This window comes from Paraburkholderia sp. BR10882, from assembly GCF_040948855.1.
GTDB classification, from domain to species: Bacteria; Pseudomonadota; Gammaproteobacteria; order Burkholderiales; family Burkholderiaceae; genus Paraburkholderia; species Paraburkholderia nodosa_A.
The window spans coordinates 1-56719 of the sequence record NZ_JBFPKP010000032.1 but is presented as its reverse complement, the minus strand read 5'-3'; the positions used below and the strand labels follow the sequence as shown (position 1 = coordinate 56719).

Annotated in this window: 33 protein-coding genes and 21 pseudogenes; 19 read left to right on the top strand and 35 right to left on the bottom strand. The window is 59.6% G+C overall.

The genetic code is table 11. The features are described from left to right. Both AB3X99_RS38695 and AB3X99_RS38690 read right to left on the bottom strand, forming a co-directional pair. Positions 1–141: transposase (locus AB3X99_RS38695; RefSeq protein WP_368661810.1), on the bottom strand; the 141-nt coding region annotated here is incomplete at its 3' end. Positions 142–204: 63 nt separating this feature from the next. Then, positions 205–306 (bottom strand): annotated as a pseudogene (locus AB3X99_RS38690) (IS5/IS1182 family transposase); the annotation flags it as partial. A gap of 887 nt (positions 307–1193) precedes the next feature. On the opposite strand from AB3X99_RS38690, the gene AB3X99_RS38685 reads away from it, so the two are divergent. Both AB3X99_RS38685 and AB3X99_RS38680 read left to right on the top strand, forming a co-directional pair. Next, entirely contained in the window at positions 1194–2360 is a 1167-nt protein-coding gene (locus AB3X99_RS38685) for a porin (protein WP_368661806.1), read from the top strand. A 528-nt stretch (positions 2361–2888) separates the two neighbouring features. Further along, a complete protein-coding gene (locus AB3X99_RS38680) occupies positions 2889–4175 on the top strand; it encodes a cytochrome P450 (RefSeq protein ID WP_069268846.1) in 1287 nt (428 codons plus the stop codon). A gap of 418 nt (positions 4176–4593) precedes the next feature. Here AB3X99_RS38680 and AB3X99_RS38675 read toward each other — a convergent pair whose 3' ends face one another. From AB3X99_RS38675 to AB3X99_RS38630, 10 genes and pseudogenes are all read right to left on the bottom strand, one after another. Next, the gene (locus AB3X99_RS38675) at positions 4594–4797 is read right to left on the bottom strand and encodes a cold-shock protein (RefSeq protein ID WP_069268847.1); all 204 of its coding nucleotides are present in this window, start codon (positions 4795–4797) and stop codon (positions 4594–4596) included. A 509-nt stretch (positions 4798–5306) separates the two neighbouring features. Further along, a pseudogene (locus AB3X99_RS38670) lies at positions 5307–6032 on the bottom strand (transposase); the annotation flags it as partial. 236 nt (positions 6033–6268) lie between these two features. Next, on the bottom strand, positions 6269–6481 hold the full coding sequence (locus AB3X99_RS38665) for a hypothetical protein (RefSeq protein WP_368661805.1): 213 nt from the start codon (positions 6479–6481) through the stop codon (positions 6269–6271). Between the two features lie 107 nt (positions 6482–6588). Beyond that, positions 6589–7197 (bottom strand): reverse transcriptase domain-containing protein, encoded by a 609-nt coding sequence (locus AB3X99_RS38660; protein WP_368661809.1) that lies wholly within the window; start codon positions 7195–7197, stop codon positions 6589–6591. 181 nt (positions 7198–7378) lie between these two features. Next, positions 7379–7549: pseudogene (locus AB3X99_RS38655) on the bottom strand (IS5/IS1182 family transposase); the annotation flags it as partial. A 22-nt stretch (positions 7550–7571) separates the two neighbouring features. Continuing rightward, positions 7572–9230, bottom strand: a complete 1659-nt coding sequence (locus tag AB3X99_RS38650; RefSeq protein ID WP_368661804.1) for a C2 family cysteine protease — start codon at positions 9228–9230, stop codon at positions 7572–7574. A 331-nt stretch (positions 9231–9561) separates the two neighbouring features. Next, a complete protein-coding gene (locus AB3X99_RS38645; protein WP_069268849.1) occupies positions 9562–11010 on the bottom strand; it encodes a TolC family protein in 1449 nt (482 codons plus the stop codon). Next, positions 11000–12343, bottom strand: coding sequence for an HlyD family type I secretion periplasmic adaptor subunit (locus AB3X99_RS38640; RefSeq protein ID WP_368661803.1), 1344 nt, complete (start codon positions 12341–12343; stop codon positions 11000–11002). Before AB3X99_RS38640 ends, AB3X99_RS38645 begins: the two co-directional genes overlap by 11 nt. Then, on the bottom strand, positions 12340–14493 hold the full coding sequence (locus tag AB3X99_RS38635) for a type I secretion system permease/ATPase (protein WP_069268851.1): 2154 nt from the start codon (positions 14491–14493) through the stop codon (positions 12340–12342). The genes AB3X99_RS38640 and AB3X99_RS38635 overlap by 4 nt, the downstream gene beginning before the upstream one ends. Before the next feature lie 276 nt (positions 14494–14769). Further along, positions 14770–15729, bottom strand: a pseudogene (locus AB3X99_RS38630) (transposase). A gap of 557 nt (positions 15730–16286) precedes the next feature. Here AB3X99_RS38630 and AB3X99_RS38625 point away from each other — a divergent pair. From AB3X99_RS38625 to AB3X99_RS38615, 3 pseudogenes are all read left to right on the top strand, one after another. After that, positions 16287–17060, top strand: a pseudogene (locus tag AB3X99_RS38625) (transposase). Between the two features lie 161 nt (positions 17061–17221). Beyond that, positions 17222–17614, top strand: a pseudogene (locus tag AB3X99_RS38620) (Tn3 family transposase); the annotation flags it as partial. 61 nt (positions 17615–17675) lie between these two features. Continuing rightward, positions 17676–18377, top strand: a pseudogene (locus AB3X99_RS38615) (IS6 family transposase). Positions 18378–18416: 39 nt separating this feature from the next. Here the strand turns inward: AB3X99_RS38615 and AB3X99_RS38610 are convergent. The 13 genes and pseudogenes from AB3X99_RS38610 to AB3X99_RS38550 form a co-directional block, all read right to left on the bottom strand. Further along, positions 18417–19013, bottom strand: a complete 597-nt coding sequence (locus AB3X99_RS38610; RefSeq protein ID WP_368661802.1) for a 4'-phosphopantetheinyl transferase superfamily protein — start codon at positions 19011–19013, stop codon at positions 18417–18419. A 329-nt stretch (positions 19014–19342) separates the two neighbouring features. After that, complete coding sequence (locus tag AB3X99_RS38605) at positions 19343–19582, bottom strand: hypothetical protein (RefSeq protein WP_368661811.1); 240 nt, start codon at positions 19580–19582, stop codon at positions 19343–19345. A gap of 65 nt (positions 19583–19647) precedes the next feature. Then, positions 19648–19821: pseudogene (locus tag AB3X99_RS38600) on the bottom strand (oxidoreductase); the annotation flags it as partial. Between the two features lie 396 nt (positions 19822–20217). After that, positions 20218–20355, bottom strand: a complete 138-nt coding sequence (locus AB3X99_RS38595; RefSeq protein WP_256095096.1) for a hypothetical protein — start codon at positions 20353–20355, stop codon at positions 20218–20220. 27 nt (positions 20356–20382) lie between these two features. Continuing rightward, positions 20383–21258, bottom strand: coding sequence for an NAD(P)-dependent oxidoreductase (locus AB3X99_RS38590; RefSeq protein ID WP_069269252.1), 876 nt, complete (start codon positions 21256–21258; stop codon positions 20383–20385). A gap of 75 nt (positions 21259–21333) precedes the next feature. Then, positions 21334–21753: a DUF86 domain-containing protein gene (locus tag AB3X99_RS38585; protein ID WP_141710950.1), complete on the bottom strand. Its 420-nt coding sequence runs from the start codon at positions 21751–21753 to the stop codon at positions 21334–21336. 34 nt (positions 21754–21787) lie between these two features. Further along, complete coding sequence (locus AB3X99_RS38580; protein ID WP_368661801.1) at positions 21788–22528, bottom strand: thioesterase II family protein; 741 nt, start codon at positions 22526–22528, stop codon at positions 21788–21790. A 24-nt stretch (positions 22529–22552) separates the two neighbouring features. Then, positions 22553–28810: a type I polyketide synthase gene (locus AB3X99_RS38575; protein WP_368661800.1), complete on the bottom strand. Its 6258-nt coding sequence runs from the start codon at positions 28808–28810 to the stop codon at positions 22553–22555. Next, the gene (locus AB3X99_RS38570) at positions 28807–29166 is read right to left on the bottom strand and encodes an acyl carrier protein (protein WP_069269249.1); all 360 of its coding nucleotides are present in this window, start codon (positions 29164–29166) and stop codon (positions 28807–28809) included. The genes AB3X99_RS38575 and AB3X99_RS38570 overlap by 4 nt, the downstream gene beginning before the upstream one ends. Beyond that, complete coding sequence (locus tag AB3X99_RS38565; protein ID WP_069269248.1) at positions 29160–29900, bottom strand: SDR family NAD(P)-dependent oxidoreductase; 741 nt, start codon at positions 29898–29900, stop codon at positions 29160–29162. Before AB3X99_RS38565 ends, AB3X99_RS38570 begins: the two co-directional genes overlap by 7 nt. Further along, entirely contained in the window at positions 29897–31261 is a 1365-nt protein-coding gene (locus tag AB3X99_RS38560; protein WP_069269247.1) for a fatty acid--CoA ligase family protein, read from the bottom strand. The genes AB3X99_RS38565 and AB3X99_RS38560 overlap by 4 nt, the downstream gene beginning before the upstream one ends. A gap of 7 nt (positions 31262–31268) precedes the next feature. Next, on the bottom strand, positions 31269–31571 hold the full coding sequence (locus AB3X99_RS38555) for a hypothetical protein (protein ID WP_069269246.1): 303 nt from the start codon (positions 31569–31571) through the stop codon (positions 31269–31271). 86 nt (positions 31572–31657) lie between these two features. Further along, positions 31658–32191: a hypothetical protein gene (locus tag AB3X99_RS38550; protein ID WP_368661799.1), complete on the bottom strand. Its 534-nt coding sequence runs from the start codon at positions 32189–32191 to the stop codon at positions 31658–31660. A 508-nt stretch (positions 32192–32699) separates the two neighbouring features. Between AB3X99_RS38550 and AB3X99_RS38545 the strand changes: the two are divergent. Then, a pseudogene (locus AB3X99_RS38545) lies at positions 32700–32822 on the top strand (IS6 family transposase); the annotation flags it as partial. 104 nt (positions 32823–32926) lie between these two features. Continuing rightward, a pseudogene (locus tag AB3X99_RS38540) lies at positions 32927–33591 on the top strand (IS6 family transposase); the annotation flags it as partial. A gap of 197 nt (positions 33592–33788) precedes the next feature. Here the strand turns inward: AB3X99_RS38540 and AB3X99_RS38535 are convergent. Next, the gene (locus AB3X99_RS38535; RefSeq protein WP_069269255.1) at positions 33789–34622 is read right to left on the bottom strand and encodes a LysR substrate-binding domain-containing protein; all 834 of its coding nucleotides are present in this window, start codon (positions 34620–34622) and stop codon (positions 33789–33791) included. Between the two features lie 101 nt (positions 34623–34723). On the opposite strand from AB3X99_RS38535, the gene AB3X99_RS38530 reads away from it, so the two are divergent. Then, positions 34724–35725 carry an NADPH:quinone reductase gene (locus AB3X99_RS38530; RefSeq protein ID WP_069269254.1) on the top strand — a complete coding sequence of 334 codons (1002 nt, stop codon included), beginning with the start codon at positions 34724–34726 and terminating at the stop codon, positions 35723–35725. Between the two features lie 97 nt (positions 35726–35822). On the opposite strand, the pseudogene AB3X99_RS38525 reads toward AB3X99_RS38530, so the two are convergent. From AB3X99_RS38525 to AB3X99_RS38515, 3 pseudogenes are all read right to left on the bottom strand, one after another. Beyond that, a pseudogene (locus AB3X99_RS38525) lies at positions 35823–36821 on the bottom strand (IS110 family transposase); the annotation flags it as partial. Between the two features lie 131 nt (positions 36822–36952). Beyond that, positions 36953–37198: pseudogene (locus tag AB3X99_RS38520) on the bottom strand (transposase); the annotation flags it as partial. 54 nt (positions 37199–37252) lie between these two features. After that, positions 37253–38056 (bottom strand): annotated as a pseudogene (locus AB3X99_RS38515) (IS110 family transposase); the annotation flags it as partial. Positions 38057–38168: 112 nt separating this feature from the next. Between AB3X99_RS38515 and AB3X99_RS38510 the strand changes: the two are divergent. The 3 genes and pseudogenes from AB3X99_RS38510 (at position 38169) to AB3X99_RS38500 (ending at position 41578) form a co-directional block, all read left to right on the top strand. Beyond that, a pseudogene (locus AB3X99_RS38510) lies at positions 38169–39138 on the top strand (IS110 family transposase). A 674-nt stretch (positions 39139–39812) separates the two neighbouring features. Continuing rightward, the gene (locus tag AB3X99_RS38505) at positions 39813–39980 is read left to right on the top strand and encodes a gamma-glutamyl-gamma-aminobutyrate hydrolase family protein (RefSeq protein WP_368661808.1); all 168 of its coding nucleotides are present in this window, start codon (positions 39813–39815) and stop codon (positions 39978–39980) included. A gap of 500 nt (positions 39981–40480) precedes the next feature. Then, complete coding sequence (locus tag AB3X99_RS38500) at positions 40481–41578, top strand: OpgC domain-containing protein (protein WP_069269243.1); 1098 nt, start codon at positions 40481–40483, stop codon at positions 41576–41578. Between the two features lie 144 nt (positions 41579–41722). On the opposite strand, the pseudogene AB3X99_RS38495 reads toward AB3X99_RS38500, so the two are convergent. Next, a pseudogene (locus AB3X99_RS38495) lies at positions 41723–42106 on the bottom strand (hypothetical protein); the annotation flags it as partial. A gap of 474 nt (positions 42107–42580) precedes the next feature. Between AB3X99_RS38495 and AB3X99_RS38490 the strand changes: the two are divergent. From AB3X99_RS38490 to AB3X99_RS38465, 6 genes and pseudogenes are all read left to right on the top strand, one after another. Beyond that, on the top strand, positions 42581–42850 hold the full coding sequence (locus AB3X99_RS38490; protein WP_342922778.1) for a hypothetical protein: 270 nt from the start codon (positions 42581–42583) through the stop codon (positions 42848–42850). Positions 42851–43393: 543 nt separating this feature from the next. Further along, positions 43394–43706: pseudogene (locus tag AB3X99_RS38485) on the top strand (transposase); the annotation flags it as partial. 660 nt (positions 43707–44366) lie between these two features. Beyond that, positions 44367–45484, top strand: a pseudogene (locus AB3X99_RS38480) (IS5 family transposase). Positions 45485–45811: 327 nt separating this feature from the next. Continuing rightward, positions 45812–46432: a carbonic anhydrase gene (locus tag AB3X99_RS38475; protein WP_368661798.1), complete on the top strand. Its 621-nt coding sequence runs from the start codon at positions 45812–45814 to the stop codon at positions 46430–46432. Positions 46433–46532: 100 nt separating this feature from the next. Then, positions 46533–48062 (top strand): SulP family inorganic anion transporter, encoded by a 1530-nt coding sequence (locus AB3X99_RS38470; protein ID WP_368661807.1) that lies wholly within the window; start codon positions 46533–46535, stop codon positions 48060–48062. Between the two features lie 113 nt (positions 48063–48175). After that, positions 48176–48838: pseudogene (locus tag AB3X99_RS38465) on the top strand (IS5 family transposase); the annotation flags it as partial. Between the two features lie 615 nt (positions 48839–49453). On the opposite strand, the pseudogene AB3X99_RS38460 reads toward AB3X99_RS38465, so the two are convergent. Then, positions 49454–49828, bottom strand: a pseudogene (locus AB3X99_RS38460) (transposase); the annotation flags it as partial. An 89-nt stretch (positions 49829–49917) separates the two neighbouring features. On the opposite strand from AB3X99_RS38460, the gene AB3X99_RS38455 reads away from it, so the two are divergent. Together AB3X99_RS38455 and AB3X99_RS38450 are read left to right on the top strand one after the other, a co-directional pair. Then, a complete protein-coding gene (locus AB3X99_RS38455) occupies positions 49918–52788 on the top strand; it encodes an insulinase family protein (RefSeq protein ID WP_368661797.1) in 2871 nt (956 codons plus the stop codon). Positions 52789–52871: 83 nt separating this feature from the next. Beyond that, a pseudogene (locus AB3X99_RS38450) lies at positions 52872–53471 on the top strand (transposase); the annotation flags it as partial. A gap of 155 nt (positions 53472–53626) precedes the next feature. Here AB3X99_RS38450 and AB3X99_RS38445 read toward each other — a convergent pair. The 4 genes and pseudogenes from AB3X99_RS38445 to AB3X99_RS38430 form a co-directional block, all read right to left on the bottom strand. After that, a complete protein-coding gene (locus tag AB3X99_RS38445) occupies positions 53627–53842 on the bottom strand; it encodes a hypothetical protein (protein WP_069269390.1) in 216 nt (71 codons plus the stop codon). A 1-nt stretch (position 53843) separates the two neighbouring features. Then, positions 53844–54701, bottom strand: coding sequence for an ExeA family protein (locus AB3X99_RS38440; protein ID WP_368661796.1), 858 nt, complete (start codon positions 54699–54701; stop codon positions 53844–53846). Next, positions 54698–56132, bottom strand: a pseudogene (locus tag AB3X99_RS38435) (DDE-type integrase/transposase/recombinase). The gene AB3X99_RS38440 and the pseudogene AB3X99_RS38435 overlap by 4 nt, the downstream one beginning before the upstream one ends. Positions 56133–56392: 260 nt before the next feature. Continuing rightward, positions 56393–56611, bottom strand: coding sequence for a hypothetical protein (locus AB3X99_RS38430; protein ID WP_368661795.1), 219 nt, complete (start codon positions 56609–56611; stop codon positions 56393–56395). Positions 56612–56719 lie beyond the last annotated feature (108 nt).

Below are 56719 nucleotides of genomic sequence, written 5' to 3'. Positions count from 1 at the left end.
CGCCTGCACCCAGTTCGAGATCGTCTGGCTCGACACCCCCAGAATCGCCGACACCGCTGCCAGGCTCTGGCCGGCCTTCACCAGCCGCACCGCCTCCAGCTTGAATTCCAGGGTGTACCGCGCACGCCTCAATTGGCTCATCTTCGTTTCTCCTTGCTGCAGTTTAAACCTCAGCAAGGGATACGTTTTTCAGGGGCAAGCTCAGATCTTCGACTTGTTACGGTTCTTGCGCCACGCCACCTCGTCGACGACGCCCTTGCGACGCGTGCGCTTGTTGGTGAAGTCTAGCGCCTGGCCCAGTTGCGATGGTTGCCGGCCTCGCCTTGCTCAGCCTCGTTGTCGCATCATGATTTACCAGTTCGATACTACCGAAGAACTTCTTGATGTCGAGGCCCAGCGCCCAAGCATAGCCCCCGGCCGCGCCGCCGGCCAACGTCGGGCGCCTGATGCGCGGACCGCCCAGGATGATAGCCGCATGAGTCGTCGTGAAACCACAAGCGATTACAGATATCGCTTGACCACCGTCTGAGCGATGCATTGAGATGTGGGAATTCCAACGGCCTCGTCCCCACACCCTGCCTTCCGGGGGTATGTCAACCTTCGGCACCGGTGGTCTTCGCGGCATGACTGCCGCCCTCGTGAGACGAATTGTTGAGCGCGACTCGTGACAAGCCCCCCGTTTTACACGACTAGTCAAGGACGCTACCGGCTTCACGATCTCTTACGAGGGTTCTTGTTCGAATAGACGCCTCTTCAGCCCATGTCGATTGTCGCGTATTGACCAAATGCTCACAAACGAAATGAGGACTGTCGCACATCGGGCGGTCCGCACGACAATCTTCATCGGATATCAATCCACCTGAAGACGTCGCACTGCGCCTGGTGGCTCCTTTTCGCCGACTAATCTGAGTCGGCACGATCTGTGCTCTGGAAATGTGAAGCGATCTCGCGCTCAACCCGTTTGACACCTTGGACGCCATACAGTAAAGCCTAAGTCGCACAGATATGATCTCCAAAAAATGCAAAGAGGCAACTGCACATATCAACGATACAGTGGCTTTCTTCCGCTGTAGCGCTCTATTTTGGAGCACACCAACATCGGCGCAATCGTGGCAGCACGTCGCAGCGCTGTACAGACAGATGTCGTCGAGCGAAACAGAGCTTCTCACTCACACGCTCCTGGAAATCTAATTATGCGTGGTTGGGAAAGGTCGATATTTCTGGCTTTATTTGGTGCGTCATCCTTGGCTCAAGCACAAGGGACTGTGAATCTCTACGGTGTACTCGACGAAGGCATTATGTACCAAAGCAACGTTGCTGATAGCAAGAGAATTTCGCTTGACTCGCTTAGCGGCCTCATGGGAAGTCGATGGGGCCTGACCGGAAGCGAGGACCTCAGTGGCGGTTTACATGCAACGTTCACCCTTGAGTCAGGCGTAAACCTAAATCAAGGTCAGGCTGGTCAGGGCGGCCTGCTATTTGGTCGTCAAGCCTTCATCGGTATCAAAAGCGACAACTGCGGCGGCCTGACATTTGGACGTCAATACGACATGATCTTCTACTTTCCCGAGCCGCTGACTGCCGAAGCACTGGTCGGAGGCGCGCCGGCGGGACACCCAGGGGATCTGGACAATGCGTCCAACACGGTTCGACCGAATAATTCTGTCCGATACATGAGCCCTGACATCTACGGCGCGAGCTTCGGAATTGAGTACAGCTTTGGTGGTATTGCCGGTAACTTCACATCTACCAGTGGTTATTCGGTAGGTGCAGGTTACGTGAACGGGCCATTGAAACTGGGGGCATCATTCGAGTACTTTAAGAACCCCACCGCAGCGCCAGGCACAGGATTTTTTACTGCTTATTTGAATGGAATCTCTCCTCTTCAAGGTGCTATCAACCGTGGATATGCCTCCGCCCAAGCGTATCAGTCTGTAGTCGTAGCATCCAACTTCACAATCGGCCCCGTCATCGTGGCAGCATCGTTCTCTAATGTTCAATACGCGAATCTCGCCCTGCCTCAGCTGGACGGAACAGTCATATTCAACAACTACGATGTCGGAATAATGTATCGTTTCAGCCAAGCGTGGACAGTCGCAGCATCATACGACTACTTGCAATCGAATGGCATTCAAGACGTTTCGGGACACATACTCGGAAACCAGCACTTCAACCAAGTAACGATTTCAACAGACTACTTTTTATCCAAGCGAACCGACGTCTATTTCGAAATCGGTTGGCAACAAGCATCTGGGACATCGTCTCTTGGGGTTCCCGCTGTTGCGAGCGTCGCGAATGTGGGTGACTCATCCAGCAATCGCCAGATCCTTGCTCGCGCCGCGATCCGTCAAAAGTTCTGAATAGAGCTAAACATGCTGGAATGCAACGACTCACAGCACCGATCGATCCTCCCAAATGACGCGACTGACGCTGCCAGCGTTGGCGAGTCACGCCCCCACTTTCGATGCATGACTAAATTTTCTGACCTTCCTGGCATTCCTGATCGGCGTTGCGTCTTATTGGTTAAACTGGCGAAACCATCACACCAATTAATTATCTTAACTTCAACAGGAGACTACAGTCCGCGCACTAATTTGCATACGTTCCGCCGCGTATTCTCAATATCGTCGATATCAAAGAACAATGTTGATATGGATTAAGGATGAAATGAGAAATCATAATATGATAATTAGATACCCCGGACGAAAATTGACAGCCACCACACCAACCACCACCCGCGGGGAGCACCCGCCTGCGATAAAGTTAAATCGATCGGCAAGCACCAACTGAAATGAGCTCTCTACGTTAGCAGACTGGATCATCGCGCGCGTCGACGCTCGTTCGTGTCGCGCGTCCACTAACACGAACCTCCCCTGGACTCAAACAGAATGCAAAAATATGACCTACCAAGAGAAATAGCGAACCGCATCGTCGATCCGAAGTCCCACACGGACATCGATGGCCTCCACGAAATTTACACTTGGGCACGCGCAAACAACCCTGTCGGGAGAGCGACGGCTGCCGGGCATGACCCGTTTTGGGTGATTACAAAACACGCCGACGTCTCTATGATCTCACGGAATAATTCTCTATTCCATAATGGAGATTATTCTGTCGTGTGTCGCCCTAGAGCATCGATAGAGCATATTATGTCCACGACCGGTTCACCGAACATTGTTCGGTCGCTCGTGCACATCGATGGCGAAGAACACAAAAGTTTACGCGCGCTGACTCAATCCTGGTTCATGCCGAACAGTATTCTCAAGCTTGAAGACCGTATTAGATCGCTAGCCCGTGCGATGGTCGCGAAGCTGCAGCAACACAACGGAAAGGTGATCGATTTTTCAGGCGCATTCGCGTCGCAGTACCCACTGCACGTAATCATGGATATTCTCGGTGTCCCTCAGGAGGATTTTCCTCGCATACTTGCACTAACTTACGAGATGTTCGGGAGTGAAGACGAGGAATACACACGCGATACGGTGCGCCAAGGCGACGCGAGCAGTGCGACGGGCAATGCGCTCCTGTCTGTAGTTGACGACTTCAGGGAGTACTTCGAAAGCTTAAACGAAGCGCGCCGGAAGGACCCGCGCAATGATGTCGCGACTTTGCTAGCCAACGCGGTCATCAATGGGCAGCCTATCGATGACGTAACCCGCCTCGGCTATTACGTAATTATCGCTGCCGCAGGGCATCATACAGTGTCGTCGTCCACGTCGGTCGCAATGTGGGCATTGTGCCGCTTTATGGAGTTGCTACCACAGCTTCAGGCAAATCGATCGCTCATTCCACATTTTATCGATGAATGCCTTAGATTCGCATCGCCGGTTCATCATTTCATGCGTACAGCGACTGCCGACACTAATATCCGGGGCCGCAAAATTCGCAAAGGAGATTGGCTGATGTTGTGCTATGGCTCGGCGAATCGCGACGAAGAAGTCTTCCCTTCGCCATTCACATTCAATATTGATCGCAGACCCAACCCACATATCGCGTTCGGTGTCGGCGGCCACGTATGCCTTGGTCGACATCTCGCGCACATGGAGATGCGGATTCTGTTCGATGAGCTGATTCCGAGATTGCAACGCGCTGAGCTAGTGGGTGAGATCGAATACATGGAGTCAAACTTCGTTTGTGGACCGAAACACCTTCCCGTTCGCTGCATGTTGCAATAACACAACCCGCGATATCCGCATGCACGAAACAGCTAGCCGTGTATCGAACGAGCACGTCAATAACAGGGGTGGCATCATATCCGGCATGAGGTGATAGGCCTACACAGAAAGCAGCCCAGGCCCAACCTTCGATCCGGGCGCCATACACGCTGGCTCTATGACATTGACATGCCAAGCTGCGAATTGGACTCTAGAACCGTGCGCATTGCCGGGATTGCATCGCACCCTTGCGTTCGCGATGAGGACAGCTGCCGTATCACGCGCAGCGACCATTCCGCCGCTGTGTCACCTCGGCTATCAACCAGTGTTAGGTTCCAGCTCTCCTCGCCCAGATTAAACGCCACCTACCGGCGGCCACCTGATGCCGCATTGCGCCGATGTCTTCCTTGCTGCCGCGGCATTACCAGAAAGCGCATGGTCAGTGCGGCTGGATGCTTATCGCCTGCCTGCCCTTGGGCCCGTTTTTTGCTTCGAAGGTTACCCTTTGATTATCCTGTAGCGTCTTGAATCCCTCTATCTGGATATCAGAGTAATGCACAAACAGATCGCAGCTTCCGTCGTCTGGCTGAATGAATCCGTACCCTCTTTCATCGTTGAACCATTTAACCTTACCCGTTGCCATTTTCATTTCCTTATCGACGTTTTCTATCAATATAGGATATGCTTAAAGAAAAGTAGCCGACGCACCAAACTCGCAAATTGATTTGCGTCGACCTACCTTGTCCAAATACAGACCATTGCCGCGCGTCGCGCTCTTTAACCGCATATGGCCCCCCAAATCTCCCCTTCCGGACACCCCCGGGTTATGCAGCAGAATCCCCTTCCCGCTGCGCCGCCAGCCAGGCTTACACGAACCGGGTTGGCGTCATGAAGCCAAGCGATGGATGAGATGACTGTTCTACATGCAAGTTTCAACCGGGAATCTTGGTCCGGGACATCGGAGCGCGGCCGCAGTCACACCCCCCTCATTCATTCGCCCTCATTCACTCACAATGAGCGGAATCCACGATCTCTTTGTCTTCACGCAACACGAAACAGAGCTAACGTCAAGAGTGGTGTATGGGCAGCATCGTGACGGTCGATATCAAGCGGCGAGTTTCTGCTGAACCGGTCGATCGTCTTGCACCGAGTCGCCGCCCAGAAGCCCATTGCGCCGTCGCCGACCGCCAGCCAGAGGTCCTGCCTTCAGACCGCGCTTTTTCAGGTCGAGCAGAAGCTCCAGCCACGACGCTTTCGTCTCGCGATACCCATCGCCGATCGCCACACGCTCTTTGCTCCCGTCCGGTTTCACGCCGATGATCACGAGCAAGCATTGCCCATCGGAGTTCTCGCTGCGCAGCCCCGTGTGAATGCCGTCGACCCACCAATAGACATAGTGCGACTCCGACAGATCACGCCGGCTCCAGGCCACATGCTCGTCGGCCCATTGCGCCTTAAGCCGGCTTACCACGTTGGCCGACAAGCCCTTGGCGTCATCGCCTGGCAGCACGCTCAACGCTTCGCTCATATCGCCCGTCGAGATACCCTTCAGATACAGCCAGGGCAGCGCTGCGCTCACGCGAGGCGACTCCTCACGTACGGCGGCCAATCGTCGAATTGAACTTCACGCCCGATCCCGATCGGTCGCGCACCTTTTGGCACCTTCACGGCAATCGGGCCGGCGGCTGTCAACACCTCGCGCTCTGGCAAGCAGCCGTTGCGCACGACGGCGCGCTGCCCGTGCAAAGTCTTGACGTTCGCGAACCGCTCCATCAGTTCTGCCAGCTCCGCTTCGATCGCTTATTGAATCACTTGCTGCGCCCCGTGACGAACCAATTCGTCCAGACCAAGTCCACCGCCTTCAATTCCCCGCCTCAGATCCCCCGTACACCGTGGGTGAGTAGCCCGCGGGAATCGCACCCGCAGGCCCTCTCAGGTAGGGTCGAGAACTGGCGCGCGCACGGTAGGCTCCGGTGGTCTTTCCACCGCTTTCGCGGTGGCCCTCAGTCCGGCTGCCATAGTCACGTTTCCAGCTCCCGCCACGTCGAACGCAGCTTGCGGTTTTCCCGCACTACGCTCTCCTGTTTGCTTCACGTCAAGGTTTATGGGGCCTATCATGCCGGGCGCGCTTTCGGTGCGACGGTACGGCGGACCCTGTAGCCATTGAACAGCCCCAGTTCCTCATACAGCCAACGCCTACTCCACCGCTTCCAGCCGAAGCCCCGTCGGTTCCGGGATCGCCCCATGTGGCGCCGGATCTTCTTTTCCACCCAGTCCCTGATGAAGTTGAAGCACTCGTTGGAGTCCCCGATAGCGAAGTAATGCACCCAGCCCCGCAGCACCGGATTAATCAGTTAGACTACTGGATTTACCGGCTGTGACTGGTATCGCCGGAACACCTCCTTGAGCTTGCGCAGTAACGCCGTACGCTTCTTCAGCTTCGGCGTGTAGTGCGCTCGCCACGCCCTGTCCCGAAGCTGCGGAATTGACGGAAGTCAAACCCCAGAAAGCCGAAGCTCTCCTTGCATCTCAGATCCACGGTGCGGCTCTTCTCCTCGTTCACCTCGACCTGTAGCCTGTCAAACTCCTCCCGTAGTCGTCTGCTTACCGCCCCCAGCAGCCAGTCATGGCGCGGGTGTGCATCGATCAGCACGACGAGATCATCAGCGAAGCGGGCATACTCGACGTAGGTATACTTCCCATTGCGCGTGGCTTCTTTCGCCCGCCCCAGCATCCGATCCACCTCAGTGAGGTAGACGTTACTGAGCAGTGGCGAAATCACCCCGCCTTGCGGAACACCTTGCTTACCCGATGCCGTCAGCATCAGCTTCAGCAAATGCATGGCGTCCCGGTCATTGACCCGACGCGCCACTTTTTCGAGCAGTAGGTGATGCCGCACGGTGTCAAAGTACGCACGCAAATTCAGATCTATGACTCGGGTCTTCCACTGAACAATCGCCGTCGCCACCCGATGCACCGCTTCATGCGTGGTACGCTTGGGACGATAACCATACGAATCCGCATGGAATAGTGGATCGAGGATCGGCTCAATGAGCCCCCGGCGTCATAGTAGTTGTCGCCTCTGAACTTTCTTATCGAGAAGAGTCAGAGGTACGAGTTGAAGACGAAACAAACGTATTCTGTTGAGTTCAAGGACAACCGAGCGCTTGAACCGCACGCTGTACTTGCTCATGAAAAAACACCCCAAATTGTTGGACGGGTGTCGCATGCAGCGCGTCACCGAGCGCTCCCTTCGGCCAGTTCCGATCGAGTTTGCCATCTGTTTTCATGTGGCCGATGGCTGGCTCAATCGCACTGCGGCGTCTGATCATCGCCCGCCATCCGCGCGTGACGCCTCGCCGCAGTCCCGGGTGGTAGACCTTCACACCTTCGATCCACCTTGCGTTTTGGCCTACGCTATATGTGTTGTGTTGTGTTGATTTGCTGATCGACCGAATGCAGCCTCGTATACGCCGCACCCCATTCGGATGATTGAAAATGCAGCGCGCTCATACTGGCGACCAGGCTATTAACCTGACTACCAAGCGTGCCACCGGATGTGGATTTGGCAACGCAATTAGATTCGGGATCTGAAATGATTACTTCGCCGCCCCCACCCTTGTTCCAAAGTTGATCGGCAGACACTTCAAACTGAGTGTCGTATCGATTGTTGCCATTATGGTTTCCCCACGGATTCCGGAGAATAAAATCCCCGGTTGATTGGTCATACCCAAGAACAGAGAACATGTGTTCGTTCACCAGCTCTATCTGGCCTGAAGGATCCGTAGTGTTCTGAGAGCAACCGTACATCACCTCGGTTTTATTATTCAAACCACTGATGATGGATTGCTTCACCGTGTCATCCCACGATGTCTGTGAAAAAGAGGAACACTCATAGGACTCCGCTTGCCTTCCAGTCACAGCCGTGAGGCCAATGTCACAGCCACCGTCAATTGCTTTATATTGATTCGCGAGGCCGTTCATGTGCTGGTATTCTACAAAGGCCTTCTCGAGAATTTGAACCCAGCTATCACAGGAATTTTCCGCAGCATTTTGAGCAACTGCATCATTCACAGTAACGTAAACGGGATTTCCTGGGCCATCAAAGAACCTAACCCCGTAAACCCCGTTGCCATCACTCGTAAACATCGACGCAATTTTGCTCGGCTCATCCTGTGCCACACATGCGAGTGCCGCCATCAGATAACAGTCGCCTACGCGGCCTTGGTTGACATCGTTTGCAGTTGGCGCGCCGCTCGTGCCGAACAACGGGTGCGTAACGTTCGCATAGCTACCGCCAAGGCCCGACAACGATGGGTTGTCGGAACCTAGGAACCATTTATCAATCAGCTCGTTGAACTGGAGCTGACTACTGCCAGGGGCAAGATCGCCCAGCTTGGATGAGGTGTTCTGTCCGCCCGTCCAGTCAACGTTAGCGGCGTTGCCGTTGACCAATGCATTGGTCACATAGGCAAGGCATGACGATTTTCCAAGTTGCGCCGATACTTCTGACGCGTAAGTCTTAAGACTATTCAATTGTGCGTCTGTTAATCCACCGCTTCCAATGGCGCTAGCAACGCTTTGTAAATCTGAAAGTATCGAGCTGTATGTGTATTTTTGCTGTGATTGTGGCTGCGGATGAACGCAGGCGATCTTGTCGTTATATCTGCGCATTTCAAAGCTATCGATCGTATCAGATAGATATGCGGCGACGCAGTTTCGGTATATATCGACTCTATCCGTAAGCTCTGAAAGATGGGTTCTCAAGCCATTGACACCGGTTTGGGCGATATCATCGGTCCTGTACATACGAGTTGATTTTGGAAGCCCGCAATCAATTGACATAGAGTCGAAATCGTTACGAGCGAGCCCCACTGAGTTGGCTTGACCGCCGATCATATCGTTAAAATTTCCAGATCCTGCGCTGATTAATGGGCTCCCAAGTGAATTACGTAACACATCGATATTGTTATCTACTCTACCCTCGATCGTCTCGCCCGTTTTTGATGATTTCGTCAAAAATCCCTGTCTTTCCGTAACGACCAGTTCCCTTCTGCTTCGCGTAATTGACGCCATGTCACCCCCTGAAAAGATCACAAATCACAACACTTGAGGAACAAGCAGGCACGCCTTTCAAACTGCCTACCAACTATTCCGGGCCCCTTCAAACACATGAACGCGCATAGAAGAGAGATCGTGGAGATTGAGTTTCATCTTGCGCTGATATGCCGGAGAAATCGTCAAGAGTGGCGTATGCGGGTCGGTCGCATGATTAGGCGGCCAGCGCTTGAGGAACCGGTGCGCTTTCAATCACCGGGACTCCGTCTTCAAAGGGAATGCCCATTACGGATGGCAGCTGCTCCATAACCACCGCCAGTCCGATGCTTGCGGCAAACTGGATTCCCCGCTAGAACACATGATCTCCTATCGCACTCCGATCAAGTGCGCCGGCTGCCGCCCGCAGCTTCACGCGGTCCGACTCCCATTCGACAACGCTGCGAACTCGCTCCTGCTGAGCGTCCGCAAGTGCCGACTGCACCGATAGCAACTCAAGGATGTTGGCAACGCCCTTGTCGTAGCGCCGCCGCGAAGACGCAACCGCAGAGCGGGCCGCTCGAAGCAGCTCTTTCGCGGCTTGCAATTTTCCTGCCGCGGCGACAGCCTCCGCCTGAGCCTTAATCACGTCCGTTAAAACTTGCTGCTCAGTATCATGGAGCTGGGACTCGCTTTGTTCTGCCTGCGCTTGCGCTCTTCTCACCTTGTATGTGCTTGAGAACCCATCAAAGAACGGAATCGTCACAGTGATACCCACAGTTGTTGTATTACTGTGAATCGCCTGCATCCCTTGGTTCTGGTAACCGTTCTGATAAAAGTTGCCCACGAGGTCAATAGTCGGTAGGCCTTCGGACCGTGCGACCTTCACCTCCGCCCGCGCGGCTTTCCACTGCTCGCGGGCCGCGATAATCGCTGGATGCCGCGTGGCAGTCTCCTCGAGCCAGTAATTCAGGTCTTCCACAACATGAGATGTCGCCGCGTCTTCCAATCCTGCGAGCCTCAGTTCGGTTGAAGGAGCTACCCCGAGAAAATAGAGCAAAGCTCCATTCGATACGCGATCGTCCGCGGCAGCCTGCTGTTCGGCGAGTTTCGCCTTGGCAAGGGCCGTGGCGGCTTGCAAGCTATCGCTTTGCTCAGCCACGCCCATTCGCTGCCGGCGTTCAACGGCCTCATAGGTTTGTTGAGCCATCGAGGTAGATTCGGCGCGCGCCGCTAGCGTCGCCTGAGCCATCTGTGCGTTGAAGTAAGCCTCCACAATGTCCGACATCACCTTTTGAATCGACGCGTCGTGGCTAGCCAAAGCGGCCTGCAATGAACGGTTTGCAGCTTCGCTGCTCGCAGCGCGCGCGCCAAAGTCGAACATTCGCCAAGCCACGCCCGCACTCAGGGTATGCCCATTTGCGGTTGAGCTAGAAATAGGCGAGTCAGGGTACTGTGTCCGGGTACGTAAGGGTGATACATCTGCCGACAGCGTTGGAAGATAGGACGCCCGTGCTTCGCCGACCGCCGCGGCTTGCGCTTTGATTGCGGCAAACGAAGCACCGATCTGTGGGTTGTTGCATAAACCGATGTCGACTGCGCCGGCCAAGGTCAGCGGCCGTGCGAGATCGATGGCGGCGGGACATGTAACCGCCGGCGTTCCACTTTGTAAAATGGCACCATGACTGAGCAGGGGCGGTCGGGTCAGCAGCGGGTCTTCCAGAAGGTCCGGTACGCCAGAGCTATGGGCGCGTGCGCCGACGAATAAGCCAAGCAGAATCACTATTCCGCGCAGCCGGCTGCTCGCTCTCTTACCGTTCATGCAAACTCTCGCGGGATTCCTCAATAAGCGGTGACAAAACATATTCAATGACTCGTCGCGTTCCAGTTTTGATTTCGACACTTACGCCCATACCAGGCGTCAGGGCAACGGATCGGCCATCAATTTCCATCGTCGGTCGATCCAGCATCACCTTTACGGAATAAATCAGCCCCCGCTTCTCATCCTTGATAGCGTCGTGTGAAACATGGGTCACACGCGCAGCAACAGTGCCGTATTTTATGTATTCGAAGGCATCGATCTTGACAGCCGCGCTTTGTCCCTCCCTGACGAAACCGACATCCTTACTTTCGATAAAGGCTTCGACCTCTACCTTGCTCTTGGTGGGAACTAGCTTCATCAAAGGCACAGCCGCCGGGACCACTCCTCCGATAGTATGTACAGCCAGTTGCTGCACAGTACCGTCCACAGGCGCAACCAGTTTGAGAAGGTCGCCGTGCGCTTCGGCGCGTGCAGCATCCTTCGTAGCATCATTGAGCACCCGCTCCGCGTCGTCCAGCGCATCGAGTGCCGTCTTGCGCGTTTCCGCAATCAAAACCGCTCTCTGGTTTCGCGCGTCAATAAGTTGAGCCTGGAGGTCGATACGCTCCTGCTTCTTCTTGAGATATGCATCGCGTGACACGTCGTCTTCTTTCGACAGCTGCGCGTAGTCCCGCTCGCGCTCTACTGCCAACGGAAGCGCCGCTTCAGCGTGGCTGATCTCTCCCTCCAATCGGCGCCGCTTGGCGACATAGTCATGCCACTGCCCGTTCAAGTTCTGTTCGGTTTCATGCCAGCGCTCACGCGGAACGCCCGAATTCGGCGCCAGAACAGGCGGCCGATCGCTGTCAACCGCCGCAATCAAAGCGCGTGCACCGGCAGCGTGCGATGCAGCTATCGCTGCACCGCCGCGAGCCTTTTCTAGGTCGCTGTCCACAGTGCGCGAATCGAGTTCAACGAGAACGTCGCCAGCGTGAACCGTCTGACCTTCCGTGACGTGCAATGCTCGCACGCGAGCGACCTCAACTGACGCAAGAGCCTTGCTGTATCCTGATGGAATCACCTTGCCGACGGCATTCACAACTATGTCGACATGCCCCAGAATTGACCACGTGATTGCGACTACAATCCACAGAATTAAGATCTTTGCCACCCAGCGGCCAGTTGGCGAGACCGGTTTTTCCTGCAACGATAGAGCTGCAGGCGAAAACTCCGCCTCCTCGGAGTTCAGGTCACGTGGTGTAAGTGCGCGTCTCTCCCGCCACGCGTACGCGAAATGATCGCGGTACCTGCGCCACAGTTCACCCCATGCCTGCCATTGGTGACGCAGATTCACGCCATGCCCCCCTGCTGCAGGCTGTACAAGTGAGCGTACATTCCCTGCGGGATCTTGAGGAGCTCTTCGTGACTGCCGACCTCCGCTATCTGGCCGCGCTCCATTGTCACGATGCGATTCGCCCCACGGACGGTTGATAGTCGGTGCGCGATGATCAGCACAGTGCGCCCACGGCAGATGCTTCGCATGTTTTTGTGAATGATCTTCTCCGATTCATAGTCCAATGCGCTCGTGGCCTCGTCAAAAATCAGGATTCGCGGATTGGGAAGGAGCGCACGGGCAATCGCAACGCGTTGCCTTTGCCCGCCCGACAGACCGGTGCCGTGCTCGCCTACCATCGTGTCGTATCCTTCTGGCAACTGGCAAATAAACTCATGCGCACCGGAAAGGCTAGCCGCTGCGATGATCGCATCCAGAGAGGCGTTCGGCATTGACAACGCGATGTTGTCTCGTATCGATCGATTGAATAGCATGTTTTCTTGCAGCACCACTCCGATTTGCTGGCGCAATGAAGCGGTTTCAATCGTAGCAATATCGTGACCGTCAATTAGTACACGCCCGCTTTCCGGGATGTAGAGCCTTTGTGCCAGCTTCGTAAGCGTGCTTTTTCCCGAACCCGAACGACCAACAATTCCAATCACCTCGCCCGGCCTGATGGACAATGAAACTCCGCGAATGACTTCCGGTGCATCGGGCCGATAGCGGAACACAACACGGTCGAATTCCACCGCACCGGTCAGCTTCGGCAAGCGCGACTTGCGGCCGACGACCTCCGTGCGAGCGTTGAGGATGTCGCCTAATCTTCCCATTGAGACGCCTACCTGCTGGAAATCATTCCATAGTTGCGCTAGGCGCAAGATTGGGTTGGAGACCTGCCCTGCCAGCATATTGAAAGCAACCAATTCACCTACTGTCATCTTTTGGTCTATCACGAGCTTCGCGCCCCACCACATGATGGCTACGTTGACTAGCTTACTTATCAGTGTGACCCCGCTATTGGCGATGGCCGCGACGTTATTGACAGACAGCCCCGCGGCTACATAGGCAGCTAGCTGTTTGTCCCACTTCTGAGTCCAGCGGGGTTCGACGGCCATCGCCTTGACGGTATCAATCCCACTGATCGTCTCAACCAGAAACGATTGGTTTTCGGCGCTGCGATTGAACTTGGCATCAAGTCGGTTGCGAATGATAGGCGTGCACACCATTGATAGCAGTGCATAGAGCGGAATCGAGACAGTCACAATTAACGTTAGCGCTCCGCTGTAAACCATCATTACAGCAAAGAATACGATCGAAAAAATCAGATCCAGCACTAATGTCATGGCGTTGCCGGTCAAAAAACTTCGGATATTTTCCAACTCCCGTACGCGCGCCACTGAATCACCAACCCTGCGAGTATGAAAATACGTTAGCGGCAAGCCTAACAGGTGGCGGAATAGCCGAGCTCCGAGTTCAACGTCGATCTTGCTGCTGGTATGAGCAAATACCCAGTTTCGAATTGCAGTCAAGGTCACTTCAAAGAAGATCGCAGAAATGAGCCCAATCGCGATCACATTCAACGTCTGCATCGCATTACTGACAAGAACCTTATCCATTACGGCCTGAAAGAACATCGGCGTGACAAGGCCGATGATTTGCAATACTAGGGATATCAATAAAATTTCGCGCAGCAGACTCCGATATTTTACGATCGCAGGGATAAACCACGTGAAGTCGAACTTGGCCAGGTTTCCGGTAAAACTAGCTTTGCTGGTGCAAAAAATTAGCTTCCCGGACCATAACCCGATGAATTCATTCAATGGGAGGATAACTGGTGTGCTACCCGGCCGTTGCATGACCATTCGCGGCTCTTCCCCACTAGTATCGTATTTTCCTGCGATGAAATACTGCCCGTCGTTGTCGATACCGATGGCTGGCAACGGAGCGCGATCAATTCGGTCCACGGACTGATGCACCAGCTTTGCTGTCATGCCGATTTCCTTGGCCGCCAACAGCAGCAACTGGTTGCCAAAGACGTTGTTCCCAAATTGGTGGCGCAGCTGAGATTCATCAACCGGAAGGCCGTGCAACATCGCCATCATGATGAGGCAAGAAAGCCCAGAGTCTTGGCCGGACGGCACGGCGTGCAAAGAAGCGTCTAATTTTGTCATCTTGTAATGTCAGTAGACATTCGGCATGGTGGCTTTGACACTTTTGAACACTCCCCTATTGCATTGCCGCAATCCTTGCCGTTGTCGTGGTTTGCGTGCCAGTGTTAGCCGCATTCCTTGTGCGTGTACGCAGTCCCCGTGATCCGTCCAGACAAGGGTCGCGGGTTCGTGGCAGGCACACGCTCCGCAACCGTGTTGGGTGCTCGCGCAAAAACGCCGGCTGTAACTGCAGCGCCGTTGAGATTTGATTTCGTGTTCAATCGTCATTCATAGGACTTACGCAAAACGCATGGTTACGGACGGATTTCTGAGTTCGCGGCGGAGGAAATCATCGAGCAGTTCTGCTTGACTTGGTAGAGCGTGCGCCCGGTCTTGCGCGCGATATCGGCCAGACGGACCCATACGAGTACCGCGCTCGCGATATGGTTGCGCTGGATGCCGGCCTTTCGGCACTGGCAACGCTGAAGACCCGTGAGCTGCTTGAGTTCGCGGTTTAACTGCTCGACCTTCCATCGCAGGCCACACGCGTCTTGTGTCGCCGGCAAAGAATCCTGGGTGAGCTCGTTGGTCACGACCCAGTCCGTGCGGTGTGTCGACACCTCTACCCGGAACAGTTTCACCTTGTGATGTTTCGGAAAGCCCCTGATCTTGATCGTCTTCGTGCGCGAGAGAATGGGCGTCCCATTGCAGCGAATCAACATGCCGGTATGGCAATTCACCTTCGGAGTCGTCGACCAGCCGGTTACTGCGCAGCGGGCAGTAGTACGTCCTCCAAAGCGATTCGATGAACAGCATCATATCCATGAGCACGCGGCGAAACGGCAGGTTTTTGTGATGAACCACGTTGGTCAGCATGTCCAGCACGTGATCGAGTTTGGACCTGCCGTCGCCGTCCGGATCGTAAATACGGTAATCGATAATCCAGTATTCGCCGCTCTGCGGATTCACGTACACACAGTTCACCACACCGATGCCCTTGATGAGGCCGTGGGCGTTGCCGCTGTATTGCCGCCGCACGAGTTCGATCTTGTGCGAGAAGTCCTTGTCGGTCACGGAATCGTCGAATACGACGCAGCCGTCTTCATGCGCGACGAGCTGCCCACGCACGTTGTCCCACACCAGGCGCAGCGTCATGTACTCCCGTCGCAAAAAACGGTTGATGGCATCGTGGCTCATGTTGTCAACGTGGTCGGCGAAGTTGGTCAGCGTGCAGTTGGTCGAGACATAAAGGCGCAACGCTCGACGCTGCGTAAGTCCTAATTCAATCCACTCATAATGGTCCGCGAAAAGCAAACGCAAAACTTGGGCCAACGCCATCACATGTGCATCGGTTGCTAATGGTTTCAAGCGCGGCCGCAGTCCAAACCCAATGCTCTGCAATGGTTTGAGCCTTGCGAGGTGACGCGGTAAACGCGCAGCCAGATCGCAACCGGTTCGCGCGGTGGCCATCCGGTGAGCATATGCACGTGGTAGGCGTACGGCTGAAGGTCGCTGGCGCTGAATGCGAGCACGAGACAGCCAACGGAGTCTGGCCATCTCGACGTGAAGTGTCGAATTTCTTCCAATCGGGCCGACGGATGTAGGCAATGTGGGGTTGCGGACAAACGGTGTCAGAGCCAGAGGGGCGGTCGCCCGTGATGGTCTGATGTGATGGACGACTCCCGCGACGGTGTCAACGCCGATTGAAATCTGACCCCTAGACATCATGTATGGACCTGCCGCACCTCAAGGTACGCGGATTAAGCTTGAGGTGGGCTACACCGCGGCTCAGAGCCGCATTGGGGGGGCAGGTCATGAACAAGTTTAGCAAGTACGTGGGCCTGGATGTACATCAGGAAACGGTTGCCGTGGCGGTCGCCGACACGGCCGGCGAGCTGCGGTATATGGGCGAGATCGTGATCACGCCCGAGGCCATCGCGAAACTGGTGGCACAGGTCAGGCGCGGCACGGGAAGGTTGTCGTTCTGCTACGAAGCCGGCCCCTGCGGCTACACAATTTGCCGACAGCTGCGTGAGCTCAAGCAGGACTGTCAGGTCGTGGCGCCGTCGCTGATTCCGAAGAAGCCGGGCGAACGTGTGAAGACCGACCGGCGCGAGGCCCTAAGCCTGGCGCGCCTGCACCGAGCCGGCGAGTTGAGCCCCGTGTGGATTCCGGATGAGGCACAGGAGGCGCTGCGCGATCTGCCCCGTGCGCGGGAGGACATGAAGCATCTGCAACGCCAGGCCAAGCAATGGCTGCCGTCGTTTCTGTCGCGCCATGGCTATCGCTACATGGGCCGCTCGAGGTGGACGCAAGCGGACGGGCAACAGCCATGTGCGACGCATGCTGGTTGAAGCAGCGTGGGCCTACCGACATCCCGCACGAAAGACCGCAATCCTGCAGCGGCGCGCAGAGCGTACACCGCCGGAGGTCCAGGAGATCGCGGCGCAAAAGCGGCTGTGTCAGCGCTTTCGAAACCTGATGGCACGCGGCAAGCTCAAGAACCAATCTGTACCGCCATTGCGCGCGAACTCGTAGGCTTTATCTGGGCAACCGGGCAACACGTCGCCCCCCTCAGTTGGGCTTAGCCAGCATGAGAGGTTAGTTGAGCACGCAACAGGATGTTTGGGCTAGGACCAGGCAACGGTGAGAGAACCCTCTTGGCAACACTAGGAGGTAACTGGAAACAGCACAACCCTCAAATCTAGATTGAGGCAGCTCCCCGACGTTTTGTTTGTCATGCGGTAACCAACCCACGCATATCAGAATGATCAACCGTCGGATACCCTACGCGAAACTGTCGTGGCTGCAGGCGTGGCACATCCGGGATGAGACCTACTCACAGGCGCTCGCTGAACTCGTCAACGCACAGTTCGCCCTTCCGTTCGCCGCCCACTGGGGCGATGGCACCACCTCGTCATCCGATGGGCAGCGCTTCCGTGCGGGCAACAAGGCCGAGAGCACGGGACACGTGAATCCGAAATACGGCGCCGAGCCCGGACGCATGTTCTACACGCACATCTCCGACCAGTACGCGCCGTTCTATCCGAACCTCGTGAACGTCGGTGTGCGCGATTCGACCTATGTACTCGACGGACTGCTGTATCACGAGTCGGATCTGCGCATCCAGGAACATTACACGGTTCTGTTGCAATAGCGGAGGCTGGTATGCTGCGGGACCTTACAGGATGATGTGAACGACAATGAAAGCGCTGAGTCCAGCGCTAGCCAAAGTGCTGAAGCGGTTGCACTATCCGCTCGAGATAATGTTGGTGTACGTGCGTTGGTACGTGGCCTACCCGCTGAGCCTGCGCAATCTCGAGGAGATGATGTCGGAACGCGAGATCGCGGTCGATCATTCGACCGTGCACCGGCGGGCCATCAAGCTTTTGCCGGTGCTTGAAAAGGCGTTCCGCCGCTGCAAGCGCCCGGTCGGCAAGAACTGGCGGATGGACGAAACCTATGTGAAGGTACCGGGGTACATGGAAGTATCTCTACCGCGCCGTCGACAAGGCCGGCAACACGGTTGACTTCCTGCTGCGAGCCAAGCGGACAAGGAGGCGGCCCGACGGTACTTCGAGAAGGCCGTCGATCAGAATGGCGCGCCCGAAACGGTAACCATCGACAAGAGTAGTGCCAATCTGGCCGGGCTGCGCGCCGTGAACGCCGAGCGTGAGACGCCCATCAAGATCCGCCAGGCCAAGTATCTCAACAATATCGTGGAACAAGACCATCGGGCGATCAAGCGCCGTACCCGACCCATCTTGGGATTCAAGGAATTTCATTGTGCCCGCATCTTGTTGAGCGGCATTGAACTCATGCATATGATCGCCAAGGGGCAGATGGAAGACGCAGGCGAACTCAAGCCATCGGCCGCCCGGCAATTCTACTCGCTGGCGATGTAAGCGATCCTCATCATATCGTTATCGTTCGCCCAAATCGTCTTACCGCGACAGAACCCCTGGCCACAGCACAGAAAAATCGGCGAGCCCGGCTCCGACACTCCCGTGCGCCTTGAGAAATGCCTCGTTCGCGACCCAGACGTCAAAGAACTGGTCGCGTCGCTTCTGGTGCGGCAGCGCTGAAAACGCAGCGCGATCCGACTCACCCAGCACCCTATCCTGCAGGGTTTCCCAATTCAGCGACGCCGAACATTGCTCGATGTCGACGCCGACCCGGCGGCAATGCGACCAGGCAACGAGCGCAAAAGCACCGCTATGAGAAACGTTGAAATCGATCGTCGAGCCGGGACAGTTGCTGAGAAATGGCCGACCCATGGCTGACCGGGAGAAGTCAAGATCGCTATCACTGAAACCAACCTCTCGCGCAAGATGCGCCCGGAGCATGGAACGCGTAGCGGCGAACCGCACTGCGTCGCGCTCATCGCAGAAGCGACGCGCAGACCGAATTTCGTCGCGCGATAGCGCCGGAAAAGTCAACGTTCTCGGGGATTTTTCGAATTCGAGACCGGCAAGCAGTACGCGAACATCGTCGGGCACACCTACGCCTGTTTCGCGCCGGCAAAGAAACTGTTGATACATGGGCGTGTCACTCCAGGCCAGAACATCTCACGCATCCCATTGGTCGCTTCGAACCTCTTTCGAGCAGCAATGCGGCCTGCACATCGCGAAGCCGTCCGTAACGGACATGCCGGGACTCGCCGCGTTTTCGCGGATACCCGGTGGCCTGTCCCGTTTCGCGAGCTTGTTGCACAAGCTGAATCCTGCGGGGGAAGCAACCAGCCGGACGCGCATCGCTGCGGGACTACGACCTCGCGACGTCCCGTCCGTCATGTCTCCCGGCGACATCTCTCGCCAAGCCCGGTCAACACCGAACGCTTCCCAAAGGCATGGGACATCGACCCGACACATCACCCCGATCTGGGGTCCGCCTTCAGATTGACTACCGTCCTGCCATGCCCCCGCCCTTTTGCCAGCTCGTCCGCAGCATCGACGAGCTGTTCGAGCGATATCTCGCGAATCATGCTGTCGAGCTGTGAGCCTGGCACGCATTCCGAAAGCCGCTCCCACGCTTCGACGCGTCGCGGCGTGGGACAGCGCACCGAATCGATGCCAACGACGTTGATCGCGCGCAGCAGAAAGGGAAACACAGTGGTTTCAAGTTCGGTCCCACCACGAGTCCACAGACCGCCACATAGCCGCCGGATGCGAGCCGTGCAATCGCTGACGACAGCACGGGGCCGCCAACGGTATCGATGACACTCGCGAACAGTTCGAACATCATGCCGTGACGCCCGGGCTTGCACGCCACCGCGTAATCTCCGCGGCCGATGGTCCGGGCCGCGCCGAGCGACCTCAGATAGCTTTCGTGCTCGGGCCGCCCGGTCATTGCGACGACGCGATAGCCGAGTTGTGAGAGGATCACGATCGCGAAACTACCGACGCCCCCACTCGCGCCTGTCACGAGAATCTCTCCGGCCCGCGGGACGGACGTCGTGCGGTTCCAGAGCGAATGCGCAAAGCATTGACGTGAACCCGGCGGTGCCGATCCCCATCGCCCGCCTTGGCGTGAGACCAGGCGACAACGGGACGAGCCAGTCCGACTGGACGACCTGTGTCAAACCGCCCCAGTGACGCTCGCCTATCCCCCAGCCTGTCAGCACGACTGCGTCGCCCGGCTGGAGCCCGGGGCTGGCCGACGTCGCGACAACGCCGGCGAGATCGATGCCCGTATCGCTGGAAACGTACGAATAATCCCGCGATTGGCAATCGCCATCGCGTCCTTTTAGTTGACGCTTGAGTAATGGACGTCGACGACGACATCGCCGTCCGGCAGATTGTCGACGTTCAGCCATTCGATTGACGGTAGGACGCCATTGTCCGTTTCCTTCAGCATCAGTGCCTTGAGTCGGGATGTGCTCATTGTCATTGTGGTTCGCGCCGTGAAACGTCACGGCGACGCGATCTGTTTGGCGAACATGTCGGCAGAGCGCATGCCCGGCAACGCATCGACGAAGAAGTCCGCCTGCAAGGGCGCGCCCGCCTGCATGTCATAATGGGCGAAATCGCGCACGCCTGCGGCAAGCAGTACCTCGTCGTCGATGAAAAACCTGCCAGTGCATGTGGCTGCCGGCTGCGTGAGAATCGCGTACGCGGCGTCGGCAACGATTTCAGGCGTGCGCGACGCCGCGATCATGTCCTCGCCACCGAGCACGTTGCGCACCGCCGCAGTCGCAATCGTCGTTCTGGGCCACAGCGAGTTGACGGCAATTCCAAGGTCCGCGAATTCTGCCGCAAATGCGAGCGTGAACAGGCTCATCGTGTACTTTGCGATCAGGTACGGCGGGTAGTCACGAAACCACCTTGGGTTCGTCGACAACGGTGGCGACAGTGTGAGGATATGGGGATTTGACGACCTGCGTAGGTGCGGCACGCACGCCTGTACGCAGACAAACGTGCCGCGTCCGTTCACGCCATGCATCAGGTCGTAGCGACTGACAGGCGTGTCGAGTGTGCCGGTCAGGCGAATCGCGCTCGCGTTGTTGACCACGATGTCGATCCCGCCGAACGCTGCAACTGTCTCATCGACAACTGCCTGCACCCGCGCTTCGTCGCGGATATCGGCGACGAGCGGCAACGCATGGCCACCTGCGTCCTCAATTACTTTCGCAGCCGTGTAGATCGTCCCTTCGAGATGGGGATGTCGCGTCGCGGTCTTCGCGGCGAGCGCAACATTGGCACCGTCGCGGGCTGCGCGCACCGCGATCGCGAGACCGATGCCGCGACTACCCCCCGACATAAACAACGTTTTTCCGGCAAGGTTCATGACTGCTCCTTTCGCCTACGTCTGCGTCCGTGTTGGACATCGTGCTACACAGGGTACGGTGATGCGAATGATCCGTCATGCGGCCCGTTCATCCCGTTGCGCTACGGCTTTCAGGTCCGGACGCGGGCCGGGCAATGCACCGCGGTCCACGGGCATTCCATCGATCTCTGGAACATGCTTGCGCATCGCCCGCTCTAGTTCTGGCACACTACGCCGCACTGCGAGCCAGACGAGCTTCCTCAACCGTTCCGGGTTGCGCTGGTGCATCAGGTAGTCGACGCGCGCGCCGATCAGCCGCCACGGAAAGTCCGGTAACCTCAACCGGTACTCTGGACTGAGACAGGTCCATGTGTAGCCGATCATTTCAATGTTGCGCACGACAGCGTCCTGCATCATGTTCGACGCCATGAATGCGCGACGGCCCTCCCGTGTATATTCGCGAATGCGCCGGAGCCGGTGCTTCATTTCCTTTAGGTACTGTAGATCGTCGTCCATTTGCGCCCCCTCCCGCGTCACCATGAAGCTCCGCTCATTGCAGGTCGGCGGGCAAGCCAAGCATTTGCCGCGAAATCGTATCGAGCAATGCCGACTGCGAATCGCGCAGATAGAAGTGGCCGCCCGGAAAGACACGCACTGCCGCGACGCGCTCGACCCCCCTCCAGCGCTCAAGTTCGGCGGCACGCACAACAGGGTCGTCTGCACCGCCGAGTACGGTCACCGGACAGCGTAGTTGCACCACGGCGGGCCGGTAAGCATCGAGCAGCGTCATGTCGGCGCGCAACACGCGCACGAATTCCTGTGCGAATTCGGCGTCGCGCAACAGCCCGTCGGGCAGGCCGCCGTATCGCGAAACCGTCTGGAGCAACTCCGTGTCCGTCACCTGGTTCACGAAACGTCCCGGATGCGGCGCAGGTTTAGGCAGCAGCCACGACGACACGAACAGATGCACGGGCGCGCACGTGAGCCGCATCGCCACCTCGAACGCGATCGCCGCCCCCATACTGTGTCCGAACAACGCAAACGGTCGGCAAAGATAGGGCTGCATCGCCGCTGCGACCTCGTCTGCAGCCTGGTCCATGCGAGTATGCGGAACCTCGTCGAGCCGGCTCTCGCGCCCCGGCAACTGGACAGCGAACACATCGATCGCAGGTTCGAGGAGGCGACGCCAGCCGCGAAATGCCGACGCGCCACCGCCGGCATGCGCAAAACAGAACAGCGACAGCCGCGCTGTCGTCGTCGGGGTCGCCGAGGGGAACCACCGCGTCGTCATTACGGGCATCATTGTCATCGGTGTTCACCCGGCAAGCGCGTCCGAAATCGCATCCAGAATGAACGCGCGATCGTCGACGACGCCGAAATGCGCCCCGTCGCGTGTAAACAGGCTGAACTCACCTGTTGTGAAATCGCGCCACGCGAGCGCGTCCTCGTGCGTCACATAGATGTCGTCCTTGCCCCGAAAGCTGGTGATCGGCACGGACCACGGCGAACGCGGCACAAACACGTAGCGGCTTGCCATCTCGAACTCCGCCCGCACGACAGGCAGCACGAGCTCGCGCAACTCCGGAATCGCGAGCATCCGCTCGGTCGCCTCGATCTGGAAGTGACGCAGCGCTTCCGCGAGGACGTCATCCGGTTGCCGGTAGAGCGGTGCGATAATATCGAATTCACGCAGTTCGACAAGCGTCGCCGCGAGCCTGCGCTCGAACGCGGCATCGGCAACGAGGCGGTGCGGCGGACGCGCACCCGATGCGAACAGGTGCGCGGGTGTAACGCCCTCGCGCTCGATCAGTGCACGCGTCGTTTCGTACATGGTCAGACCGCCGACACAGTGCCCGAAGAATGCGACCGGCCGGTCCAGCAGCGGACGCAGCTCGGCGAGCAGACCATCGACGAACGCGTCGATCCGGTTCACGGGCGGCTCGCTAATCCTCGAGAGCCGGCCGGGCGGCTCGACCGCAAGGATCTCCGCATCCAGGCCTGTCGCATCTGCCCACGCGCGGTAGACGGCTGAACCGCCACCTGCGAACGGAAAGCAGATCAACCGGTAACGCGCCTCGGGATTCGGCCGGATCCGGACAAGCCATCGTTCGGCCGGCACAGTCGCCGAAGCCGCCGTGCTCAAGGTGGTCTGTACAAGCGCAGGCATCGCTGCCCCCATCTGTTCGGGTACGGCGTCGTCGCTCTCAACCTTGACCTTCGGTAGCAGTTCGTCGACAAGCTGATCGAGACTTGGCCCCTTGAGCATTGCTGCGGCTGGCAATCTCACGCCAATGGCCGCATCGAGCTGGTTGATCAGTGTGATCGCCATCAGCGAATCGAGACCTAGCTCGCGAAGCGGCTGTGTCGAATCGAAAGCGCCCTTGACTTCAAGGATGGCGCGGACCATCTGACCGACGATGTCGCGCAGCACGTCACGCCGTTCGTGGTCCGGCACCGATCCCAGCCGCGTATTCACCTGGGCGCGCGTGAAGAGGGCGCTGGCAGCAGGCGCTGGCGCACCACGCACGAGCCGCTCAAGCAGGAGCGGGCGCCTGGGGTACTGCGCGGCCCATTGCGGCCATTCAGTGATCGAAACGATGCTCTGCTGGACCCCGCGCGCGAGAATCGCGTGCAGCAGCGCGATCCCTTCTTCTGTTTCAATGTACACTGTGCCGCGCGCGCGCCAGATTGCCGCGCCCCGTTCTCCTGACTCAGTCGCAAGACCCTCACCGCCCCACGGCCCCCAGTTGATCGCCTGCGCCGGCAGACCGAGCCGGCGCCGATATTCGGTCAGACCGTCGAGAAATGCATTACCGGCAACATAATTCGCCTGCCCCATCGCCCCCGTCAGGCTCAGCACGGAGGAGAACAACACAAAATGATCGAGCGGCAGGTCACGCGTCGCGACGTGCAGCGCCCAGCCACCGAGCACCTTGGGACCGGTCGTTCCCGCGAACCTGTCCCAGTCCATCTGTGCTAGCACGCCATCGTCAAGATTGCCTGCACAGTGGAACACGCCCTTCAGTGCCGGTAGCTCGGCCCCGATCTGCCGGATCAGCACATGCGTGTCCGCCTCGCGCGTGATGTCGGCCTGCCTGACGACCACACTCGCCCCCTGCTTTTCCCAACGCTCGAGAACCGCCCTGGCCTGTTCGCCTGGGGCGCGACGCGCCGTCAACACCAGATGCCGGACGCCCTGCGCGGTGATGAGCCAGTCCGCGACCTTCAGACCGAGCGCCCCCAGCCCTCCGGTAAGGAGATAGGTCGCGGCCGGATCGAACGGCGGAACAATCCGTTCGGGCGCCGGTTCGTCATCCTGATCGAGGCGCACGGCATAGCGGCGACCCGCGCGCAACGCGACCTCATTTTCGCCGTCAACGGCGAACAACTCCGCTGCCAGTGCTGCGGCGTCTTCTTTCCCGCCGATGTCAATCATCCCGGCCCATAGTTCGGGATATTCGAGCGCGGCAACACGTCCGATGCCCCAGACTGACGACTGCAGCGGGTCGCCGCCGGGCGCGCGCGCCACAGGGGCGTGCGCGCCGCGCGTGACGAGCCAGACGCGTGGCGCGGCCTCGATGTTCGCTTCGGCGAGCGCACGCACGAGCGCAAGCGTACCGCCACTGAAGCGGCGCTCGGCCGCGGCGAGTGCGTCGACTGAGGTGGCCTCGTCCACGCGCTCGCCGAGCCCATGCAGGAGCACCACACCAACGGAGCCGGTCCCGTCGGGGTGCGCGGACAGCGCGGTGCCGAGCGACGTCTGCACGTCGCCGTCCGTGCCGCTTTCCGGAAGCGGCAGCACGGACGTATGGTGTCCGAGTGCACGTAGCCGTGCGTCGAGCGCGTCGGCGATGCCGAGATCGGAACTGGTGACGATCAGCCAGTTCGACGGTCCGGCCGCAGGCGCGTCCTGCAGCGGCTGCATGGGCCGCTCGATCCATTCGAGCCGATGCAGCGCGCGATTGCGTGAGTTGACCTGCGGCGAAATCTGCGTGCGCGTGATCGGTTTCACCGTCAGTCCACCGAGCAGTGCGACGGGAGCGCCGTCATCGCCGTAGATCTCAATATCCAGTGTGACGACGTCCGCCTGCGCCGGGCGCCGTTTCGCCCGTACCCATACGTGCCCGGCACCCGTGCGCTCGATCTCGAACCGTTCGACTGAAATCGGCAACCATGTGCCTTCCGGTTTCGGTTCTAGGCCGGTAAGGCTACGGTACTCGGGTACGAGCGCGGGATAGATATGCAGGCACGCGTCAAGCAGAGCGGGATGCAGCGGATACGCGGCCACTTCGAGATGCGCGGGCAGTTCCACCCGGCCCAGCGCTTCCTCATCGCCCTGCCACAATGCAACGATGCCGCGAAAGCCCGGGCCGTAGCCGAATCCGAGCGGTGCGATCACCTCGTAGTATCGCAACGGCTCGATCGGCACCATCCTTTCGAGGTCTGCCGATGCGGGTAACGGCATCGTGATCGACGCGAGGCGTGGTGCGGCACGCGCACACACCCGCGCGCGAAGGTGGCGCCGCCACGCGTCGTCAGTCGCACTGCGGCTGACGAGTTCGGCATCAATGTCACTCCCATCGCCTTGCAGAACGACCTGAACGGCGCGCGCGCCGTCATCGGGGACAACGAGCGCATCGTCGTACGTCAAAGATTCAACCGACACGGGCGCGCCTGCAAAACGCTCGTTCCCGGCCACCGCGAGGGCAACCAGCCCCGCTGTCACCGGTAGCACTGCCATCCCGAAAATCCGGTGATCGGTGAGCCACGGTACCGTGTCGAGGTCGTAGGTCGCGGCGAACTGCCACGCGGCGAGCGGCGAGAGCAGACGCCTGCCCGGAATATCGCCTCCGGGTCCCGTTGCGGTACCGACCGCAAAACCAATGTTTCCCGCCGGCACGCCGCGGCCCGCGTCGAGCCAGTAACGCTCGCGCTCGAACACACAGGTCGGGGCGGACACGCGGCACCGCGAGTACGGTGCGTCGAACGCACGCCAGTCGACTGGCGTGCCGCTGCGCCACAGCGCGGCAAGCGACGCCGTCAGCTCGCTCCATTCACGGTCGGGTCCGATCGAGGCGAGGAAGCGCCGCTCGCCTGCTTCGCCATCGCCCAGAATCTGCTGCGCGAGCGACACGAGCGTCGTGCCGGGGCCAACCTCAACGAAATCGACAATGCCAGCCTGTGCGAGCGTGCGCACACCGCGAATGAAACTCACCGGCTGCAGCGCGTGATCGCTCCAGTACCGGGGTGTCGGCGGAGCGTCCGCGAAGGCGCCAGTCAGGTTCGCAACGAGCGGGATCGTCGGCGCGGCCGCGCAATAGTTGCCCGCAAGCGCTTCGAGCCCAGTCGCAGCAGGCGCCATCAAAGGCGAATGGAATGCATGCGAGACGCTCAGCTCCCGCCCGCCGATGCCCGCCTGCTGCGCACGCGCGAGCACTTCGGCGACGGCCTCTGCGCGACCCGACACGACCGTGTTCTCGGGCCCGTTGTACGCAGCGATGCCAATTGCCTGCGGGTCGCAAATGTCAAGCAGTTGCGCGACCGTCTCTCCCCCTGCGAAGAGCGCGGCCATCGCACCGCCCTTCGGCAACGCCTGCATCAGCCGGCCGCGGGCCGCGATCAGCGCAATGCCTGTCTCGAGGTCATAGCAGCCGGCCACACAGGCCGCCACGTATTCGCCAACGCTGTGCCCAAGCACTGCGTCCGGCATGATGCCCCACGACCGCCAGAGTTCGGCAAGCGCCCATTCGACTGCAAAGAGCGCTGGCTGCGCATACGCGGTCTGGTCAATGCGCGCTTTTGAGCGCGCGTCCCCATACAGGACCGACAGCAGCGGCTTGCCGAGATGCGGGCGCAACAATGTGTCGCAGCGGTCAAGCGCAGCGCGGAATACCGGCTGCGTTCGATGCAGCGCGGCCGCCATCCCGGCGTACTGCGCGCCCTGCCCGGCAAACAGGAACGCAAGCGGGCGCTTGCCAAGGCGCTCCACCGACGGGGGCGCAGCGAGTTGCGCCGCCAGTTCGCTCGCTGTGCCGCCGATCGCCGTCAGCCGCCAGTTGAACGGCTGGCGCCCGGTATTCGCGGTATGGCAGAGGTCGGCAACCGGCTTGTCTGTCGTCGCAAGAGACTGGCGCCATCGGTCCGCGAGCGCTCCGAGCGCGCGCCCGGAGCGGGCAGACAGCGTGAGCACGTGCAGCGGACGGTCGTCCTCAACGGTCGTCGGCGCCCGAACGGGTGCCTCCTCAAGCACGGCGAACGCATTTGTGCCGCCAAGACCGAGCGAATTGACGGCCGCGAACCGCGGCGCAGCGCCGCGCGGCCAGTCGCGCAACGCGGTGTTCACGAAGAACGGGGTCTGCGGGAACGCAATCCTGGGATTCGGTGTATCGAAGTTCAGGCTCGGTGGAATCTGCCCGCGATCGAGTGCAAGCGCGACCTTGATCACGCTTGCGATCCCCGACGCCTGTTCGAGATGTCCGATATTCGTCTTCACCGAACCGACCGCACAGAACGCGCTGTCCTGTGTGTGGCGCCGGAACGCCTTTGTCAGCGCATCGATTTCGAGCGGATCGCCGACTACCGTGCCGGTGCCGTGCGTCTCGACGTAGCCCACTGCCCGTGGCGCAACGCCCGCGCAGGCGAAAGCGTCGAGCATCGCCTTCGCCTGCCCGCTCACGCTCGACGCCGTGTAACTCACTTTCGACGCACCGTCGTTGTTGATCGCCGTGCCGCGGATCACCGCATAGATGTGATCGCCATCCGCACGCGCGTCTTCGACGTGCTTGAGCACGATCGCGCCCGCGCCGCTGCCAAACACCGTGCCTTGCGCACGCGCGTCGAACGCGCGGCAATGCCCATCCGGAGACAGGATATCGCCCTGGCGCGCCGTGTACCCGGCGATGTGCGGCACGCGTACGGTCGACGCCCCGGCGATCGCCATGTCGCATTCACCGTTCAGGATGCTGCTGCATGCGAGATGGATCGCGACGAGTGACGTCGAGCATGCAGTCTGCACCGTGACACTCGGCCCCGTCAGGTTCAGCTTGTACGACACACGCGTCGCGAGAAAATCCTTGTCGTTGCCGATGTGCTCGACACCGCCCGTCGAGCCGCGCAACGCAGGGTTCGACGCGAAGTAGCTGCTGACCACGCCGCCCGCGCCAGCGAACACCCCTATCGAACCGTCATACGTATCTGGCCAGTATCCGGCATCCTCGAGCGCATCGTGGACAACTTCGAGAAAGACGCGGTGCTGCGGGTCGATCACGCGTGCTTCGCGTGGCGAATATTCGAACAGGCCCGCGTCGAAGCGGTCAAAGTCGTCAATGACGGGCGACGCTTTCACGTAACCGGGCGATGCGAGCTGCGCGGGGTCGACCCCCGCGCGCAGCAGCGCGGCATCATCGAAGAAACGAATGGACTCGACACCATCGATGAGATTCTGCCAGTACGCTTTCCAGTCGCTCGCCCCCGGCAACCGGCAGCCGATCCCGACGATCGCGATGCCACGACTGGAGGACGACGGAGAAGTATTCGCTCCGTCGTTGGGCGTGTGCCTGGTCGCGTCCGTCATCCTCGCGCCCCCCGCCGTTGTCGGCGACGCTCGCTTGCCGCCTGCGCATCGGCCAGTTCGTCATTCGGGTCGGCCAGCCCCGTGTCGTCGAAGAGCCGCAGATAGGCGCCAACGAGCTGCCCGACAGTCTGGACCGACGTGATCGGCACGAGGGTCTGGAACGGATCGGCGCCGAACGTCAGTTCCAGATCGAACACAAGCTGGGCGAGATCGAGCGAACTCAGGCCGAGCGTCGCATTCAGCCTGTCGTCCTCACGCAGTTCTCGCGCCGGCAGCCCGCGCTGGCTCATGATCTTGCTCACGGCACCATGGACGAGCCGCTCGGTCTCGTGGCGCTCAAATCGTTGATTCAGCATGTGATGCCTCCGTCCACGGCGACCGTCTGCCCCGTGACGAACGAGGCGCGATCGGATATCAGAAATTCGACGACGTTTGTGATGTCGGTCGTATCGGCGAGCCGGCCGAGCGGGGTGCGTCGCGCAATCCGCGCACGCGCCTTCTCGTCGAGGTGCTGCACCATATCGCTTTCGAAGTAACCGGGCGCGACCGAATTGACACGAACGTTGCACGCACCGAGTTCGCGCGCAAGGCTGCGCGTCAGGCCATCGAGCGCCGCCTTCGTTGCGCTGTAGACGGCGACCCCCGCGTGGCCACGAATCGCGTTCACCGACGCAATGTTCACAATCGCGCCGCGGTTCGCTCGGAGCATCCACTTCGTGCAGCTTTGCGTGAGCAGGATCGTGCCAGTCAGATTGACCGCGATCATCTGTTCGATCGCATCCTCGCGCATCAGCGCCAGGAGCCCGTCGTGACTCACGCCTGCATTGTTCACAAGCGAGCTGACGCCACCCCAGCGGTCCGCCACGCCCGCAACGAACTGCGAGACCGCCGCGCTGTCGGTACTGTCAACTGCTTGCCAGTGAAACCGCGCGGCGTGCGTGTCGCGTTCGATCAGATCGTCGATGTCGCCGGTGCGCGCACGGCTGAAGGTCGCGACCCGCCGGCCAGCGCTCAGACACGTGCGCACCAGCGCAAGCCCCAGGCCCCTGCTTCCTCCACTGATGATAACTACGTCGTCTGCATCGCTCATACGGGCTGCTCCGTCGGTCGTGACACTCTGGCTTTCTTGAACCTGTCGTTATGATGCACGCCGTCATCGACATCGATATGGACCGGCACCTTGAAACGTTCGAGGCGGCCCGCGCAGAAATCCCGGAGCCGGGCGGCAAGCATCGCCGGCGCCTCCGGCTCGATCAAGGATACGCGCGCGACGACGACGTGTCCGGTCACCGGATTGGGCCGGCCCGACACCGTCACGTCGCGGACGTTACCGGCAGCGAGCAGCGTGCTCTCAACTTCGCCCGGGTAAACCTTTTCGCCGCCAACATTGATGATCTCCGAGCGGCGCCCGAGCACGCGCACATACTCGCCGTCAGTCTCGACGACATCCTGGGTGTTGAACCACCCTTGCTCATCGAAGGGCGACGAGGCATTCAGGTAGCCGAGCATCGCCGTTGCGGAACGTACCCACAGTACGCCGTCAACGATCTTGTGTTCGAACCCGTCCGTGCCGAGCTTCATCCACAACGAACCCGCGCCTTTCGATTGCGTTGGCAGGATGCCAAGCTCGGACAGTCCGTACGTCTGTTTCAGCTTCACACCGGGCAGTGCGCCGTGCAGCGCGGCAAGGGTCGTTTCGGGCATGGGTTCAGTGCCGTATGTAATGAGCCTCAGCGACGACAGGTCGTAGCGCGCCGCAACACCGCCAATCAGCATCATGTTAATGAACGTCGGACTGGTCGGCAGCAACTCGACACGGTAGCGCGCGATCGCTTCGCACACCGCATCGGGTGTCCGCGTAGCCGGCGTCACAATCGTCCCACCCTGGCACAGCACGTTCAGCAGCGTGTTGATGCCGCCGATGTGATCGAGCATCAGAAAGACAAGCGTGATGTACGCGCGGCCCTTCGCCCGTTCGAGCCTCGCTGCCATCCGGTCAAAGTCAAGCAGGGAAGCCTTGCTTCGGCCTGTGGAGCCGGAACTGAAGAGAATCAGGCCAGCGGCACCTTCCGCGCGCAACTGCCGGATCAGCGGATGCGCGGTAACGGGCATCGACCGGCGTTCAACTCGGGGAGCACCTGCCACGTCGAACATGATGACGAGGCCGACCTCCGCAATCTCAAGAAACTCGTCGCGCTTCACGCCGGCAGACGCAATGGGCACGATGATCGCTCCGGCAAACGCGAGTGCGAGCAGCAATGCGCAGACATCAGGCGCATAGTCACCGCACACGGCCACCGTGTCACCGCGCCTCACGCACCAACGGTCGAGTTCGCCGTGCCAGAAATCGATCCGCTTGCCGAATGCATCATAGGTGACGGTCTCGCCTGCCGACACGAGACACGGACGCGGACCGAAAGAACGAATGCGCTGCTGCAGAAAGGTCGTCATCGCGAGCCTACCTCGACGCGTGAGAGACGACGGCGCCGTCGCTCGCCGATCCGCACGCTGCCATTTTGACCGCAGCCGTCATCGCCTGCCGTAGCGGCTGGCCGAACAGCCTGCCAACGACGTTCTCGTCGATCACCACGCGCAGCACCGACTGGTACGACACAAGCGACGCGACGCCAACGTCGATCGCAAGAGCGCTGATGCGCAACTGCGCGTCAGCGAGCCTGCGGAACGCCTCGTTCGAGTCGCTCAGGCCCTGTACCCATTGCTGATAGACGGTCGCCTGACTCGGAATGACTGCATTCAACATCGTGTAACCCCCTATCGAAAACAAGCGCGCACGCGGCACCGCAGATGCCGGCGTGCATCGCTGTGAAATACGGGCGACAAGCCCTGTCAGGATGGTGGACGGCTGGCATGACTGCGACGATCGAGCGCGTCGTGTAAGGCGGAGAGTTCGTCTTCGATCTCGTCGCCGCGATAGTAGAGAAAAGCGCCCGTCTCGCCGCCGACGAGGACTTCGAGATAAGGTTCGGGTTCGGCCAAACCCGCATCGCAACCAGCATGGAGGACGTCCACGCTGTCACGCAACGATTCACCGACCGTCGTCACGACCGAAGCGAGACCGAGCGTACGCAACCGGTCCGCCCATACGGCGAGCCCCCTTTCCCCACTGCCTGCGACGATCGGTACGTAAAGGCAGAACGAGCGCTCGTCGAGCCAGCTCGCGTGCCCGTCAAGATCGGGATACGTGGCATTCGCCTCAGGACACGTCCGGGACGAGTGTGTGGAAACAGGCTCCGCCTGCGCGACGTCCTCTGATGCGCTACGTATCACACTATGGCGACGCCGACCGGACGACAGCCCCATGAGGCGCGCAACCACTACCGGCCATGCGCGCGCAAAAATGGATCGGTTCGCTTGCCCCATTGAATGCTCCTTCGTCCCCGGAGTGAATCCGGTCAAATTGTGGCGATCCGATAACACGTGCGATTGCGGCGCAGCGTTTACGTGTCGCCCCGCGAATTGCGGGTGGCATCGAGCAGCCACAGGGATTTTCAATGCAACGGGAATCCTAAATCTCTTCCGTTCGTGAATCAGACCGCCGAATACGCGTTGAGCAAACGACGCGTACACTGACACTCCAGGCTCGTCGGCGTGAGGTACCGCGCCCGCATTGATCATAGGAGAAAATCCGGAAGGTACAAAACCTCGACCGCATAAAATTCTGCTCTGCGGTGATCTGTCGCAATACGGCGGTCTGCTATGCTGACGGCCCTTAATGTGTGACTTGATCGATGACCGAGAAGCTCAATCCGAGCTGTGGCAAAAGTACTCAAACAGTTGCATCACCCGCTAGACGTGATGTTGCTGTGTTTTGTTGCAATAGGTCGAGTCGGCTATGATGTTCGTAACAAGACGAACGACTGAAAGCTGGATGAAGACGCTGAATCCGACCGTGGCCCGCGTGCTCAAACGCCTGCATTACCCGCTTGATGTGATCCTGACTTGCGTGCGCTGGTATGTGGCCTATCCGCTCAGTCTGAGAAACCTGGAAGAATGATGGCGCATCGAGGCATCTCAGTGGGGCTCTGGTGCAAATAGGGCCGGCGAATGGGTTAGAGTTGTCGGAACAAAACAAACCGACGAGCCGCGACGAACAAGCTGAAGAGTCCGGAGAAGTTGTTCGGCGGACGCCATTTTGATCGGGAGATCATCATTGTGTGCGTTCGCTGGTACCTACGCTACAAGCTCAGCTTTCGCGATCTGGTCGAGTGATGGTCGAACGGGCATTGTCGCTGGCTCACACGACGATTCTGCGCTGGGTGAGGCGTTATACACCCGAGTTCGTCAAACGCTGGAACCGCTTTGCTACACCTGCGGCTCGCTCGTGGCGTACCGATGAGACCTACCTGAAGATTCGCGGCAGGTGGGTCTACCTGTACCGGGCAGTGGATCGGGCTGGGCAGACGGTGGACTTCATGCTCAGAGTCCGACGCGACGTGGCTGCGGCCAAAGCTCTTTTCAGCAAGGCCATCAAGCGTCAGGGCCAGCCGCTGCAGACCATCACGCTCGACGGCTATGCCGCCTCACACCGCGCGGTACGCGAAATGAAGACCGATGGTCTGCTGGCTGAAGACACGAAGGTCCGCTCCTCAAAATATCCGAACAACGGGATCGAGCAAGGCCATCGCCACATCAAGTCCAGAACGAACGTGATGCCTGGTTTCAAGCGATTCGGGAGCGCCGCGACCACGATTTCAGGAATCGAGTTGACGCATCGCATTTGCAATGGGCAGTTCGATCTCGCGAAGCTCGGCCTCAAGGAGGAACGCCATACAGTCGCGGTTGCATTCGCATATGCAACAGACAACTTCTTGCCGGGGCCTGCGCCGATTTTTTTTTGGCCCCGGCTCGGCGCGCACGATAGCGGTCAAGCATTGCGTCGGTGCTGGGCGCGCGCAGCACCGAGCATTTTAACGAAGGCGCCCGGAAATTGCCGCCACTCCCGCACGGGTAGCCGCACTCACTCCTTCAGAAGGTCAATCAGCGCACGACCAAGTGGATCAGGACTTCGCTCATAGGTCACCAGCCTTATCCCCGGCAATTCGGGCCAGGCACCATTGCCTTGCGGCAAGGTAACAAGTCCGTCGTCCAGCGCGGATTCGCAAAGGACCGAAATGCCAAGGCCCTCCTTGATGCGGGACTGGACACCGACGACGCCACTCAAAGTCAGCGCTTCTCGCCATTGGATCGTGCCCGAATTGAGCGCCGAGATGGCAGCAGCTCTGAACGCGCAGGGAGCGGGCAGCAGGCACAGGTCAACCAAGGGTGGTGGGACGTCCAGATCTTGAGCCGCGACCCAGTGCATCTTTTCCTCGCGAAACAGGTGAGGTGAGCCGCGACCCTCCTGCTCCTTTACGAGAACGACATCAAGGTCACCGGCATCGAACGCACGTAGCAACTCCTCACTAAGCGCTACCCTGACGCTCAGCTCAACCCGCGGGAGCAGTCGACGAATCCGGCCTAACAGTTCCGGCAGCCGGTGAGGAACAAGATACTCGACGATGCCCAGGCGCAGGCGCCCTTCGAGGTTCCTGCGGCCAACCATACCGACAGCCTCATCGTTCAGACGCAGCAGACCGACAGCGTAGTTGAGGAACTGTTCCCCGGCAGTAGTTAGCTCGACCTGGCGACTGTTGCGGGAAAAAAGCTCGACCCCGAGTAAATCTTCAAGCCGCTGAACCCGCGTGCTGATCGCGGACTGCGATCTGCAAAGGCGTTTCGATGCACCGGTGAAGCTCCGCGCATCCGAGACAGCAACGAAGCAGCGGACGAGGTCTATGTCAAGGTCTCGCACATCAATCTCCAATAACGATAGCTGCGATCGGTATTATGCGTTCTTCAGCTTGATGGCTCCGCGATACGATTTCCTCGTTACGAAAATGAATGGAGAACGCGATGCAAGCTGTCTGGTATGAGCGGGTCGGACCCGCGCGCGAGGTGCTAGTGAACGGGGAGCGTCCAATGCCGTCCCCCGGTCATGGGGAAGTCCTTGTGCAACTCCATGCGTCGGGCGTCAACCCCTCGGACGTCAAGGCGAGGGCGGGGGCTCGCGGCGGGAAGAGCGACCTTGCCTTTGCGTTCGTCATTCCACACAGCGACGGTGCCGGGATCGTTATCGAGTGTGGCCCTGGATGCAACCGGCTCACCCCTGGAAGCCGCGTCTGGGTAAGCAATGGGCAGTGGCGACGGGCTTCCGGCACCGCTGCCCAGTACATTGCGATTGACGAGAAGCTGGTCTTCCCGCTCCCGGACAACGCCTCCTACCTGGTTGGCGCAGCACTGGGCATTCCAACCCTCACGGCGTGCCACGTCACGACAGCTTTCGGCGACGTGGCCGGGCGCACCGTCCTGATCAGTGGCGGAGCCGGCACAGTCGGACGGCTGGCCGTGCAGTTCGCCAGGCAGGCAGGCGCGTTCGTGGTCGCATCCGGACATGGCTCAGCTGATGAAAAACGCATCACCAGCGCTGGTGCCGATGCCTTCGTTGACTACACGAGCCCCACCTTCGTTGCGGACGTGCTCGATGCGACAAATGGGCGACTAATCGATCACGCCGTTGAAGTCGAATTCGGCGCCAATGTGGAGTCTCTGGCCGATCTGCTCTCGGATCGCGCGACAGTGGTGACCTATGGCTCAGCCAGGGTGATGCGGCCGGAGATACCGTTCTACAAGTTTCTGTTCAAGGGCATCGAGCTTCAGTTCGTGCTGGTTTATTTGCTCACACCCGGGGAACGAGCCGACGCAGCTATGCGCATCAATCATCTTCTGGAGCTGGGGACGCTCGACGTACCAATCCATGAGGTACTGCCGCTTCGGGATTGCGCACGCGCGCACGAGCTGGTCGAGAGCGGACAGCGCACAGGTGCGGTTATTCTGGACGTGGAGAACGTCGCATGACTATATCTCTGTCGGACTGCCGCATGAAGATCACCCTGTTCACAGGACGGACCAGTTATCGGCCTGGCGATCGCTCGGGTTATGTTGGTTGGGGGTTCCTGTATCTCCGGCACAGCCGCAGTTGCGCGTCCCAGGCTCGATCGATGATCGCCTTTGGAATTCCTTCGTGTCGCCGCTGGATATCAATGCTCACGCGTGCCGGATGACGGTAGCTCCACGCGGATTCGACCAGCAGCTTTCTTGCGTAACTGTTTCCTGTCTTTGTGATGCTGCCTTGTCGCCGTTTGCCACCTGACGAATGTTCCGACGGCGTCACGCCAAGCCACGCCATCAGTTGGCGTGGATGCTCGAAGCGCGACAGATCGGCCAGTTCGGACACAAGGCCGACAGCCGACGTGAAGTTAATGCCCCGCATCGACTGCAGCGCAAGCACAGCGGGATAGAAACGCCAATCTGCAACGGCTTCACGCAGCGCGGTTTCCAGTCGTTCGCATTGCGCCAAGCGATCCTCGATCGTGCGGCGGTGCTCGTTGAATGCCAGTTGTTGCCAGCCACTATCGAACGAGAATGTGCTAAGCCAGCGGCGGTGAGCAGGCCCCCAGTCCGCTCGTCCAAAGTAATTCACACCATGCTGGAGCAGGAACGATTTCAGCCGGCATCGCGCCTGCTTGAGGTCTTCTCTGGCTGATGACCAGGCACGGGCCAGATCGCGAAACGCTTCATCTTCCATCGTTGGCACATGCACGGCGGACAGGTCACCGGCTCGCAGTGAGCGCACCAGCTTGATTGCGTCGCGGCGGTCTGTCTTGACGCGCTCACCCGGCTTGCGTGGGATGAGCGATGGTGCGCACACCATGCAGTCGAAGCCTTTGTCGATCAGCCGTCGATAGAGGCCATAACCGCATGGGCCTGCTTCGTAGACCACGCAAATGTGTCGTGCTTTGCACCGCAGCCGTTTGCATAGGCGATCAACTTCGATCTGTGTCGTACCGATCTTGCCGAGCAACTCTACGTCGCCCATATCGACCGAGTAGGCAACCATGATCGAATCCTTGTGAACGTCGAGCCCTACGTACAACGTGCTATCGTCGTGCATGCTAGCCTCCGTGTCGGAAACAGACCGTTGAGCGGCGGATCCGTCCCCACTCAATGCGGCTCTGGCAGCCATGCTAACCCGCGCTTACATCCGCACGGCGGCTAGCCTCGCCTCACGGGGAGTCATACTGACTTGCTGATTCCCAGCAGGACCACCTTGCCGCCGGAGCCCGTTTGTCGGGGTACCAAGCCGAGCCACGCCGCGAATTCGCGGCCTGATCTGAATGACTTTGAGTCTCCCATGGTCGCAACCGCGGCGGTCGCCGTGAGCAGGCCTACACCCGGTATGGCGGCAATGCTCTTGCTCGCCTTGTCCTCTTTCATCCACGCCTGCAAACGTCGCTCGATCGTGGCAATCTGTTCATCAAGCTTGCTCAAACCCGCGTCTACAACCGCACGGCGGCCAGCCTTGCCGAATGGAAGTCATACTGACTTGCTGATGCCCAGCAGCACGTTCTTGCCGCCGCTGGAGTTCTGTCGGGGTACCAGACCGACCCACGCCGCAAGTTGCCTGGCATTCCTGAAGCTCATTGCGTCACCGACAGACGCGACGAGCGCGCTCGCGGTAAGTGGCCCGATGCCGGGGACACGTGCGAGGCGTTGACTCGTTTCGTCGCTGCGGTGCCAGGACTGAATCTGCTTCTCGAGCTCCCGGACCCGCCTGCCAAGGTCCTTCAGATGGTCAATGAGCCGCTGGATCAGCAATCGAGACGAGCCAGTGAGATCGCTCTCTGCATCTTCGATTAGTTCGGGCACCTGGCGCTCGAGATGCCCGATGCCTTGGGGAACAACGATCCCGAATTCGGCGGCAGTCCGCGAATCTGGTTGGCCTGTGGGGTTCGGGGCCGGACAAAACCCTGACGTACGCGATGCAGCGACAACACCGATTGCTGCTCGATGGTCTTGACCGGTACGAAACGCATGTTAGGTCGCGCGACTGCCTCGCAGATCGCCTCGGCATCCGCCGCGTCGTTTTTGTTCGTCTTGACGTACGGCTTGACAAACTGGGGTGCGATTAATCTTACGGTATGGCCCATTGCCAGCAGCTTGCGGGCCCAACAGTGCGCGCTGGCGCACGCCTCGATCCCGATTACGCAGGTGGAGAGGTTGGCGAAGGAACTCCGCAACGTGATTTCGCTTGAGCACTTTCTTCAGCACGGTTCGGCCATGTTCATTTACACCATGCACGGAAAAAATGTTCTTCGCCAGATCGATGCCAATCGTCGTAATCTTCATGATGGGCGCACCCCTCGGTCAGGTGGTTGCGGTGACACTTCCACTAATGGGATGGTCCCCGCCCTGGCGGATAGGATAGGCTGGCAGTGTTCATACCGAACTGGAGGCCATCATGGACGGAGTCACGCTCGTTGGTATCGATCTGGGCAAACACACATTTCACCTGCATGGGCAGGACGCAAAAGGCAAGGCTGTGTTCCGTAAAAAGATGAGCGCAAACAACTGGTCGAATTCTTCGCGACGTTCCATGCTTGTACCGTCGTTATGGAGGCCTGTGCCGGTTCGCATCATATGGCCCGCAAGCTGGCCGAATTCGGGCACACGGTGCGCTTTATCTCGCCTCAGTTCGTCAGGCCATTCGTCAAGTCAAACAAGAATGATTTCGTCGACGCCGAGGCGATCTGCGAAACAGCCTCGCGCCCGGCGATGGAGATTTGTAACCCCGAAGACGGAATCGCAACAGACGTTTTCGGTGCTGCATCGTGTGCGTGAATCGATGGGTGCGCGAGCGCACCAGAACCGTAAACCAGATGCATGGCTTTCTCCTCGAGTTTGGCATCAGTCTGCCGGTGGGCAAGGCCGCTGTCGCACGTCTGCCGTCCGTGCTCGCCATGCAGGAACTGCCGCTCCGGCTGGTTGCGATTCTGGAGCGCCACCACCAGCACGTCAAGTACCTCGAGGAACAGATCGGTGAGATTGACCAGGAGCTGGGCCGCCAGCTCGCTGAGGACGAGATGGGACAGCGCCTCATGAGCATCTCGGGAGTTGGCCCGGTCACCGCAAGCGCGTTGGCCGCGAAAATGGGCGATGCAAAACAGTACGGATGCAGCCGCGATTTTGCGGCATCGATTGGGCTCGTCCCCCGGCAATACAGTACGGGCGGCAAGACCAATCTTCTCGGGATCAGCCGGCGCGGCGCCAAAAATGTCAGGCGCCTGCTCGTCCTGTGCGCCCGAGCCTACATGCGAGGCCTAGAGAAACGAACCGGCCGCCTGACGGACTGGGTTCGCGCAATGCTCGTGCAGCGGCATTCAAGCCTGGTGGCGTCTGCACTGGCCAACAAGCTGGCGCGAACCGGCTGAGCAATTGTTGCGCGCCACACCACATTCGACGCGGGCTTCACAACCCGCCCGACCTGAACGAACATGGCTTCATCTTTATTGACCACACTCACCCAACTGGTTTTGCGACGACCGAAAATTGATGACGTGAACGGCATACCGGCCTGACGAAGAACCTGCGTGCCAAACAGGCTTTCGAAGCCGAGCCACTGTTAAGGATCGTCAGGCGCGAATCTCATCGTGGCGCGGGGTGCGCCCCCCAAAACGACGCCGAATAGATTTAGGCAAGCCAGCTCGCCATCGAAAATCAGGGTTGCAAAAATGTGGCGGACCATAGATTTGGCAAATTGATGCCGCTTCGGGTGGGGGCGTCGATCCCATTACTTTCGACTTTAGCTCCGCGAAACTACGTGATCTACGGTATTACGAACGACGCAGCACCGTGACGAAAAGATGACAATGCTGCAACCGATCATGGGACGAAAATCGGGCGTTGCCGCTAGGGTGAGCGGCTTCATGCTGGTTGAGCCCTACCTACTAACCTGACGAACCTGACATCAAGATCATCTTCCACGCATACACGCATACACGCATTAGTATGCGTTAGGTTTCCATAATAAAAATTCATATTCAATAACTGATCTAATGTGGCAATATCGCTTTGACGGGACGTGAATACGCGCTCCGCTTCGAGCATGTCTGATTGTCGTCGGGTCTGGCGGACTGCGGTCGACGGCAGCGAGTTACGCGTCAACTCGCTATACAAGCAAGGAATCGCACAGGTTGGCCAAAGAGTTCGGTTGGAGGCAGTCGCGGATGACGGAGGCATGGAAGCACTGTACACGGACGCATCCACATTTTAACTCGCGCTGCAGTGGCCTCCTGAATGGCACGCCTCAAGCGACGAGGAGCCGGAAGATGCTAGGCGCGTTCGGCAAGGCATGTGATGGCTATAGAGCGAAGCGTTCGACGAAGCAGAATGCAACAACCAATTAATCTGCAGTTGCCTATTGGGAAGAGCTAACCCGGATTCTGGATTGGACGCAAACAGATGCTCCACGCTATTACACGCGCATAGAAGACTTCATGTCTACGCGGTCGAAAGAATTTTTGCGCGGCTAGCAGGAGCGAAGCCCTGCCCGGGACGGCCAGATGCCAGCCGATGCGGTTCGCAAAGCCCAATGATATTGGGCATATTAGCGGGCAAAATTAAGCCTTCAAGACACTACGTCGGCAGCAGTGTGGTAGCTCGTTCTCTCTTCTTGATGGCGAATCCTTTCCGTAATGAAATTTCCTTCATGCGTTCTGTTTGCACCCGAGCGCCCTGCCCGTGAGTGCTCCAGCCTCACACCATCCATACTCCATGCATTCATCGACCTCCCGGCTGCCAGAACTCGATTTTCTCCGCGGTCTCGCATTGCTGATCGTTGTCGTCGATCACGTCAGCGGCAGCGTCGTGTCGCACATTACGTTGCACACGTATGCGCTTTGCGACGCTGCTGAAGCGTTTGTGTTTCTCGCGGGCTACTCGACAGCCACCGCATGGACTACTCTGGCAGCGTACCGCGACAAAGCGGCCGCGCGTAGGTGGTTTATCAAACGAGCGTGGGTGATCTATCGGGCATTTCTTTTCACGGCTGGCTTACTGCTGCTGGCGAGCGCCGTCTTGCGCGCGTTCCACATCGAAACGCCGCACACGGCACGTGATCTGCAGCAATTGATTGCGTCGCCGGCAACGGTGCTGCGCGATATCGTGCTGCTACGCCGTCAACCATATCTTGCGTCGGTGCTGCCGATGTACGTACTCTTCGCGCTGGCAGCACCGGTGATGGTACCGCTCGCACGCGAGCGCCCGTGGCTACTTGTAGCGCTATCGTTCGGGCTCTGGGCGGTCGCGGGAACCTTATATTGGTATCTTCCCGCCGCACTGAACAACCGATGGGATTTCAATCCGTTCGCCTGGCAACTGGTATTTGTGCTCGGCGCACTCGCGCGCTGCCAGCCCGTTTATCAACACATCGATTCCGCGCGTTTCGGCAGGATCGCGTGGCTTGCAGCGCTCGCGATCATCGCCTCTGGTGCCTATTACAAGCTGAGGATCGAGCCCTCAACGCCTGGCATCATGAAGCGGGACCTCGAATGGCCACGCGCGGTGAATTTCATCGCGCTGGCGTGGCTGGTCGCCGATCTCGTCCGCCGTGGCTGGATACGACACGCTGCTGAGAGGGCACCGTGGGTCGGAGCGATCGGCCGTAGGAGCCTGCAGTGCTTCGTCGCCGGCACCGTAGTTTCGCTGAGCGCCGATGCCGTGTTGGCCCGGACAACCGGCGGCCAGCATGATGTGTGGCTGGGTCTCGCTGCAGATGCAGTGACGATCCTGTCCGTATTTGCCGTTGCCTCGCTCGCGAGCCTGCCGGCCCGCGCGCTGACGTCACGCCTGAGGAAAAGGCTCCGCCTGTAGACCCATTAGCCGTCGGATAGCGTCATGCGCAAAGCCGGTTCCTCGCGGCTCTTGAGTTCGAGCTGGGACTGAATAATGCTTCGCTGATTCTTCTCGCAGAAGCCCCGCGCACGGCTCGGGGGGGTGACGTGGCTCACTTTGCACTCAACGTTGATGCTGTGTCGGAAAGCCGCGGCAGTAAGGGGTTTGCAGAATCACTTTTTCAGGTGGTCGCCAGCATATGGATGCAGCAGGCAATTCTGAAGAAAGCCATCCGTGGATGGAAGCGATCTGTTCGAAGCGGATGCGCAGTCGGCGGAAGTTGTGAAGCCACGAGATGGTCTGCTCAACAGAGGCTGACCACGTCGAGCGATTTCTGCAATGCATGACCGCATGCAGTGGACATCGATATTTGTCGTGGTCGTAACCTCTATCGCCCTCAACGACCCGAGGCTTTGATAGTGGTTTGCCAGGCTTGCCGCGGATGGGCGGAATTGCCTCGACGAACGCTAGAAGTTGAATGGGATCGTTGCGGTTGACACCAGTCAAATCACCGCGAGCGGGAAGTTCCTGCAAATGCATCAACAACTATCAGCTTCAAACCCTTGCCGCGCAAGGCGCTTCGAGTTTTTCAGGGTCGACTAAATTACTGTCTCAAATCCGGGAGCCACTTTACAGATCCTGCGCGAAGGGTACGACACTTCTGTACAACGAGATGGGATTGAGGGACTATATTCGCTGTTCTACTCCGACCGCATCACGGTGTTGGTTGGCTCGTTCGCAGCATTGACGCATATCAACATCGAGGGTGAATCGCGCGCGTATCTTCACTAATGCAGGTGCGCGAGCGGGCGGCGGCAGGTTTTTAGTTTGTGGCGCATCGTGGTTCGCAGCAGAGAAACCATCAACGTAGTCGCCCGGGGGCTCCTCGTCATCGTGCCAAGGCCGCATGATCCGGAATTCCCCAGAAGTTACGCGTCAGGATGACGCACGAATGACTGTTACTCAGGAGGAGGTGCGACTATGAAAAATATGGCCGACGCCGACACGATCGAGTGCCGCGGGATTATCCGGAGGAGGGCCTTCGAACTTGCCGAAAGCGGTGCCTTTACCGACTGGCGAGCAATCAGGCTGACGCTCCACTCGCTCTTTCCCGCTAATCGCGTCGACGATATCCTCGCGAGCCCGTTCTGTCGTCTGGACCTGAATCTGCGATGCGGCAAGCCCATCCGTCAAAGCCTGTCCAATGAATATGGTCACGTGCAAGACAGCGAGCACGAAAGCGCCGGATAGCGATCAAAGGAGGTTTGCACGAGAGCCGTCTGCGACGGCACCGACTCCCAGTCCATTGAACCATTGAAGTCCTACCGAAGCTGGACAAGGGCCGTCCGGAAGATGAACCCCTCTTCTGCATGCAAACATGCTATGTATCTGATTTGACTTCACGGTTCGCTCGCAAACGGCCCGCTCACTCATGCGATGAGCCGACTGCAATGATTGCTGTTCGGCGCTTGATCGGTGCTGGATCAATGCCGGGTGTGGCACAGCTGCACAGATGGCGGAAGCATCATTCTCGTCGTTCTTGCCGCCGACCACAAAGGGTTTCACATATTGTGTCGGCAGCAGTCGAACCGTGTGCCCCCTGCGAGATAAATTCCAGAGCCCAGAAGTGCGAACCGTGACGGTGTTCGATGCCGATCAGGCTCGGTTCCAATCTCGAAAAGAACTTGCGCAGCTGCGGAAGTTTGCGCAGCTGTATCGGAGCAAGATCTGCGAACAGGCAAGGATGGTGACGTGGCCCCGGTGGACAAGTGGTCCTATGGCGTGTTCACGCTAATGTCGTTTGATCGTCCACTCTGGCGATGGAAATCACCGAAGCCCAATTATCAACGGATCGAGCATTGTCTGCCACGACAGCGTGGCAACAGTCAGTCTGACGAACCTGCAAGTGCAATGCGATCTTTATGTCGCCGAGCACGGCTGCAAGTGGCGTGGACTGCCGAAGCGCTTCGGTAGATGGCATACGATTTACACGCGGATGAACCGCTGGTCCAGAAGTGGCGTGCTGCGTCGCGTGTTCACGGAATTGCAGCGTGCACAGATCGTTCGCATCAGGATCGACGCGGTTTCGCTGGATAGCACTCCGATCTCGCGAAGCTCGGCCTCAAGGAGGCCGCTGCGCCCACCGTATGGAATGCGGTCCTGTTCGATCAATAAGCTATCCTACCTATTTGAATCAGAACCCTTCATCCCACGATTTTACTCGACCACCCCAGCAACGCGACAATGCCAATATGATCGATCCGCGACCAAACCGGTTAGCAGTCCTTTATCGACGCGGACTCATCGCACTGCCACCGCAACATGCACCGAACTTTGTTGCGCACACCCAATAATCGGAACCAGCCGAGCGCAAATAATGCCACGCGGTAAGCGAGACTACTGAGAAGTACGTCATCAAATTAATTTATGCCTGCACTTATGTCTATGGCGTAGGTCCTATTGAGGTCTGTTTGCTGCATTTTATCAATGCATCTGAAGCACAGTCGGTATAAAAGATGTGCGCAAATCTATGCGCCTACTGAGGCAACGCATGGTTCCGTTCAAACAATGGACGGGGTAGCCTAACGTATTTGACGACACAATTGCGACACGATGACTCATCTAAAATACCGGGTAGACTGAATTCTGTTATGCAAACCTTAATGACTGGAATGAAATGCATCGCAATTCTCATCAAGCTCAACACCATCTGTCGGCGCAAAAACTGTATGAGATCGCCATCATGGAAGAATCTTCTGCCGGGACGATGGCAAATGGCAGTCGGCATGGCGTCAGCGCCGACACATTCACCGAGAGTCTGTTTTCCATGTGCAAGCTGGACGACTTCGTCCCCAAGTCGCATCCGTTGCGTTCGATCCGCGTGATGGCGAATGAAGCGCTGGCGAAGATGGATCGACTGTTCGCCCAGATGTACGAAGCGGACATAAAGGGCGGGAGGCCGAGCATCGCGCCAGAGAAGTTGCTGCGAGCCACGCTGATTCAGGCGCTTTTCAGCATCCGCTCAGAGCGCCAGCTGATGGAGCAGGTGCAGTACAACCTGCTGTTTCGTTGGTTCATTGGCCTGGCGATGGACGACGAGGTGTGGGTGCCCACGGTCTTTACGAGAAACCGCGAGCGTCTGATCGAGCACGACGCCGTGATCGAATTCTTCAACGAAGGGGTGTCCATCGCCGGGAAGAAGTGTCTGCTCTCGGGCGGGCATTTCAGCGTGGACGGCACCCTAATCCAGGCGTGGGTCGGACACAAGAGTTTTGTACGCAAGAACGGCGACGATCAGGACAACGATGGTGGCGGCGCGGGCGACTGCAAAAGCGAGAAACGCAGCAACGAGACACATCAGTCGAAGACCGACCCCGATGCGAAGCTCTATCGAAAAGGCAAAACGGCCAGCGAATTGAGTTACATGGGCCATACGCTAACGGACAACCGGCACGGCCTGGTGGTCAACGCACGTGTGACACGCGCCGACGGTCATGCCGAGCGTGAAGCGGCCAAGATCATGATCCACGACGTACGGCAGGCGGCAGAGGATCCGCGCGCGGAAATCACGCTGGGTGCAGACAAGGGCTACGACGCACAGGAATTCGTCGAGGCGCGCCAGCAGATGAAGGTCACGCCGCACGTTGCGCAAAACACCTCGGGGCGGCGTTCGGCAGTGCACGATGCGATTGCCTCGAGCGTGGGCTACGCCATTTCGAGCAAAAGCGCAAGTTGATTGAACAGGGTTTCGGCAGGGCCAAGACCGTGGGGCGCATGCGCCAGGTGATGGTGCATGGCTTGAAGAAGGTGGACCAGATGTTCGTGTTGAATATGGCGGCGTACAACCTTGTGCGCATGCGATCGCTGGCACGGGTGCGTCCATAGTGGCGGGAAAGCGGCAATGAGGCCAAAAAAGTAGCCTCAAACCGCCAAAACAACGTTGAATTCGCGTTGAGATTGCGCAATCAGAAAAATTTTCGGCAGAAACCGCGTAAGCGGAACAAGGCCGTCTCCGTTGGGCTGTATTCCAGCGGCCTGCTAGGGTATCCCGGCGGCGGCCGAGTGCACTGGGTTGGTTGATTGACGGGTGACCGCGAAGTCCGCGCCACGTATTGGCGTCGTCCAGCGTCATTTTGGAACGACCCATTTTTTTGATAGAAGGCTATTCGCAAGCATTGATCGAAGCCAACGACCTGATTGGAGTCTCGACTCGTGAATCTTCCAAAACGCATGCTCGTCGCCAATGTCGCGTGGGCCCAGGAAATCGGACGGCGCGAACCAAACTTGTTTCGCGCGCTAGCCATGGGGCAGAAACCGCAAGTGCTCTGGATTGGCTGCTCAGATAGCCGCGTACCCGTCGAAACCATCACCCAGTGCGCGCCGGGGGATCTATTCGTTCATCGCAACATCGCTAACCTTTTTCATGTTGATGACGACAACACCATGAGCGTGCTCGAATATGCGGTGTGTGAGCTGCGGGTCGCGCACATCATTGTCTGCGGGCATTACGGATGCGGGGGCGTGCGCGCCTCGCTACTTCCGCCAGCCGATGCCTCGCCGCACTTCAACCGCCACATCAGGCCGCTTTGCGCACTCGCACACACGCATCACGCGGCGCTCGCTCGCCTGCCATCGGAAGAGGCACGCATCAACCGGCTCGTCGAACTTAATGTACTCGAACAGGTACGCCTGCTGCGCGAGCATCCGCTCGTGCGTGGGCGTGCACCCTCTCCCCTTGTGCACGGCTGGATCTTTTCACTGAACGACGGCCAGATGCGCGAACTCGTGTCGGGCTACGGGCGTGAAACAAGGAAGGCAATCGCCCCCGTCTGACCCGCTCCAGATCGCTCCGCTTACCTCGTTCACCGGAACATGGCAGTCGCACAAGTTTCGCCGTCGCGGTATTCACCCTTCACTATTTTTCGTTTCCGTCATGACTTCGAAAGCTTTCCCTTCTGCGCTTCTACGTGACCTCGCAGCCGGCGCTGTAGTCTTTCTCGTCGCGCTGCCGTTGTGTCTCGGCATTGCAAAAGCCTCCGGCGCAGAGCCGCTAGCCGGGTTGGTGTCTGGCATCGTTGGTGGCATCGTCGTCGCCTTGCTCAGCGGATCGTCCCTCAGTGTGAGCGGCCCCGCCGCGGGCCTCGTCGTGATCGTCGTCGACGGCATCGCGCGTCTCGGTAGTTTCTCTGCATTCCTTATTGCATTGCTGCTCTCGGGCGCCATCCAGTTCGGCTTCGGCACGCTTCGAGCCGGGCAGCTCGCGTCGTATGTCCCCACACCCGTCATCAAGGGAATGCTCGCCGCAATCGGCCTGCTGCTGATCATCAAGCAGGTTCCACTCGCAGTCGGTCTGACGTCGGGCGGCAACACCGAATCGTTGGCAGGCGCGCTTGTATCCATCTCGCCCATAGTCTGTACTGTAGCCGCCATCTCGCTGGCCATCCTTGCGGCCTGGGACACGCATACATTGCGACGCTTCGCCCTAGTGCGGTTCGTGCCCGCGCCGCTTGTCGTCGTAGTTGCGGGCGTAAGCGCGACGCTGGTTTGCGGCGCGTTAGGCGCCACGCTCGCGTTGCCACCTGAGCTCCGCGTAGCGTTGCCGGCCATCAAATCGTTGGCGGCGCTCCACGACGCCTTGCATTTCGCTGAGTTCGGGTTGAGCTTCGCGCGCCTTGTGGATCCAGAAATCTGGATCGTCGCCCTGACGCTTGCCGTTGTCGCCAGCCTAGAAACGCTCCTGAGCCTCGAAGCCGTCGAGCAGATCGACCCGCAGCGTCGCGCCGCACCACCGAATCGCGAACTCAAAGCGCAAGGCGTCGGCAATATGGTGGCAGGCGCCATCGGGGGATTGCCCATCACATCCGTCATCGTCCGCAGTTCGGCCAACGTCCACGCCGGCGCGCGAAGCAGGCTCTCCGCAATCGTGCACGGCGTGCTACTCCTCGTCAGCGTGTTCGCGCTCACGGATGCGATCAACCTGATTCCGCTCGCGAGTCTCGCCGCCATTCTCATTCATACCGGCATCAAGCTCGCCAGACCGTCGCTGTTCATTATGCTCGCGAAACAGGGAGCGGCAGCGTTCACGCCATTCATTGTAACGATTGCCGGGGTGCTCGCCACCGATCTGCTCACCGGAATTGTCCTCGGCGTGCTGTGCAGCGCCGCGCTCGCGTTGTGGGCGAATCTGCATCGGCCTATTGCCCTCGCGCGACACGACGACCATTTCCTGCTCTCGTTTCGCAAGGATGTGTCGTTTCTCGGCAAGGTGGCGCTCAAGGAGATGCTTGCGCATATCCCGGATCGGGCGACTCTCATCGTCGACACAACCCGCGCCGATTTCATCGACCACGACGTGCGCGAACTGCTGGACCGTTTCATTGACGAGGCGCCGCTGCGGTCGATCTCGGTGGAGGTTCTACATGCCGCAACGGTGCTGCCTCGTGCAACGCGCTCAGGCGCCTGACCGCATGCCAACAATGATGTTGGGATCCGTGACGGTTGTGTGTCGCATTAGATGCTATGTGGGGGGGCCGCGGAAGTAAGCCCGACTGGAGTAAAACGGAGCTTGCACACATCGTTTTCTCCGAAGGAGCACGCAAATGGATGGCGCGAGCCGGTGCCTCGTGGCGTATGCTGCCGACCAACTTCGCGCCGTCGGAACTGGTCTATCAGCAAACACAAACGTTGGCTGAACGCGGGTTGTTTCGATGGGATGGTCAGCGAATTGCGTTCGGTGCTGCGTATCGCCCAGGAGCGCCGGGGGCAACCCAGCGCGGTTATCCTGGATGGACGCACGTTGCAGTCCACGTGCGAAAGCGGCCCGCGTGCGGGCTACGATGGCTATAACCGCAAGCGTGGCAGCAAGGTACACATGGCGCTCGATACGCTGGGCAATCTGCTGGCTGTGCACATTACGCCGGCCAACGAGCAGGGGCGAGCGCAGGTCGCCGAGCTTGCCCGCCAGGTTCAGGAGGTATCGGGTCAAACAGTGAAGGTGGCATTCGCGGACCAAGACCATACAGGTGAGGACGCGACGCAGGCCGCGCGTGATGAAGGCATTGAACGGCAGGCCATCAAGCTGCCGGAGGCGAAAAAAGGCTTTGTCCTCCTGCCGCGTCGCTGGGTGGTCGAGCCAGCTTTGGCTGGTTGAATCGCTTCCGGCGGCTCGCACGAGATTACGAGCGACTTCCGCAGACGCTTGCAGGGCTTCATTTCGTCGTTTTCGCAATGTTGATGCTCGTTCAACGCTTCCCAGCGCGACGCAGTAGGGCGCGGGATCTCCCGGTTCCCATGCAAGGTGTTTCCGCACGTGCTCAGGGTCTCCGACCGCGCGGGGTCCGGGATTGCCTTGCCAATACGGCAATCCCGGTGTGGCTTTCGGCAAGCGTCCAGCGCCTCGGCACCCCGATCAGCCCGCACCTTTCGGAACGGGGAATGGATTTCGCAGCTCGATACCTGGCCGATGCGTACCTCTGCCAACGCTTCGCCTACGCCCTTACGGACGCACACGCATGACTCGAGGCCGTTGTGGTTGGCTAGACCTTCAACGTATGACTCTTTCATTCACAACGCCTTGCCGGGTTTGACCGGCGCACGGACGCGTTCATTTCATTGCTCACGCCCAATGCGGCTTCGAACAGCTTGCTGTGCACGACCTGCCCTCGTCGTGTTTATGCAGAAGTCGGGACGATACCCCCCACTGGAAATTCAACAGAGGCAAAATTGAGTCCATTCATCTACGGCTGTAACGGCGACCTTGAGGTAGGTCAAACATTGGTCAACACGGGTAGGAGGCCATGAACAACGAAATTGGAGCGTGTGCGAAACTAAACATTAACGAATGTCGCGAAAATACGTCGGCGTGAAGTGCATGTGGTAGCGTATGCTTGGCCAGCCACACCCTGACCTTCGGATGCTTGTGCGTCGCATCGTTGTCGACGATCAGATGCACATCGAGATTGTGCGGGCACCGCCTGATCCGCATGCCTGAGAAACGCGAGGAATTCCTGATGACGGTGGCGCGGCTTACATTGCGCAATGACTTCACCCGTTGCCGTATTGAGGGCGGCGAACAGCGGGTAGCGCCCTGCCCGCCTGGCACTGGCTCTTTTCGTCGACGCACAGCACCAAAGCATTGGTCGGTGGGCTCAGGTACAGCCCGACAATATCGCGCACCTTCTCTACGAAGTAGGGATCATTAGACAGCTTGAAACTCTTTGACCAATGAGGGGCGTTGCATAAGTGGAACGTAAGGACAGGCCACGCGCCGCTGCGCTTAGCCGTACCTCATCGATCAGCCAACCCGACACTGAATCACAATGACCTCCTTCGAACACATCTCCAGTCACCCCATCCCGGATCTGCGCGCGCAGCTCGAGCAATACCTAGACCCCGCATCCGGAGCACGTCATGTACATTTGGCCAGCGACCAGGACGAGTTCGCTTTCCTGGTGGGCTTTCCGACGGTTCCGCAAGCTAGCGACGGGCGTGCCCATATCCTCGAGCATCTTGCACTGTGCGGCTCGGAGCGTTTCCCGGTGGCGGACCCGTTTTTCGCAATGCTGCGGCGCTCAACGGCGACTTTCATGAATGCGATGACGTACCCCGACCGCACGGTCTATCCGTTCGCGAGTACCGATCGCACCGACTTCTTCAATCTGCTCGACGTCTATCTTGACGCGACCTTCTTCCCCAAGCTGGATTACCTTAGCTTCCGTCAGGAGGGCTGGCGCCATTCCTTCAAGGACGATCGCCTGGTCCGTCAAGGTGTAGTGCTCAACGAGATGAAGGGCGCGTTTGGCGATCCGCTGAGCATCCTGTACTCCGGCCTCAACAAGGCTCTGTTCCCCGGAACGTCCTACGCCGAGAACTACGGCGGCGACCCGCTCGTCATCCCGGAGCTTTCACACGAAATGCTGCTGGAGTTCCACGCCAGCCACTACCACCCTTCGCAGGCGATGTTCATGAGCGCTGGTCGAATCGAGGCAAAGGAGATTCAGGCCAAGCTCGTTGAGCGCGTGCTCTCGCGCCGCACGGGACGGTGCCCGGCGCGTCGGCCAGAGCTGGCTGCTGACTGGATAGCACCGCGCCGCGCTCAGGTCAGAGTACCGTCGGCTCAAGCGCGCCCTGACGAACATGGCCTGCAGCTCAGCTGGCGCTTCGGTGAATCCACCGACCCGCTAGCCACTGCACGACTTCGGCTACTGAGCCACGGCTTGCTTGGCGACGCCTCCGCGCCGGTGATGAAGGCGATGCAGTCGGCAGGCTTCGGCCGACCAAGCCAGATGAATTTCGTCGACAGCGGCCTGCGCCAGCTTGTGCTGCATATTGGCATGGAAGGATTGACCGAGACACAGGTGGAGCGAGCAAAGAGCTGTATCGAGCACGCCCTCGAGGACGCCGCAACTGACGGCGTTCCGGTGGATGTCCTCAAAACCGCACTGCGCGACATGCGTTTTGCAAAGCGCGAGATTCAGGGGGACACCATCCCAGACGCACTGCGCCGGTTGCTTGACGCCGTACCCTTGCTGATGAACGGAGGCGATGTCGCAACGGCATTCGATATCGAACCCGTGCTTCAGCAACTCGGGAAAGAGATTGAGGACCCGGCCTTCTTCAAGCATGCCGTCCGTGAGCTGATCAATCACCCGAATCTTCTGGCCACGCACGTGATTGCAGATGCCGACTTCGCGACTCTGCGCGAGGCGCAGGAAGCCAAGGCGCTCGCGCTGAAGGAGCGCGAGCTGAACGACGACGAGCGTCGCCAGATCGGCGCCGAGGAGGCCGCTCTGGCCGAACACCGCAAGGCTCGAAGCAACATCGATGTACTGCCTTGCGTTCAGCCGAGCGAACTCAGGCGTGAGCCCATCGCGTTGCCAGAAATTCAACATCAGCACAGCTCGATTAGCGTCGTCGGTGGCGCCACCAACGGCATCACCTATGCGACCACGCTTTTCGATCTGAGCACGGCCCCGAAGGACGATTGGCCCTGGCTATCCCTGTACGCCGACATCGTGCCGGACCTCGGGACTGGTAGTTTGGGATTTGAAGAAGCGGGCCGATGGCGCCAGCGTCAGGTGTCCTCGTTCTCAATGACGCTGGACACCTTGGTGGAGGCCGGTCGCACGAGCCTGACGCCGCAACTGAACGTTCATGCCTCCGCGCTGACTGAGGACGAAGCCGGAATCCCCTCCGCCATCGCGGCGTGGACCTTGGTGCCGCGATTCGATGAACTCGACCGCATCTCGTTTTTGACCAAAGCGCGCGTCGCGCGTAAAGTCAACGGCTTAGCAGCGGCGGCCGGCCAGTACGCTTCTCTGGCCGCGGCCGCGGCCTACTCGATTCGTCGGCAATTTGCCCACCGCGTGCACGGCCTAGCCTCTCTGCCATTCGTCGCCGCGCTAGGCAAGATGCTGGAGTCGCCGGAGGGCGTTCAAGCTATCGCCGACCACCTGAAGCGCATTCACCAGCTGTTGCTGGAGGTGCCCAATCGCGTCATTTGGGTTGGCCTGAACGGATCGTCGCTCGAGGCCTCGAAGGCATTGGACCTGCGCCCCTCTCGGGCTGGCAGGCTGGGTGCATCTGACGCGATCTCGCGTGCTCATGAAGTCGCCAACGTGGCCTTGCGTGTGGCAAGCCAGGTGAACCATTGCCACATTGCATGGGCCGCGCCTAGTGTCGAGCATCCCGATGCTGCGCCGCTCGCTGTTGCCGCCGAGCTCCTGACCCATCTTGCGCTGCACCGCAAGCTGCGCGAAGAGGGGGGAGCCTACGGCGGCTGGGCCAGCTATAGCGCGGAGGATGGCCTTTTTACGATGAGTTCGTTTCGCGATCCCCGGCTAGCGGGCACCTACGCGGATTTCGCGGGCTCGGTGCGCGAGATCCAGGACGCATACTTTAGCCAACAGACCCTCGAAGGAGCCATCATCTCAGTCATCAAGCGACTCGACAAACCTCTGGCACCATATACTCTCGCCAGTGCAGCCGATCGTTCGGAGCGTCGCGGTGTGACGAAGGAGATGCGCCGAGCCTTCCGCCAACAAGTGCTCGCTTGCACTTTGATGCAAGTCAAGGAGGCGCTCGCTCGCTGGCTACCGCCGCAAGCGGCTAGCCGTGCCGCCGCTGTGGGAAATGCAAACCAGGATCTCTGCGGAATGGCTGTGATCGAGGTAGCTGACCTTGTGAATTGATTCAAGTGATTGCGGGTTTGACCGTGCCTCGATTTCGCGTACAGCAGGAATTTTGTTAATTTCCTACTGTACGGAGGGGTTGCATGTCAGAAAGGTCAGTGCCGAAACGACAACACACAGACGAATTCATGATCGAGGCCGTCAGGCTTGCCGAATCAGTCGGGCAGCACGAGGCTGCACGAAGGCTTGGGGTGCCAGTGGCGACGCTAGGGAACTGGATGCGGCGTGGCTGCCGATTCGAGGGCGTTGGCCCGGCGAGTGGTCGCGAAGCGGTCACGGCACGAACAACTCGCCCGATCAGTGCGCTGGAAGCGGAGAACAGCCGGTTGCGCAAGGAATTGGCCAGTGCGAAGCTGGACATCGAAATCTCTCAAAAGCGACGGCGTACTTCGCGAAAGGGTCGCGGTGAAGTACGCATGGATCGATTCCCACCGCGACCAGTACCGCGTCAGCCGCCCGTGCCGAATGCTTGATGTATCGCGCAGCGGCTATTGCCAGTGGCGTCGCCGCGGATCGAGCAGGCGCGCTCAGGCCAATGCAGCGCTGGACGCCGCGGTCGCCACCATCTACCCGGCGAGTCGCGGCAGCTGCCGTCGTCCTCGTATCGTGCGGCAGTTGCGTGCCCAGGGCCAGCCGGCGCGCGCGGAGCGCGTACGTCGCGCAGCCTGCAACGCCAAGGGCTGACCTGCTGGCATAGCCGCCGCCGTGTCAGCCTACGAACAACAAACTGCGCAGAACCAGTGAGCGTAAGCACGTAAATCGATGGGGCAATGGGCAAGCTAAATGTGATGTCCAAGGGACGAAGTAAAACGGGGGCGATGAAGCCCCCGTTGTTGTTTCAGAACGGCTCGTCGACGACCTGATGCGGCGGTTGCGTCGGACCGCGGTACCAAGGCTTGCGGTAGCGCCGGATCTGGGTAGCGTAGGCGCGGCTGAACCAGAGATAGAAGTCTTCGATGAAGAACTGCATCATGTAGGCGGCCTCGTCGGAGAGTTCGGGCAACGGCAGGCGTCGGGCCGCATCGGGTTTGTGAGGTGATGTTTTACGGGACATGTCATCTTGCTCCATTGGGTTGACGTGCGGGCGTTCGGCGCGAGGATGGCGGTGACGGGGCAAAGACCTCGAAGTACAGCTTCTCGTCGAGTTCGGTCAATTCCCGCTGCGCGGCGGTGGCGAGCAGATCGTTGGCAGGCGTGGTGAGCACGCGGTAGTTGCCCAGCGCGTGTTCGCACAGTGTGTGGCGCAGCGGCGGCGTCATCAGCTGTGGGGCGCCAGCGCTCGCGAGCAGATGATCGAGGCAGGCCAGCAGGTCATCCACCGTGGCCTTCTCGGTCGCCAGGCGAGATCGGATGCGGCTGCCCAGCGGCAGCAGTTCGTCGCGCCGCAGCTTGTCGGTCAAGCGCGTATCGCCGGCGATCACCACGCACAGCAGCGGCTGCGAATCGAAGCGAGCGCTGGCCATGAGCCTCAGTTCGTTGAGTACGCCCGCGCTCATCTCCTGGGCCTCGTCAATCAACAGGATCGGACGTCGGCGCGTGCTCTGCAGATGTGATAGCCACCGCTCGCGCAGCGACCGGAATCCGCCCCAGCGGTTGTGTGCCTTGAACTCCAGATTGAAGATGTCGCCCATCTCGCGATAGAAGTCGGCGAGACTGCTTTGCGGGTGATTGATCGAGACGACCATCAGCTCGGTGAGCCGCTCGAGCTTCTCGGCCAGCACGCGCATGATGACGCTCTTACCGGTGCCGGGCTCGCCGTGGATCATCGCGAAGCCGCCTTCGCGCACGAGCGCGTTCTCGATGCGCCAGCAGAAGTTCTCGACGCGGGGCGGCACGTACAGCGCTTCGAGCGGCGGCTCCGGCGAGAACGGGTTCCACTTCAGGCCGTAGAGGGCTTGCAGGCGTTGGCTCATGCGCCCTCCTGCCAGTCAGCGGGAATCCAGGCCGGCGGCAGCCCGGTTGCCGCATGTTCGGCCAGCATCTGGCGCAGCAGCGGTGCGATGCCGGGCGCAGTGGCCGGTGGCAGCTCGACAATGACGGCATCAATGCGACGGCGCTGGCCGTCGGCATTGGCGACCTTGTCCAATGGTCACAGCGGGCACAGCACGACGTCGCTGTTGGCGTCGATGAGATCGACGCGACTCAGGTCCCAGCCCGCGTAACGCAGGCGTACGCGCTGCAGGTGCCGGTAAGCCAAGGGGATCTCAAAGCGCGTGCCGGCCAGGCTCACGGTGCCGTCCGAACGCCGCTGGGTTCGTGTCACGTCAATGCGAAACGCGGCCCGTAGTGCATCGCTGGAGGGACACTCGCGCCGCACGTCGGGACCGGCCAGGTAGCGCTTGAGCGGCGTGCCGCCGATCTCGGAATGATGCGCGTGATGGTACTCGCGCTCGATCCAGGCGTGGATGGCCTGGTTGAGCAGTTCGAGCGTGAGATTGGTCTCGCCTTCGAGCATGGCCATCACGCGCCCCTCGATACGCGCCCAGAACGTCTCCTGCTTCGCGTTCTGATACGGAGAATATGGCAGCGTCGTCTGATGCAGCACGCCGAGCGCGAGCAGCCCGGCAGTCGTCTCCTCGGCAGCATTGCCGCACCGTTGTCGGTCATCAGCGCGCGGCAGCCCACGGCGCTGGAACGCCTGGGCGAGTCCGTGGATCAGGCCTGCGCGCAGTCTCATCGAGAAACCATTGCGCGTGACAGACGACGCGCGAGCGGTCATCGATCACGCACAGCAGCATCGGCGTGATCCACTGGCCGTCATGGATGAGCAGCTTGCGCGATCCGTGATGGAAGTCGAGATGCCAGAGCGCGTTGACGTGCTCGACCTCGAAGCTGCGGACCTCGAGCTTCTCGAGGCGATCGCGCGCGAGCATCGCGCCGGCGCCCGTGTGCCGGGGCTGGCGTTCCCGGAACAGGCCCTGCGCACGCATGTAACGGCGCACGGTCGTGTACGACGGCAGGTTCGCCGCACCGAGCATGACCTTGAGGTTGTCGAAGTGCAACTGGCAGGTCCAGCCGGGATGGTCGCGGTACTGCGTGCGGATCGCCTGTACCGTCTGAGGCGACAGGTTTGCGCCGGCGCCACTTGGGCGCTTGCGCTTGCGCAGTTTCGCCACCGGGTCGTGTGGCGCCTTGCGGGCCTGATAGAACCACCGTTCGATGGTCGAGCGGCCGAACTGGATATCGTCGCCAGTGACGGGATGACGCCAGCGTCTGGCGGCCAGCGCGGTGATGAGTTCGCGCAACTGCCCCGACTCGGGCGGTGCTGCAAGCAAGGGGCCGACGATCGCAAAGCGCAAGCGCGCCCAACGATCCCGCACGGGTAGATCGTGAAGTTCAGTCATGCGTTCTCCAAAGATGCGGCGCACCGCGCCGCGATTCAGGGGAGAGGCGAGACTACAAGCGCTGTTCGGAGAGGGCGAGCGAGAAGTTCTGCGGGCGGCTACCGTCCCTCATGCACGGTGCTCATGGCGCTGCTGCGGGTGAGCGGCGAGAGCCAGCACAGCATCGGGTCAGGCTGTAACGCCGCAGCGAAGCGCTCGAGCAGGCTCGCCGGCGCCTGCACGGTCTCGACGGGCGGCACGAACGCCGCCCGCCCAAGCGTTCAGAACGGCGTGCTGACGAAGTCGGTCTGCCACCAGCGCCGCCATTGCGCGATCGTTGCGCGCGGCACGCCCAGCTCGCCGAGCTGATGCATCGCGGCAGCAGTGCCGGCACTGGCGCGCGTGGCACTGACGACGACCATGATTGCGGCAACGTAGACGCGACGGCCGAGAAAGCGCACGGAGAACGGCGTGGTGCGACGTAAGCGTTGCTTGAGCACCGTCTAGACCGATGGCGCCAAAGTGGACAAAGTAGGCCCCACCAAACGAGTGGTGGAGACTACTTTGTCACCTGAGATAGCGACAGCGGCAAGACGGACGCGTAAAGG

Bases quoted from the DNA above. Each gene is read 5' to 3' on its own strand.
- AB3X99_RS38685 (WP_368661806.1), top strand. From the start codon at position 1,194: ATGCGTGGTTGGGAAAGGTCGATATTTCTGGCTTTATTTGGTGCGTCA.
- AB3X99_RS38680 (WP_069268846.1), top strand. From the start codon at position 2,889: ATGCAAAAATATGACCTACCAAGAGAAATAGCGAACCGCATCGTCGAT.
- AB3X99_RS38675 (WP_069268847.1), bottom strand. From the start codon at position 4,797: ATGGCAACGGGTAAGGTTAAATGGTTCAACGATGAAAGAGGGTACGGA.
- AB3X99_RS38650 (WP_368661804.1), bottom strand. From the start codon at position 9,230: ATGGCGTCAATTACGCGAAGCAGAAGGGAACTGGTCGTTACGGAAAGA.
- AB3X99_RS38645 (WP_069268849.1), bottom strand. From the start codon at position 11,010: ATGAACGGTAAGAGAGCGAGCAGCCGGCTGCGCGGAATAGTGATTCTG.
- AB3X99_RS38635 (WP_069268851.1), bottom strand. From the start codon at position 14,493: ATGACAAAATTAGACGCTTCTTTGCACGCCGTGCCGTCCGGCCAAGAC.
- AB3X99_RS38610 (WP_368661802.1), bottom strand. From the start codon at position 19,013: ATGTATCAACAGTTTCTTTGCCGGCGCGAAACAGGCGTAGGTGTGCCC.
- AB3X99_RS38595 (WP_256095096.1), bottom strand. From the start codon at position 20,355: ATGAGCACATCCCGACTCAAGGCACTGATGCTGAAGGAAACGGACAAT.
- AB3X99_RS38590 (WP_069269252.1), bottom strand. From the start codon at position 21,258: ATGAACCTTGCCGGAAAAACGTTGTTTATGTCGGGGGGTAGTCGCGGC.
- AB3X99_RS38585 (WP_141710950.1), bottom strand. From the start codon at position 21,753: ATGGACGACGATCTACAGTACCTAAAGGAAATGAAGCACCGGCTCCGG.
- AB3X99_RS38580 (WP_368661801.1), bottom strand. From the start codon at position 22,528: ATGACGACGCGGTGGTTCCCCTCGGCGACCCCGACGACGACAGCGCGG.
- AB3X99_RS38575 (WP_368661800.1), bottom strand. From the start codon at position 28,810: ATGACGGACGCGACCAGGCACACGCCCAACGACGGAGCGAATACTTCT.
- AB3X99_RS38570 (WP_069269249.1), bottom strand. From the start codon at position 29,166: ATGCTGAATCAACGATTTGAGCGCCACGAGACCGAGCGGCTCGTCCAT.
- AB3X99_RS38565 (WP_069269248.1), bottom strand. From the start codon at position 29,900: ATGAGCGATGCAGACGACGTAGTTATCATCAGTGGAGGAAGCAGGGGC.
- AB3X99_RS38560 (WP_069269247.1), bottom strand. From the start codon at position 31,261: ATGACGACCTTTCTGCAGCAGCGCATTCGTTCTTTCGGTCCGCGTCCG.
- AB3X99_RS38555 (WP_069269246.1), bottom strand. From the start codon at position 31,571: ATGTTGAATGCAGTCATTCCGAGTCAGGCGACCGTCTATCAGCAATGG.
- AB3X99_RS38550 (WP_368661799.1), bottom strand. From the start codon at position 32,191: ATGGGGCAAGCGAACCGATCCATTTTTGCGCGCGCATGGCCGGTAGTG.
- AB3X99_RS38530 (WP_069269254.1), top strand. From the start codon at position 34,724: ATGCAAGCTGTCTGGTATGAGCGGGTCGGACCCGCGCGCGAGGTGCTA.
- AB3X99_RS38505 (WP_368661808.1), top strand. From the start codon at position 39,813: ATGTCTGATTGTCGTCGGGTCTGGCGGACTGCGGTCGACGGCAGCGAG.
- AB3X99_RS38500 (WP_069269243.1), top strand. From the start codon at position 40,481: ATGCATTCATCGACCTCCCGGCTGCCAGAACTCGATTTTCTCCGCGGT.
- AB3X99_RS38490 (WP_342922778.1), top strand. From the start codon at position 42,581: ATGAAAAATATGGCCGACGCCGACACGATCGAGTGCCGCGGGATTATC.
- AB3X99_RS38470 (WP_368661807.1), top strand. From the start codon at position 46,533: ATGACTTCGAAAGCTTTCCCTTCTGCGCTTCTACGTGACCTCGCAGCC.
- AB3X99_RS38455 (WP_368661797.1), top strand. From the start codon at position 49,918: ATGACCTCCTTCGAACACATCTCCAGTCACCCCATCCCGGATCTGCGC.
- AB3X99_RS38445 (WP_069269390.1), bottom strand. From the start codon at position 53,842: ATGTCCCGTAAAACATCACCTCACAAACCCGATGCGGCCCGACGCCTG.
- AB3X99_RS38440 (WP_368661796.1), bottom strand. From the start codon at position 54,701: ATGAGCCAACGCCTGCAAGCCCTCTACGGCCTGAAGTGGAACCCGTTC.